The 56959-nt window shown below is 54.6% G+C and carries 58 protein-coding genes, 5 tRNA genes and 1 other annotated feature (1 of these 64 cut by a window edge); of the genes, 20 read left to right on the top strand and 43 right to left on the bottom strand.

Annotated features, from left to right (window positions below; all coding sequences use genetic code 11):
• Positions 1-294: 294 nt before the first annotated feature.
• The 3 genes from clpB to rluD all read right to left on the bottom strand — a co-directional run bounded on the left by clpB (position 295) and on the right by rluD (position 4711).
• Positions 295-2868: an ATP-dependent chaperone ClpB gene (gene clpB / locus MFP24_RS01335; protein WP_249228666.1), complete on the bottom strand. Its 2574-nt coding sequence runs from the start codon at positions 2866-2868 to the stop codon at positions 295-297.
• A 132-nt stretch (positions 2869-3000) separates the two neighbouring features.
• On the bottom strand, positions 3001-3726 hold the full coding sequence (gene yfiH / locus MFP24_RS01340) for a purine nucleoside phosphorylase YfiH (RefSeq protein ID WP_249228667.1): 726 nt from the start codon (positions 3724-3726) through the stop codon (positions 3001-3003).
• Positions 3727-3733: 7 nt separating this feature from the next.
• On the bottom strand, positions 3734-4711 hold the full coding sequence (gene rluD / locus MFP24_RS01345) for a 23S rRNA pseudouridine(1911/1915/1917) synthase RluD (protein ID WP_249228668.1): 978 nt from the start codon (positions 4709-4711) through the stop codon (positions 3734-3736).
• Positions 4712-4844: 133 nt separating this feature from the next.
• Between rluD and bamD the strand changes: the two genes are divergently transcribed.
• The 4 genes from bamD to pheA all read left to right on the top strand — a co-directional run bounded on the left by bamD (position 4845) and on the right by pheA (position 7670).
• Positions 4845-5579, top strand: coding sequence for an outer membrane protein assembly factor BamD (gene bamD, locus MFP24_RS01350; protein WP_249228669.1), 735 nt, complete (start codon positions 4845-4847; stop codon positions 5577-5579).
• Positions 5580-5832: 253 nt separating this feature from the next.
• Positions 5833-6171: a ribosome-associated translation inhibitor RaiA gene (gene raiA / locus MFP24_RS01355; protein ID WP_009111764.1), complete on the top strand. Its 339-nt coding sequence runs from the start codon at positions 5833-5835 to the stop codon at positions 6169-6171.
• Between the two features lie 185 nt (positions 6172-6356).
• Positions 6357-6483, top strand: a sequence feature (Phe leader region).
• On the top strand, positions 6358-6405 hold the full coding sequence (locus MFP24_RS01360) for a hypothetical protein (protein ID WP_210417076.1): 48 nt from the start codon (positions 6358-6360) through the stop codon (positions 6403-6405). (Overlaps the previous feature by 48 nt.)
• Positions 6484-6509: 26 nt before the next feature.
• Complete coding sequence (gene pheA / locus MFP24_RS01365) at positions 6510-7670, top strand: bifunctional chorismate mutase/prephenate dehydratase (protein ID WP_249228670.1); 1161 nt, start codon at positions 6510-6512, stop codon at positions 7668-7670.
• A gap of 57 nt (positions 7671-7727) precedes the next feature.
• Here the strand turns inward: pheA and tyrA are convergent, their stop codons facing one another.
• Both tyrA and MFP24_RS01375 read right to left on the bottom strand, forming a co-directional pair.
• Positions 7728-8849, bottom strand: coding sequence for a bifunctional chorismate mutase/prephenate dehydrogenase (gene tyrA / locus MFP24_RS01370; protein ID WP_249228671.1), 1122 nt, complete (start codon positions 8847-8849; stop codon positions 7728-7730).
• A gap of 6 nt (positions 8850-8855) precedes the next feature.
• Entirely contained in the window at positions 8856-9929 is a 1074-nt protein-coding gene (locus MFP24_RS01375; RefSeq protein WP_249228672.1) for a 3-deoxy-7-phosphoheptulonate synthase, read from the bottom strand.
• A gap of 222 nt (positions 9930-10151) precedes the next feature.
• Here MFP24_RS01375 and btsR point away from each other — a divergent pair, with 222 nt between their 5' ends.
• Positions 10152-10868: a two-component system response regulator BtsR gene (gene btsR / locus MFP24_RS01380; protein WP_249228673.1), complete on the top strand. Its 717-nt coding sequence runs from the start codon at positions 10152-10154 to the stop codon at positions 10866-10868.
• A 47-nt stretch (positions 10869-10915) separates the two neighbouring features.
• A complete protein-coding gene (locus tag MFP24_RS01385) occupies positions 10916-11263 on the top strand; it encodes a DUF2799 domain-containing protein (RefSeq protein WP_249228674.1) in 348 nt (115 codons plus the stop codon).
• Between the two features lie 87 nt (positions 11264-11350).
• Here the strand turns inward: MFP24_RS01385 and rplS are convergent, their stop codons facing one another.
• From rplS to ffh, 5 genes are all read right to left on the bottom strand, one after another.
• A complete protein-coding gene (gene rplS / locus MFP24_RS01390; RefSeq protein ID WP_009111758.1) occupies positions 11351-11698 on the bottom strand; it encodes a 50S ribosomal protein L19 in 348 nt (115 codons plus the stop codon).
• Between the two features lie 62 nt (positions 11699-11760).
• Entirely contained in the window at positions 11761-12516 is a 756-nt protein-coding gene (gene trmD, locus MFP24_RS01395) for a tRNA (guanosine(37)-N1)-methyltransferase TrmD (protein ID WP_249228675.1), read from the bottom strand.
• A gap of 38 nt (positions 12517-12554) precedes the next feature.
• On the bottom strand, positions 12555-13103 hold the full coding sequence (gene rimM / locus MFP24_RS01400; RefSeq protein ID WP_249228676.1) for a ribosome maturation factor RimM: 549 nt from the start codon (positions 13101-13103) through the stop codon (positions 12555-12557).
• Positions 13104-13121: 18 nt separating this feature from the next.
• Entirely contained in the window at positions 13122-13370 is a 249-nt protein-coding gene (gene rpsP / locus MFP24_RS01405; protein ID WP_009111755.1) for a 30S ribosomal protein S16, read from the bottom strand.
• A 154-nt stretch (positions 13371-13524) separates the two neighbouring features.
• Positions 13525-14886, bottom strand: coding sequence for a signal recognition particle protein (gene ffh / locus MFP24_RS01410; protein ID WP_249228677.1), 1362 nt, complete (start codon positions 14884-14886; stop codon positions 13525-13527).
• Between the two features lie 170 nt (positions 14887-15056).
• On the opposite strand from ffh, the gene MFP24_RS01415 reads away from it, so the two are divergent.
• A complete protein-coding gene (locus MFP24_RS01415; RefSeq protein WP_249228678.1) occupies positions 15057-15851 on the top strand; it encodes a cytochrome C assembly family protein in 795 nt (264 codons plus the stop codon).
• Between the two features lie 64 nt (positions 15852-15915).
• Here MFP24_RS01415 and luxS read toward each other — a convergent pair whose 3' ends face one another.
• From luxS to pncC, 13 genes are all read right to left on the bottom strand, one after another.
• Positions 15916-16431 (bottom strand): S-ribosylhomocysteine lyase, encoded by a 516-nt coding sequence (gene luxS, locus MFP24_RS01420; protein ID WP_249228679.1) that lies wholly within the window; start codon positions 16429-16431, stop codon positions 15916-15918.
• A 154-nt stretch (positions 16432-16585) separates the two neighbouring features.
• A complete protein-coding gene (gene gshA, locus MFP24_RS01425; protein ID WP_249228680.1) occupies positions 16586-18139 on the bottom strand; it encodes a glutamate--cysteine ligase in 1554 nt (517 codons plus the stop codon).
• A gap of 82 nt (positions 18140-18221) precedes the next feature.
• Complete coding sequence (locus tag MFP24_RS01430; protein WP_249228681.1) at positions 18222-18650, bottom strand: YqaA family protein; 429 nt, start codon at positions 18648-18650, stop codon at positions 18222-18224.
• Entirely contained in the window at positions 18647-19213 is a 567-nt protein-coding gene (gene yqaB / locus MFP24_RS01435; RefSeq protein ID WP_249228682.1) for a fructose-1-phosphate/6-phosphogluconate phosphatase, read from the bottom strand. Before yqaB ends, MFP24_RS01430 begins: the two co-directional genes overlap by 4 nt.
• A gap of 342 nt (positions 19214-19555) precedes the next feature.
• A tRNA-Arg gene (locus tag MFP24_RS01440) sits at positions 19556-19632 on the bottom strand.
• A gap of 209 nt (positions 19633-19841) precedes the next feature.
• Positions 19842-19918, bottom strand: a tRNA-Arg gene (locus MFP24_RS01445).
• 83 nt (positions 19919-20001) lie between these two features.
• Positions 20002-20078 (bottom strand) — tRNA-Arg (locus MFP24_RS01450).
• A gap of 7 nt (positions 20079-20085) precedes the next feature.
• A tRNA-Ser gene (locus MFP24_RS01455) sits at positions 20086-20178 on the bottom strand.
• 303 nt (positions 20179-20481) lie between these two features.
• Positions 20482-20667 carry a carbon storage regulator CsrA gene (gene csrA / locus MFP24_RS01460; protein WP_005972168.1) on the bottom strand — a complete coding sequence of 62 codons (186 nt, stop codon included), beginning with the start codon at positions 20665-20667 and terminating at the stop codon, positions 20482-20484.
• A 321-nt stretch (positions 20668-20988) separates the two neighbouring features.
• On the bottom strand, positions 20989-23616 hold the full coding sequence (alaS, locus tag MFP24_RS01465; RefSeq protein ID WP_249228760.1) for an alanine--tRNA ligase: 2628 nt from the start codon (positions 23614-23616) through the stop codon (positions 20989-20991).
• Positions 23617-23754: 138 nt separating this feature from the next.
• Positions 23755-24258 (bottom strand): recombination regulator RecX, encoded by a 504-nt coding sequence (gene recX, locus MFP24_RS01470; RefSeq protein ID WP_249228761.1) that lies wholly within the window; start codon positions 24256-24258, stop codon positions 23755-23757.
• Between the two features lie 33 nt (positions 24259-24291).
• Positions 24292-25362, bottom strand: a complete 1071-nt coding sequence (recA, locus tag MFP24_RS01475) for a recombinase RecA (protein WP_249228762.1) — start codon at positions 25360-25362, stop codon at positions 24292-24294.
• Between the two features lie 104 nt (positions 25363-25466).
• Positions 25467-25961 (bottom strand): nicotinamide-nucleotide amidase, encoded by a 495-nt coding sequence (pncC, locus tag MFP24_RS01480; RefSeq protein ID WP_249228763.1) that lies wholly within the window; start codon positions 25959-25961, stop codon positions 25467-25469.
• A 222-nt stretch (positions 25962-26183) separates the two neighbouring features.
• Between pncC and MFP24_RS01485 the strand changes: the two genes are divergently transcribed.
• Together MFP24_RS01485 and MFP24_RS01490 are read left to right on the top strand one after the other, a co-directional pair.
• Positions 26184-26696, top strand: coding sequence for an SRPBCC family protein (locus MFP24_RS01485; RefSeq protein ID WP_249228764.1), 513 nt, complete (start codon positions 26184-26186; stop codon positions 26694-26696).
• Positions 26697-26749: 53 nt separating this feature from the next.
• Entirely contained in the window at positions 26750-27424 is a 675-nt protein-coding gene (locus MFP24_RS01490; protein WP_249228765.1) for a MarC family NAAT transporter, read from the top strand.
• 60 nt (positions 27425-27484) lie between these two features.
• On the opposite strand, the gene MFP24_RS01495 is transcribed toward MFP24_RS01490, so the two are convergent.
• From MFP24_RS01495 to gpt, 15 genes are all read right to left on the bottom strand, one after another.
• The gene (locus tag MFP24_RS01495) at positions 27485-28369 is read right to left on the bottom strand and encodes a branched-chain amino acid ABC transporter permease (protein ID WP_249228766.1); all 885 of its coding nucleotides are present in this window, start codon (positions 28367-28369) and stop codon (positions 27485-27487) included.
• Positions 28366-29226, bottom strand: coding sequence for a branched-chain amino acid ABC transporter permease (locus tag MFP24_RS01500; protein ID WP_249228767.1), 861 nt, complete (start codon positions 29224-29226; stop codon positions 28366-28368). Before MFP24_RS01500 ends, MFP24_RS01495 begins: the two co-directional genes overlap by 4 nt.
• The gene (locus MFP24_RS01505) at positions 29223-29951 is read right to left on the bottom strand and encodes an ABC transporter ATP-binding protein (RefSeq protein WP_249228768.1); all 729 of its coding nucleotides are present in this window, start codon (positions 29949-29951) and stop codon (positions 29223-29225) included. Before MFP24_RS01505 ends, MFP24_RS01500 begins: the two co-directional genes overlap by 4 nt.
• A gap of 2 nt (positions 29952-29953) precedes the next feature.
• The gene (locus MFP24_RS01510) at positions 29954-30739 is read right to left on the bottom strand and encodes an ABC transporter ATP-binding protein (protein WP_249228769.1); all 786 of its coding nucleotides are present in this window, start codon (positions 30737-30739) and stop codon (positions 29954-29956) included.
• Positions 30736-31980 carry an ABC transporter substrate-binding protein gene (locus tag MFP24_RS01515; protein ID WP_249228770.1) on the bottom strand — a complete coding sequence of 415 codons (1245 nt, stop codon included), beginning with the start codon at positions 31978-31980 and terminating at the stop codon, positions 30736-30738. The genes MFP24_RS01510 and MFP24_RS01515 overlap by 4 nt, the downstream gene beginning before the upstream one ends.
• A gap of 44 nt (positions 31981-32024) precedes the next feature.
• Positions 32025-32543 carry a carboxymuconolactone decarboxylase family protein gene (locus MFP24_RS01520; protein ID WP_249228771.1) on the bottom strand — a complete coding sequence of 173 codons (519 nt, stop codon included), beginning with the start codon at positions 32541-32543 and terminating at the stop codon, positions 32025-32027.
• A 23-nt stretch (positions 32544-32566) separates the two neighbouring features.
• Positions 32567-33946, bottom strand: a complete 1380-nt coding sequence (locus MFP24_RS01525) for an LLM class flavin-dependent oxidoreductase (protein WP_249228772.1) — start codon at positions 33944-33946, stop codon at positions 32567-32569.
• Between the two features lie 404 nt (positions 33947-34350).
• Positions 34351-34497, bottom strand: a complete 147-nt coding sequence (locus MFP24_RS01530) for a hypothetical protein (protein WP_249228773.1) — start codon at positions 34495-34497, stop codon at positions 34351-34353.
• A complete protein-coding gene (yafN, locus tag MFP24_RS01535) occupies positions 34494-34787 on the bottom strand; it encodes a type I toxin-antitoxin system antitoxin YafN (protein WP_249228774.1) in 294 nt (97 codons plus the stop codon). Before yafN ends, MFP24_RS01530 begins: the two co-directional genes overlap by 4 nt.
• A gap of 274 nt (positions 34788-35061) precedes the next feature.
• Positions 35062-35137 (bottom strand) — tRNA-Thr (locus MFP24_RS01540).
• 188 nt (positions 35138-35325) lie between these two features.
• On the bottom strand, positions 35326-36579 hold the full coding sequence (gene proA, locus MFP24_RS01545; protein ID WP_249228775.1) for a glutamate-5-semialdehyde dehydrogenase: 1254 nt from the start codon (positions 36577-36579) through the stop codon (positions 35326-35328).
• 10 nt (positions 36580-36589) lie between these two features.
• Entirely contained in the window at positions 36590-37693 is a 1104-nt protein-coding gene (proB, locus tag MFP24_RS01550; protein ID WP_249228776.1) for a glutamate 5-kinase, read from the bottom strand.
• A gap of 126 nt (positions 37694-37819) precedes the next feature.
• On the bottom strand, positions 37820-38194 hold the full coding sequence (gene crl / locus MFP24_RS01555; protein WP_249228777.1) for a sigma factor-binding protein Crl: 375 nt from the start codon (positions 38192-38194) through the stop codon (positions 37820-37822).
• 59 nt (positions 38195-38253) lie between these two features.
• Positions 38254-39504 (bottom strand): esterase FrsA, encoded by a 1251-nt coding sequence (gene frsA / locus MFP24_RS01560; protein ID WP_249228778.1) that lies wholly within the window; start codon positions 39502-39504, stop codon positions 38254-38256.
• 213 nt (positions 39505-39717) lie between these two features.
• Positions 39718-40176, bottom strand: coding sequence for a xanthine phosphoribosyltransferase (gene gpt / locus MFP24_RS01565; RefSeq protein ID WP_249228779.1), 459 nt, complete (start codon positions 40174-40176; stop codon positions 39718-39720).
• 229 nt (positions 40177-40405) lie between these two features.
• Here gpt and MFP24_RS01570 point away from each other — a divergent pair, with 229 nt between their 5' ends.
• A complete protein-coding gene (locus MFP24_RS01570) occupies positions 40406-40795 on the top strand; it encodes a hypothetical protein (RefSeq protein WP_249228780.1) in 390 nt (129 codons plus the stop codon).
• Positions 40796-40848: 53 nt separating this feature from the next.
• Here the strand turns inward: MFP24_RS01570 and MFP24_RS01575 are convergent, their stop codons facing one another.
• Positions 40849-41655: a pyrroline-5-carboxylate reductase family protein gene (locus MFP24_RS01575; protein WP_249228781.1), complete on the bottom strand. Its 807-nt coding sequence runs from the start codon at positions 41653-41655 to the stop codon at positions 40849-40851.
• 61 nt (positions 41656-41716) lie between these two features.
• Positions 41717-42478, bottom strand: coding sequence for a VOC family protein (locus tag MFP24_RS01580; RefSeq protein ID WP_249228782.1), 762 nt, complete (start codon positions 42476-42478; stop codon positions 41717-41719).
• A 244-nt stretch (positions 42479-42722) separates the two neighbouring features.
• Here MFP24_RS01580 and MFP24_RS01585 point away from each other — a divergent pair, with 244 nt between their 5' ends.
• From MFP24_RS01585 to MFP24_RS01615, 7 genes are all read left to right on the top strand, one after another.
• Positions 42723-44345, top strand: coding sequence for an ABC transporter substrate-binding protein (locus MFP24_RS01585; RefSeq protein ID WP_249228783.1), 1623 nt, complete (start codon positions 42723-42725; stop codon positions 44343-44345).
• Between the two features lie 2 nt (positions 44346-44347).
• The gene (locus tag MFP24_RS01590; RefSeq protein ID WP_136167624.1) at positions 44348-45328 is read left to right on the top strand and encodes an ABC transporter permease; all 981 of its coding nucleotides are present in this window, start codon (positions 44348-44350) and stop codon (positions 45326-45328) included.
• Complete coding sequence (locus tag MFP24_RS01595; RefSeq protein WP_249228784.1) at positions 45325-46158, top strand: ABC transporter permease; 834 nt, start codon at positions 45325-45327, stop codon at positions 46156-46158. Before MFP24_RS01590 ends, MFP24_RS01595 begins: the two co-directional genes overlap by 4 nt.
• Entirely contained in the window at positions 46155-47771 is a 1617-nt protein-coding gene (locus MFP24_RS01600; RefSeq protein ID WP_249228785.1) for an ABC transporter ATP-binding protein, read from the top strand. The genes MFP24_RS01595 and MFP24_RS01600 overlap by 4 nt, the downstream gene beginning before the upstream one ends.
• Positions 47772-47923: 152 nt before the next feature.
• Entirely contained in the window at positions 47924-49384 is a 1461-nt protein-coding gene (pepD, locus tag MFP24_RS01605; RefSeq protein ID WP_249228786.1) for a beta-Ala-His dipeptidase, read from the top strand.
• Between the two features lie 195 nt (positions 49385-49579).
• Positions 49580-50629, top strand: coding sequence for an N-acetylmuramidase family protein (locus MFP24_RS01610; RefSeq protein WP_249228787.1), 1050 nt, complete (start codon positions 49580-49582; stop codon positions 50627-50629).
• A complete protein-coding gene (locus MFP24_RS01615) occupies positions 50629-51225 on the top strand; it encodes a hypothetical protein (RefSeq protein WP_249228788.1) in 597 nt (198 codons plus the stop codon). Before MFP24_RS01610 ends, MFP24_RS01615 begins: the two co-directional genes overlap by 1 nt.
• 96 nt (positions 51226-51321) lie before the next feature.
• On the opposite strand, the gene dinB is transcribed toward MFP24_RS01615, so the two are convergent.
• Positions 51322-52380, bottom strand: coding sequence for a DNA polymerase IV (gene dinB / locus MFP24_RS01620; RefSeq protein WP_249228789.1), 1059 nt, complete (start codon positions 52378-52380; stop codon positions 51322-51324).
• Between the two features lie 150 nt (positions 52381-52530).
• On the opposite strand from dinB, the gene MFP24_RS01625 reads away from it, so the two are divergent.
• Both MFP24_RS01625 and dpaA read left to right on the top strand, forming a co-directional pair.
• Positions 52531-53301: a class I SAM-dependent methyltransferase gene (locus MFP24_RS01625; protein WP_249228790.1), complete on the top strand. Its 771-nt coding sequence runs from the start codon at positions 52531-52533 to the stop codon at positions 53299-53301.
• A gap of 259 nt (positions 53302-53560) precedes the next feature.
• Complete coding sequence (gene dpaA, locus MFP24_RS01630; protein WP_249228791.1) at positions 53561-54292, top strand: peptidoglycan meso-diaminopimelic acid protein amidase; 732 nt, start codon at positions 53561-53563, stop codon at positions 54290-54292.
• On the opposite strand, the gene MFP24_RS01635 is transcribed toward dpaA, so the two are convergent.
• Both MFP24_RS01635 and lpcA read right to left on the bottom strand, forming a co-directional pair.
• Positions 54263-55030 (bottom strand): class II glutamine amidotransferase, encoded by a 768-nt coding sequence (locus MFP24_RS01635; RefSeq protein WP_249228792.1) that lies wholly within the window; start codon positions 55028-55030, stop codon positions 54263-54265. The genes dpaA and MFP24_RS01635 overlap by 30 nt on opposite strands.
• A 53-nt stretch (positions 55031-55083) precedes the next feature.
• Positions 55084-55665, bottom strand: a complete 582-nt coding sequence (gene lpcA / locus MFP24_RS01640) for a D-sedoheptulose 7-phosphate isomerase (RefSeq protein WP_249228793.1) — start codon at positions 55663-55665, stop codon at positions 55084-55086.
• A gap of 321 nt (positions 55666-55986) precedes the next feature.
• Between lpcA and fadE the strand changes: the two genes are divergently transcribed.
• Positions 55987-56959 carry the start of an acyl-CoA dehydrogenase FadE gene (gene fadE / locus MFP24_RS01645; RefSeq protein ID WP_249228794.1) on the top strand. It continues 1478 nt past the right edge of the window, so the window shows 973 of its 2451 coding nt (coding positions 1-973); the start codon lies at positions 55987-55989; its stop codon lies beyond the right edge, outside the window.

Raw genomic sequence — 56959 nt, forward strand, 5'->3', positions numbered from 1 at the left:
GCGCGGGCCGCATATGTTATGCAATTCCGCTGTGAAGTCAAGTGATTATTGCCTGGCTTCCTACTGTCATCACAACCGCGTTGCCGCCGTTGCCCTGTCAGTGGAGGCGCATTATAGGGAGTTCTCGGCGGCTTACAAGGGCTAAATGCAAAAAAAGAATCAAGCGCTTAAAAATAAGTCAAAAAGCCGTTTTTAGCCGATTTTATGCGGAAAATAAGGATTGTCGGTACTGAATAAATAAAAACGGGAGAAACAGCCGTTTTCTCCCGTTTTTGAGTTTGCCACCTCGCGGCTTTATTGGCGGGCAACGATGTTTTCACCATCAACGTCCAGCGTTACCGGCTTACCTGGGATTAATTTCCCGGAAAGGATCTGTTGAGCCAGCGGGTTTTCAATCAACTGCTGTATCGCCCTTTTAAGCGGACGGGCACCATAAACCGGATCGAACCCAATTTCTCCCAGCCGTTCCAATGCCGCATCGGTTATCGTCACCTGATAACCGCGCTCTTCGAGGCGTTTATACAAACGCTGTAGCTGGATCTTGGCGATAGAGGCGATGTGTTTCCTACCCAGCGGATGGAATACCACCACTTCATCGATACGGTTGATAAACTCAGGACGGAAGCTATGGCTAACAATCTCAAGCACCATCCCTCTCATCTCCGCATAGCTCCGCTCGCCAAAGCGTTCCTGAATCAGATCGGAACCCAGGTTCGAGGTCATAATCACCACCGTGTTGCGGAAATCGACCGTACGCCCCTGGCCGTCCGTGAGGCGTCCATCATCCAATACCTGCAGCAGAATGTTGAACACGTCCGGATGCGCCTTCTCGATCTCATCCAGCAGGATCACCGAGTAAGGACGGCGGCGCACGGCCTCCGTCAGGTAGCCGCCCTCTTCATAGCCGACATATCCCGGAGGCGCCCCCACTAAGCGCGACACCGAATGCTTTTCCATAAACTCGGACATGTCGATACGAACCATCGCATCATCGCTGTCGAACAGGAAAGAGGCCAGCGTCTTACACAGTTCCGTTTTACCCACCCCGGTCGGCCCAAGGAACAGGAAAGAACCTATTGGGCGATGGGGATCGGACAAACCGGCGCGGCTGCGTCGGATAGAGTTCGCCACCGCTTCGACCGCTTCATCCTGTCCGATTACGCGCTGGTGCAGCGCCTCTTCCATTCTTAACAGCTTTTCACGTTCGCTTTCCAACATTCTGGATACCGGAATACCGGTCCAGCGGGCAAGCACCTCGGCAATTTCATTATCCGTAACGCGGTTACGCAACAGGTGCATGGTCTTACCTTCAAGCTGCGTGGCCGCCGCCAGCTGTTTTTCCAACTCGGGAATTTTGCCGTATTGCAGCTCGGACATCTGCCCCAGGTCACCTTGACGGCGTGCTTGCTCCAGCGAAATTTTCGCCTGCTCCAACGCCGCCTTAATATTCTGAGTGCCGGTAAGCGATGCCTTTTCCGCCTTCCACTCTTCTTCCAGCTTAGAGTACTCGCGTTCCTTCTCTTCAAGCTCGGAACTTAACAGCTCTAAACGTTTTTGGCTGGCTTCATCCGACTCTTTTTTCAGCGCCTGCTGTTCCAGTTTCAACTGAATGATACGACGGTCCAGACGATCCAACGGCTCGGGCTTCGAGTCAATCTGGATACGAATACTGGAAGCCGCCTCATCAATCAGGTCGATCGCCTTGTCCGGCAGCTTGCGGTCCGCAATATAACGATGGGACAGCGTGGCCGCGGCAACAATCGCCGGGTCGGTAATCTGCACATGGTGATGCAGCTCATAGCGCTCTTTAAGACCGCGTAAAATAGCAATGGTATCTTCTACCGTCGGCTCGGCAACGAACACCTTCTGGAAACGGCGCTCCAAAGCAGCGTCTTTCTCTATATATTGCCGATACTCATCCAGCGTGGTGGCGCCGACGCAGTGCAGTTCGCCGCGCGCCAACGCGGGCTTGAGCATATTCCCGGCATCCATGGCGCCGTCGGCTTTCCCGGCGCCCACCATCGTATGGAGTTCATCGATAAACAGGATAACGTTCCCTTCCTGCTTGGATAAATCGGTAAGCACCCCTTTTAAACGCTCTTCGAACTCGCCGCGGTATTTGGCGCCGGCGACCAGCGACCCCATATCCAGGGATAAAACGCGTTTGTTCTTTAAACCTTCCGGCACTTCGCCGTTAACAATACGCAAAGCCAGCCCTTCGACAATGGCTGTTTTACCCACCCCAGGCTCGCCGATTAATACCGGGTTGTTTTTAGTTCGACGTTGTAATACCTGAATGGTACGGCGAATTTCCTCATCACGGCCAATAACCGGGTCAAGCTTGCCTTGTTCCGCGCGCTCGGTCAGATCGATGGTATATTTTTTTAGCGCCTGCCGTTGATCCTCCGCGCCTTGATCGTTCACTTGTTCGCCCCCTCTTATCTGATCGATTGCTTTGGTAACGCTTTCCGGCGTCGCTCCCGCACGTTTAAGCACGTCACTTAACGTGCTGCGCGACTCCAGCACCGCCAACACAAAAAGCTCCGAGGAAATGAAAGTATCGCCACGTTTCTGCGCCAGCTTGTCGCAGACGTTTAACGCGCGAACCAACTCGCTGGACGGCTGAACATCGCCGCCGGTACCTTCGACCTGAGGTAAACGTGCTATTGCCTGATCGATTTCATTTTTCAGATGAGCAACATTGGCGCCGGCCGCTGTCAATAGCGGGCCGACAGTACCGCCTTCCTGATTGAGTAAAGCACTCATCAGATGAAGAGGTTCGATAAATTGATGGTCGCGCCCGAGAGCAAGAGATTGGGCATCGGCGAGAGCAAGTTGAAACTTGCTGGTAAGACGATCCAGACGCATAACACCTCCCATATACTGGTCAAAACTGCTACTGGAGATCAGATGAGGTCAACCCTCAAAATTTCAAGGTTATTTCGCCAGTAGTCATGGGATTAAAATGTTACTTGCCGTGGACCGTCTTAATTCAATAGGTTATATCAGCCAGATTAAACTTGCCATACGGCCCGTCACACCATCGCGCCGATAGGAGAAAAATTTTTGCCGATCGCTTACGGTGCAGTGGTTTCCGCCAAAAATTTGCGTCACGCCGGCTGCGCGTAAACGTAAACGCGCCAGCTGGTATATATCGGCCAGAAACTTGTCGCCATTAGCCCTGAATGCCGACTCGGCCACGGCGTCATGCCGGATAAATGCTTCGCGAACCTCCGGACCGACCTCAAACGCATCCGGACCAATTGCCGGGCCGAGCCATGCCATAATCCGCGACGGTTGCGCACGGAAGCAGGAAAGCGTCTTTTCCAGTACGCCGGCGCACAGCCCGCGCCAGCCGGCGTGCGCCGCGGCAACCTCATCGCCGGCGGCGGAACAAAACAGCACCGGTAAACAGTCGGCGGTCATCACCGCACAAACCCGATCTTTCCCATCCGTATAAGCCGCGTCGCCGCGAACGGAAAGCGGCGCCGTATTGCCGATGCGAATCACATCCGTACCGTGAACCTGCTCCAGCCAATGCGGCATCGACGGTAAACCCGCTTCATCAACCAGCATCTGACGGTTCACCCTCACCGTTTCGCTATCATCACCGACATGGCCTCCCAGATTGAGCGCATCATACGGCGGCACACTGATACCGCCATAACGGGTTGTGCTACAGGCCCGGATATTCTCCGGCATCGGCCAGTCAGGATAAATTAGCATCGTTTCATCACCAGTTGAGTTGATCCTGGAACGCTTCGGTATCGGCTTTTAATGCATTGATAAGATCGACCATATCTTGCGGCAAGGGCGCATGCCACTCCATTTGTATCCCGCTGACGGGGTGATACAGCCGCAACATTGTGGCGTGCAGCGCCTGGCGATCAAAACCGCGCAGCGCCGTAATGAATTCGTCAGACGCGCCTTTCGGCGGGCGAGGACGGCCGCCGTATAGCGGGTCCCCCACCAATGGATGGTTTATATGCGACATATGTACGCGAATCTGGTGGGTGCGCCCCGTTTCCAGGCGCAGGCGCAAGCGGGTGTGCGCGCGGAAATGCTCCATAATCCGGTAGTGCGTGACCGCCGGTTTCCCCATCGGATGAACCGCCATATGCGTGCGTTTTGTCGCATGCCGGGCAATCGGTTCTTCTACCGAACCGCCGGCCGTCATATTGCCGATGGCGACGGCTTCATATTCGCGGGTGATTTCACGAGCCTGCAGCGACTCGACCAGGCGGGTCTGCGCCGGTACGGTTTTCGCCACCACCATCAGCCCGGTGGTGTCTTTATCCAGACGATGAACAATGCCCGCCCGCGGAACATCAACAATTTCGGGATAATAATGCAGCAACGCATTGAGCACGGTGCCATCGGGGTTGCCGGCGCCGGGGTGAACGACCAACCCCCGCGGCTTGTTGATCACCAGGATATCCTGATCCTCATAGACGATATCCAGCGCGATATCCTGAGCTTCCCAGCGCGCCTCTTCCTCAATAAGCGCGTCAATCGCAATCGATTCGCCGCCCAGTACCTTCACTTTTGGCTTATTGCTGACAATGCCGTTAATCTGTACCCGGTTCTCGAGGATCCACTCTTTTATACGAGATCGTGAATAATCAGGGAACAATTCGGCCAAAGCCTGATCTAAACGTTGTCCGAGTTGAGATTCGGCCACCGTTGCGGTGAGTTGTACTTGTTGTGCCATAGTTGCAGCTTCTTCGTTAACGTTGGGTTTTCACGGCGACGCCGTTTAAAATAATGTACTATTGTCACTGGTCTAAATCGGGAGCTTAACGGACAGTCTCCCGGAATAACACTCTGAGGATAATCAAAACGTCATGACGCGTATGAAATATCTGGTGGCTGCCGCCACGTTGAGCCTGGCGCTGGCTGGCTGCTCCAGCAATTCCAAGGATGCGGTTCCTGACAGTCCGCCGTCCGAACTGTATGCAAATGCTCAACAAAAACTGCAGGACGGTAACTTTAGAGCCGCCATCACGCAGTTGGAAGCACTGGACAACCGCTACCCATTCGGGCCCTATTCTCAGCAGGTACAGCTGGACTTGATTTACGCCTACTATAAATCCGCCGAATTGCCGTTGGCCCAGGCCTCCATCGATCGCTTCCTGCGCTTAAACCCCACTCATGCAAGCGCTGACTATGTCTTGTATATGCGTGGCCTGACGGATATGGCTCTCGACGACAGCGCGCTACAGGGGTTCTTTGGCGTCGATCGCTCCGATCGCGACCCCCAGTATGCCCGCATGGCCTTCCGGGACTTCAGCCGGCTGATTCAAAGCTACCCAAACAGCCAGTATGCAACCGACGCCAATAAGCGGCTGGTCTTCCTGAAAGAGCGTTTGGCTAAATATGAACTTTCCGTCGCGCAATATTACACGAAACGCGGCGCTTATGTGGCAGTAGTTAATCGCGTCGAACAAATGCTGCGTGATTATCCGGACACCAAGGCCACCAAAGACGCCTTGCCATTGATGGCAAATGCCTACCGCGAGCTTCAGTTGACGGCGCAGGCGGATAAAGTCGCTAAAATCATCGCTGCGAATCCGGCTTAAAATAAGCGTGACTGAAAGAATAAAACGGCAGCTTCGGTTGCCGTTTTTTTATGGCGGGTTCAATACATCTTTTCGATAATGACATAGCTTATACCCTCCCTCAAGCACTTCCCGTCGATTCCTGAGCATGGTCCACAAACCACGGTTTATTGACAAAAAGTGACAAAAAAAAGTGATCATAATCACGATTTTTGTCCTCACTCGCGTTATGCTGAAATTATCCAAGACGGACAAAGGCAGAGAGGTAAGTTATATGACTATCAATATTACCAGTAAGCAAATGGATATCACCCCCGCAATACGTCAGCATGTCGAAGACCGTCTTTCTAAACTGGATAAGTGGCAAGCCCATCTGATTAACCCGCACATCATTCTATCAAAAGAACCTCAGGGTTTCGTTGCCGATGCAACAATCAGTACGCCAAACGGACCGCTGGTCGCCAGTGCCAAACATGAAGATATGTATGCCGCCATCAATGAGCTTATCGCCAAGCTTGAGCGCCAATTAAACAAAGTGCAGCATAAAGGCGAGGCGCGCCGGGCGGCGGCCTGCGTCAAAGATGCCAACCTGCAGGTGCCGCAGGAAGAATAATCCGACTTCATCATTGTTATCCAACGCGCCTGATGGCGCGTTTTTGTATCGCGGGGGGCCCTAAAGTGCCGACGCTGCACGTTGTTCGGCATCGCTCCCGGCGATTTTGTATTGACAGGATGAAAAGCCAACCGTTACTTTACATGCTATTATTTCATACTTGAGTTTCCTACATACCGGTTCAGCATGACTAACACACCGTTCTTCTTCGTATTCTTTTTCACCTTCCCCTGATTTGGGAGGCGATTCGTCGTAAGAGCAAGAATACGAAGACGAACAAAAAAGCCTCCTGAAACAGGAGGCTTTTTTTATCAGGACAAAAAACAGGTAATAATATAATGACCGATAACCCACTACTGGCATTACGCGAGCGCATCAGCGAGCTGGATGTAAAATTACTGGAATTGTTAGCGGAGAGACGGGAGCTGGCGCTCGACGTCGCACGCACTAAATTACATTCCCACCGCCCTATCCGCGACAAAGAGCGCGAACGTGATTTGCTCGATAAGCTTACGGCAGCGGGAAAAAAATATCACCTCGACGGTCACTACATCACCCGGTTATTCCAGCTTATTATTGAAGATTCGGTGCTGACGCAGCAGGCGCTGCTGCAACACCATCTCAACCAGACTACCGCTCACTCCGCGCGCATCGCCTTTCTTGGTCCGAAGGGATCTTATTCGCATCTGGCGGCCCGCCAATATGCGGCCCGGCATTTCGAGCAGCTTATCGAGTGTGGCTGCCATAAATTCCAGGATATCTTCAATATGGTGGAGACGGGTCAGGCGGACTACGCCGTGCTACCGATTGAAAATACCAGTTCAGGCTCCATTAACGATGTCTACGACCTGTTGCAACACACCGGGCTGTCGATCGTCGGCGAACTGACGAATCCAATCAACCACTGCGTATTGGTTGCTACCGCGACCAGTCTCGATCAGATTGAAACCGTTTACAGCCACCCTCAGCCGTTCCAGCAATGCAGCCATTTCCTGAGTCGTTTTCCGGACTGGAAAATTGAATACTGCGAAAGCACCGCCGCGGCAATGGAAAAAGTGGCGGCGCTTAATTCGCCCAAAGCCGCGGCGCTGGGAAGCGAAGCCGGCGGCATGCTATATAACTTGCAGGTCCTCGAACACAATCTGGCCAACCAGTCGCAAAATATCACCCGGTTTATCGTTCTGGCGCGTAAGCCCATCGAAGTGACGGAACAGGTTCCGGCCAAGACCACACTGATTATGGCGACGGGACAGCAGTCAGGCGCGCTGGTTGAAGCGCTGCTGGTGCTGCGCGACCAGGGCATCATTATGACCAAACTGGAATCGCGGCCGATTAACGGCAACCCCTGGGAGGAGATGTTCTACATCGATGTGCAGGCCAATCTGCGCAGCGAGGCGATGCAGAAGGCACTGCGGGGATTGACATCGATTACGCGCTCACTGAAGGTGTTAGGCTGCTACCCCAGTGAAAACGTCGTGCCCGTAGACGTCAACGAATGAAAGCGGCCATCCCGGCTACATCGCCGGGATGGCGAATAGGCTGGTTGTTAAAACCTATTATTGACGGATATCGTTGGCCTGACGTAATAAAGTCCGGCTTTCAGACTGGAAGCGTCCGGCGTAATCACCAAACCAGTGTTCGACCTTTTTGAAGCTGTTGATAAACTCGGCTTTATCCGCATGCTCCAACAGTTCGATGGCCTCACCGAAACGTTGATAATAACGTTTAATCAATGCCAGATTATTTTCAGAAGACATAATGATGTCGGCGTACAGTTGCGGATCCTGAGCAAACAGGCGGCCCACCATGATCAATTCCAAACGGTAAATGGGCGATGACAACGCCAGCAACTGCTCCAGCTGTACGTTCTCTTCCGCCAAATGCAGGCCGTAAGCGAAAGTGGCAAAATGGCGCAGCGCCTGAATAAACATCATATTCTGATCGTGCTCCACCGCGCTGATGCGATGTAAACGCGCGCCCCACACCTGTATCTGCTCCAGCAGCCATTGATAGGATTCCGGCTGACGTCCATCGCAATAGACCACCACCTGTTTCGCCAGGCTGCCGCTATCCGGCCCGAACATGGGATGCAGCCCAAGCACCGGTCCGCGATGGACGGCCAGCATCGCTTGCAGCGGGCCGTTTTTGACCGAAGCCAAATCCACCAGAATACAGTCATCCGGCAGTTTAGGCAGGCGGGCGATAACCTGTTCGGTGACATGGATCGGCACGCTGACAATCACCATACCGGCGTCAGATAGCAGGGTTTCCGCTTGCGGCCAGTCCTCCTGCTCCAGGATCCTGACCTGATACCCCGACAGCGTCAGCATTTTTTCAAACAGCGCACCCATCTGCCCGCGGCCGCCGACGATAACCACCGGACGCAGCTGAGGATTTAATGTCTTAAATCCCTTATCATTTTCGCTGGAGTATGATTCGCGCATAACGCGACGCAAAATATCTTCAATCAGATCGGGAGGCACGCCCAGCAGAGCGGCCTCTTTACGGCGCGAACTGAACATGGCGGCTTCGCGATCGGGCGCATAGATAGGCAAGCCATAACGGCTTTTAACCTCCCCCACTTCCGCCACCAAACGCAATCGGCGTGATAATAGCGCTAACAGCTCTTTATCCACCTCGTCTATCTGATCACGCAACGCGGTCAGTTCAGCTACCATCTTCTGTTACTCTCCTGAATGTTTTACCCGTTCCGCGCCAAGCTCATGATGTACGGAACGCAGTAACGTTTCTGTATTTTCCCAACTGATACAGGCATCCGTTACCGATACGCCATAGCGCATTTCCGCACGCGGCTGCTCTGAAGACTGGCTGCCTTCGTGAAGATGACTTTCCAGCATCAGGCCGATGATCGAACGGTTGCCAGCCTTAATCTGCTCAATGACCGACTCGACCACCAAGGGTTGCCGACGGTAATCTTTATTTGAGTTGCCATGGCTACAATCTACCATCAGCGCCGGATTCAGTCCCGCATCAAGCATCTGTTTTTCACATTCAGCAACATTTTGCGCACTGTAGTTTGGCGTTTTGCCGCCGCGCAAAATAACATGGCCGTCCGCATTTCCCTGCGTATGCAGCAGGCAAACCTGGCCGGATTGATTAATCCCCATAAACCGGTGCGGCATGGCCGCCGCTCTCATCGCGTTAATTGCCGTGCCAAGGCTGCCGTCGGTGCCGTTTTTGAACCCGACGGGCATGGAAAGACCGGACGCCATCTCGCGGTGCGTTTGCGATTCGGTGGTACGGGCGCCGATCGCCGACCAGCTGAACAGGTCGCCCAGATACTGCGGATTGTTGGGATCCAGCGCTTCAGTCGCCAGCGGCAACCCCATATTTACCAGCTTGAGCAGCAAATCACGGGCGATATGCAGCCCGGCTTCCACATCGCAAGAGCCATCCATGTGAGGATCGTTAATTAATCCTTTCCAACCGACGGTGGTGCGCGGCTTTTCAAAGTACACCCTCATAACGATATACAGCCGATCGCTCAATTCAGCCGAGAGGGATTGCAAACGGCGCCCGTACTCCAGGGCGGCATCGGTATCATGGATGGAACAGGGGCCGCATACGATCAGCAGACGCCGATCGCGCCCATGAATAATATTGGCGATGGTTTCGCGGGCGCCGGCGATGGCCTGGTGCTCGCCGTCGCTTAGCGGAAATTTGGCTTTCAGTTCATCCGGGGTAATCAGTATCTGTTCTTCCACAATATTGATGTTGTTAAGAGAGTCTTTTTGCATGTTCATATTTCCTGCCGAATCCTGTATGACGTAATCGATTAATGCCAGCTGCATTATGGTTTACACCATAACACGAACCGTAAAGATTTCAATCCATATTTGTAAACTTAAAATTACCGCCGATAAAAAACCACGCCGTGGCACATCCGCCGCGCGCTTCACTGCTATCATTCCAATCCCGCCAGCGAATGGTGGTAGAATCAGCGGGACAAAGGGGGAACGATGCTGAAAGCCATCATAATTGACGACGAACTGCCCGCTCGTGAAGAACTTTCATTGCTGCTGGAAAACGAACCTGACATAACCATTATCGCTCAGTGCGGCAACGCGCTTGAAGCGATACCGGCTATTCATCGCCTGCAGCCTGACGTGATTTTTCTGGACATACAGATGCCCAAGGTCAGCGGCCTGGAATTAGCCGCCATGCTGGATCCGGAAAACATGCCTTACGTGGTGTTCGTCACCGCCTATGACGAATACGCCGTGCGCGCCTTTGAAGAACATGCTTTCGACTACCTGCTTAAACCGCTGGATTCACAGCGGCTGAACAAAACGTTGAATCGTTTACGCCGCGGCGCGAGTGTAAATAAAAATGTACATCTAATTACCGAACCCTATCTGCGCCATATCCCCTGCAACGGGCATAACCGCATTTTTTTGCTCAAGGTCGATGAAGTCGAATATCTCAGTTCCGAACTCGGCGGAGTGCACGTCGTGGGAGTAAACCAGTCTGGCTATACGCAGCTGTCGTTAAAAACGCTGGAAGAAAAAACGCCCCTGGTGCGTTGCCATCGGAAATACATGGTCAATACGGATCTGCTGAAAGAAATTAAACTGCTGGAAAACGGCGCGGCAGAAGTGCTCACCAACACCGGAAAACAGATTCCGGTGAGTCGCCGCTATCTCAAACTGCTAAAAGAAAAACTGGGCATCGCTTAAAAGCGATATGCTTTATATGGCGATAACCAACTAATGAAAGGTTTGATATGAAATACAGTTACTGCCTGGCTGTAATTCTCTTTATCGCTGGCTGCCAACATAACGCCTCTGCGCCAACGGCCGACAACGAGAAAACCTTCTGGTATGAAGCCGGTTACCAGGACGCCATATCCGGCCTGGTCGTCAAAGACAATAGCGTGTTGGAGGAGTGGTTTGGCAATCCCCAGATCGATCGCGAAGCCTATTTACGCGGCTACGGCGCGGGGCAGGCGAAGTTTTGTCGCCTTGACAACATGCATGCGTGGGGGAAATCCGGCAAAAGTTTCCCCGCCAGCTGTGATGGCGTCGCCGATGCGGAACGACTACGAGCCCAGTGGCAGCGGAGTGTGAATTAACCCCAAAGCGCGCAGATAAAAAAAGGGTTTAGCCATTGACTAAACCCTTGATAACTAATTACTTTCGGATGTCGCGCAAGCGCGCTATCAGTTAAGACGCTCTTTGATACGAGCGGACTTACCGGTGCGTTCACGCAGGTAGTACAATTTGGCTTTACGTACGGCGCCGCGGCGTTTAACAGCGATGCTGTCCACTACCGGAGAATGCGTTTGGAAAACGCGCTCTACGCCTTCGCCGTTGGAAATCTTGCGAACAGTAAATGCAGAATGCAGACCGCGGTTACGAATAGCGATAACCACGCCCTCGAATGCCTGCAGACGTTTTTTGCTGCCTTCAACAACCCATACCTTCACTTCGACGGTATCACCCGGACGAAATGCAGGTACGTCCTGCTTCATCTGTTCTTGTTCAATTTGCTTGATAATGTTGCTCATAGTATGTCTCTTACCCTAGGTAAACTGATATTTGGGTTCGTCAGATGAAACGCGACGACCACCTAATACTCATGTTGCCCGGACTGATATTCTCGTTGGAATTCAGCCAGCAACGTTGCTTGCTCGTCAGTCAGAGCTAGGCTTTTCAGAAGTTCAGGTCTTCTAAGCCAGGTTCGGCCCAGCGACTGCTTCAACCGCCAGCGACGTATTTCAGCATGGTTTCCTGACAGTAAAACTGGCGGGACTTCCATACCGGCCAACACTTCAGGACGAGTAAAATGAGGACAATCCAGCAACCCGTCAGCGAAAGAATCCTCTTCCGCGGAAGACTGATGACCCAGCACACCCGGAATAAACCGGGAAACAGAGTCAATCAGCGCCATTGCCGGCAGTTCCCCGCCGCTGAGAACGTAATCACCGATTGACCATTCTTCATCAATTTCGGTTTTAATTACGCGCTCATCAATTCCCTCGTACCGCCCGCAAACCAGGATCATTTTCTGGTTGGCGGCGAGTTGACGCACGCCCTGCTGATCTAATTTACGGCCCTGAGGTGATAAGTAAATCACCCTGGCGCCTTCGCCTGCCGCTGCTTTTGCTGCGTGGATCGCATCCCGCAAGGGTTGCACCATCATCAGCATTCCGGGGCCGCCGCCGTATGGGCGATCGTCCACGGTGCGATGCCGGTCGTAAGCGAAGTCTCGCGGACTCCAGTACTGTACGCTCAGCAGGCCATTTTTAACTGCCCGGCCAGTGACTCCGTAATCAGTAATTGCGCGGAACATCTCTGGAAACAGGCTAATAACCCCAATCCACATAGTCTCGTTCCACCGGGTACTACTGGTTAATTCAGAGTTCAAAAACCAGGATCCCAATCTACTTCAATAGATTGAGCAGAAAGGTCAACGCTCTTGACAACCTGTTCAGAGAGGAACGGAATCAGCCGCTCCTTGACCCCGAAGGCATCTTTCAGGTTAGCCCTTACCACCATCACGTCGTTGGAACCGGTCTCCATCATATCGATGACTTTTCCCAGTTGATAACCTGCTACGGTTACGACCTGACAGCCGATAAGATCCTTCCAGTAATAATCACCTTCATCCAGTTCCGGCAACTGAGCCGAATCAACGATAATCTCGCAATTGGTCAGTAAATTCGCCGTATCACGATCGTCAACATCTTTAATCTTGATGATCAGATCCTGATTGTGGTGTTTCCAGCTGTCAATCTCGACGGGCCGCCAACCACTTTTGGTCTGGATAAACCAAGGTTGATAATCAAAAATGCTCTCGGCATCTTCGGTGGATGAAAACACTCTGAGCCAACCTCGGATGCCATAAGTCGACCCCATCTTGCCCAATACAATCGGGTTAGCGGGAACTTGTGGGCTGAGTAGCTTGCTCATTGTCACCACCGCAACAGATTATGCTGCTTTCTTGGCGTCTTTGATCAGCGAAGATACGCGATCAGAAACGGTTGCGCCCAGGCCGACCCAATGTTCGATACGGTCCAGATCCAAACGCAGCGCTTCTGCCTGACCGGTTGCGATCGGGTTGAAGAAGCCTACGCGCTCAATGAAGCGACCGTCGCGCGCATTGCGGCTATCGGTCACGACAACTTGATAAAACGGGCGTTTTTTCGCGCCGCCACGTGCCAAACGAATTGTTACCATAACATCCTCTTTAGTTAATAAAACAACCGGGCCCCATCGAGGAACGGGGCCCAGTGTCATATAAAAAGCCCCAAAATTTTACTCATTTTGGCGCAGAAAGCAATCTAAAGCGTATCAACCCGCGATATTTGTCCGTTCGACAAGGTTTTCGCTATCAACGCCCCGGGAATCCCGGCGGCATCATACCTTTCATGCCGCGCATCATTTTCGCCAAACCGCCATTCTTCATTTTCTTCATCATCCGCTGCATATCGTCAAACTGCTTCAGCAGACGGTTTACGTCCTGAACCTGCATCCCCGACCCCGTCGCGATTCTACGTTTCCGTGAACCTTTAATGATTTCAGGTTTTGCCCGCTCTTTATGCGTCATGGAGTTAATAATCGCTTCCATACGCACCAGAACTTTGTCATCCATCTGCGATTTCACGTTATCCGGCAGTTGGCCCATTCCCGGCATTTTACTCATCATACTGGCCATGCCGCCCATATTGCGCATCTGCTTGAGCTGATCCAGAAAATCGGTCAGATCAAATCCGTCGCCCTTTTTGAGCTTTTTGGCCAGTTTCTCAGCCTGAGTGCGATCGACTTTGCTTTCAATATCCTCGATAAGGGAAAGCACATCGCCCATGCCGAGAATACGCGACGCCACGCGCTCCGGGTAGAAAGGCTCCAGCGCATCGGTTTTTTCCCCCACGCCGAGGAACTTGATAGGCTTGCCGGTGATATGGCGGATAGAGAGCGCCGCACCGCCTCGGGCATCGCCATCGATCTTGGTAAGGATAACCCCGGTCAACGGCAGGGCCTCGTTGAAGGCTTTCGCGGTGTTCGCCGCATCCTGCCCGGTCATGGCGTCAACCACAAACAGGGTTTCCACCGGATTAATCGCCGCGTGAACCTGCTTGATTTCGTCCATCATGGCGTCGTCGACGTGAAGACGACCGGCGGTATCCACCAACAGCACATCGTAGAATTTCAGCTTGGCGTGCTGCAGCGCCCGGCTGACGATATCAAGCGGCTTTTCCTGCGCATCGGAAGGGAAAAAATCGACCCCCACGCCTTGCGCCAGCGTCTCCAGCTGTTTGATGGCCGCCGGACGATAGACGTCGGCGGAAACCACCAGCACCTTTTTCTTCTGTTTTTCTTTAAGAAACTTGCCCAGTTTACCCACGCTGGTGGTTTTACCCGCCCCCTGCAAACCGGCCATCAACACCACCGCCGGCGGCTGGGCTGCCAGATTCAGCTCAGAGTTAATCTCACCCATTGAGCTGACAAGTTCGTTCTTGACGATTTTGACGAACTCCTGACCGGGGGTCAGGCTTTTGTTTACTTCGTGACCCACCGCCCGTTCTTTTACGCGGTTGATAAAATCTCGCACCACGGGTAAAGCAACGTCGGCTTCAAGCAGCGCCATGCGAACTTCGCGCAGCGTTTCTTTTATATTGTCTTCAGTCAACCGCCCGCGGCCGCTGATATTGCGCAATGTGCGCGATAGTCGATCGGTTAAATTTTCAAACATATCTCGTGCTCAATGTAAGACAAGCCGCCACCGCGACGCGAATGACCGGGATTATAACACGAAAGCGGCGGCGATCTCTGCGCCCGGAATGGAGAACAGTTGGTGCCCATGGAGACTAACGTTATACTGACTGTTCATTTTACTTTGTTGATATTAATTAACCTACTCGAATGTCTGTTTTCGCTATAGTGGCTTTAGTCGCCTACACACTCAGCCTCGGACTGATTATCCCCAGTCTGCTGCGTAAGAACAGTGCATATCGTCGGCTGGCAATATTTTCGGCCAGCGTTGCGCTTATCTGCCATGCGGTGGCGCTTTACCAACGGATTTTCGACGTCCATAGCGGCCAAAATCTGAGCCTGCTGAATATCGGTTCCCTTGTCAGTCTGATCATCTGTACCGTGATGACCATTGTCGCCTCACGAAACCGCGGCTGGTTTCTGCTGCCGATCGTCTATACGTTTGCCCTGATTAATCTGGCTTTCGCCAGCTTTATGCCCGGCGAATTCATTACCCACCTGGAGGAGACGCCGGGACTGCTGTTCCATATCGGCCTGGCGCTGTTTTCCTATGCCACGCTGATCATCGCCGCCCTTTATGCGCTACAGCTGGCGTGGCTGGATTACCTGCTAAAAAATAAAAAACTGAGCTTCGCCGCCGATATGCCGCCGCTGATGAGCATCGAGCGCAAAATGTTTCACATCACCCAGATCGGCGTCATTCTTCTGACCCTGACGCTATGCACCGGTCTGTTTTATATGGATGACCTGATCAATAACAAAGAGAATCTGCATAAGGCGCTGTTTTCTTTGTTCGCCTGGTTTATTTACATCCTGCTGCTCTGGGGACACTACCACGAAGGATGGCGCGGACGGCGGGTTGTATGGTTCAGCCTGGTCGGCGCGCTGCTGCTGACGTTATCCTACTTCGGCAGCCGGGTGATACAACACTTCGTTGCCGTCTGAGACGGTTTCCCGCCATAAAAAAAAGAGCCGCGCAGCTGCGGCTCTTTTTTTACGGCAACAGTAATCAGATATGTAACTCAGTCAGCTTGTCTTTCGGCAACGCCAGTTCATCATTCTGATTGATGCCGATATCGTGATCGATAATGTGCCGGGCGATCTCCTGCGCTTCGACCAGAGAGTGCATCTCATACGTCCCGCACTGGTATTCGTTCAGCTCGGGGATTTTACGCTGATCGGTCACTTTCAGCACGTCGGCCATGGCGGCTTTCCAGGCATCCGCGACGCGCTGTTCGCCAGGCGTGCCAATCAAACTCATATAGAAGCCCGTGCGGCAGCCCATAGGTGAAATATCGATAATCTCCACCCCGTCGCCGTTCAGATGGTTGCGCATAAAACCGGCAAACAGGTGCTCCAGCGTATGAATACCGCGTTCCGGCATCACTTCGATATTAGGACGGCAAAAACGCAAATCGAATACGGTAATGGTGTCGCCATGAGGGGTTTTCATGGTTTTGGCAACCCTGACGGCAGGCGCCGCCATGCGGGTATGATCTACAGTAAAACTATCTAGTAACGGCATAATGCCACCTCCTCATAGAAAAAATTCATTTTTTCTCGTTTCCGGGAAACTTTTCCTTTTTACGCGGGTCTGAATTTCTGAAAGACGCGCATTTATTATCATCATCCCTATTTAGAGATGTTTCTTTGGCCACATTGACTGTGGCCTTTTCTTTTTACTGCGCCGCCAGATATTCATCAAAACCGATTTTATCTTCCGCTTCAATCTGCCGCTGACGACGCCATGAACGTTCACTTTCCGCCGCCAGCTGTTCTTCTGTCAATACCTGCAGCGGCTCATGGCATAATATCTTACGATACTCTTCCGCCAGATGAAGTCCTACCCCACCGCAGCCGTCTTCTTTCATCAGGTTCAGCACGCGGGCGGAGAAGGTGCTTTCAGGATCATCAAAACCGATAATCAGCTCATCACAAACCTGCTGGTAATAGGGCTGAGCGTTACCGTCATCCAGCACCTCCGCCACTCGGCGTAAATCGGCGAATAATGACTTACCGACCTCGGCAATCGGATGTTGATCCGTTTCACATCCCATTCCCACGGTTTGTCCCGGTTTACGGCCTTCGAGTATCACTCTATTCCAGTTTTTACGGGTACATAGCAGTTCATCCGCGCTCATTTCCGGCGCATCCGCCAGCGCGCACCAAATCAGGAATAAATCAAGGAAACGCGCCTGACTGGCGCTGACGCCGATGGGTGAGAAAGGATTAATATCCAACGAGCGCACTTCAATATATTCGATCCCGCCGCGCAGCAAGGCGTCGGAAGGAGATTCTCCCGGCCGGGTAACGCGTTTCGGTCTTATTGGCGCATAGAGCTCATTTTCAATCTGCAACGCGTTGGTGTTCAACTGTAAATAGCGGCCGTCTTTCTTCAGTCCAAGCTGCGCATACTCTGCGGAGGGAATTTTTATCGCCCGTTTCAATGCGGCCACGTAGGTGTCCAAATCGTTAAACGTAATGCCGAGATTGCTTTGTGTTTTATTAGTGTAGCCCAGATCGCTCAGCCGCAAAGACGTTGCATAAGGCAGGTAACACATTCCCTTATCGGTACGCATAAACGGCAGCGAGGTTTCCCTGCCTTGCAGGAAGGAAGAACAGATAGCCGGAGAGGCGCCGAAGAGATAGGGAATGACCCAGCCGAATCGGTAATAGTTTCGAATCAGCCTAAAATAGCCCGCCGAGATTTCCACCTTACCGCTTTCCGCATCGCGGACGCCGGCCCGTGCTTGCCAGAACGCCAGCGGCAGCGAGAAATTATAATGCACGCCCGCAATCGTCTGCATCAAGGCGCCGTAACGGTTTTTCAATCCTTCGCGATATAGCGTTTTAAAACGCCCAATGTTGGATGAGCCATACTGCGCCAGTTCAATCTCCTGCTCTTCGGCGATGAAGCACGGCATGCTCAGCGGCCACATGCGCTCATCGCCCAGATTGCGGGCGACATGGCGATGAATATCGCCCAGGAAAGCCAACAGATGGTCGATATCTTTATCGACCGGAGTAATGAATTCCAATAATGTCTCGGCGAAATCCGTGGTGATCCACGGATGCGTCAATGCCGCACCTAATTTCTCTGGATGCCCGGTGGTAGCCAGATGTCCGTTTGCCTGCACGCGCAACGTTTCGCGTTCAATGCCGCGCTGGATACCGCTTACTGCCTGAGGATTATTTTCCAGCCAGGAAAGAGCCGGTGATATATCCGGGATCAAATCGACCTCCCGATGTTAAAAAGTAATGTTTATAAGCATAATTGAAACTCGACAGCACTCACCAGATCTCATTTTTATCCGGTCAAGACCACCATGCCATGCCTTGTAAAGTTATCCCTGCCAGAACGATATAGCGCAGCGCTTTTCCGATACACATAAAAATCGCCGAACACATCCAGGGCATGCGCAACCAACCCGCCAACACGCACAATAAATCGCCGACGACCGGAACCCAGCTAAATAATAGCGCAGGCGGGCCATAACGCTGTAGCCAGCCTAGCGCCATTATATATCCGACCTGCGTTTTTGGCCGAGGCAGCAAGCGTCCGATAAAGATATTGGTTAATCCGCCCAGGGTGTTTCCCACCGTCGCCACAATAATCAGCAGGATGGGCCCGGCGCTGTCAGAAACCAATAAGGTGACCAGCAACGCCTCCGAGCTGCCGGGCAACAATGTCGCACTCAGCAAGCTACTCCAGAAGAGAGAGAAAACCGCCCAGAATTCACTCACAGCTTACGAACATCAACCACCGCCATTTTCGCCCTTGCGGCCGCCTCGATGCCGTAATCCGCATCCTCAAACACCACGCAGTGTTCCGGCGCAACGGCAATAAGCTCGGCACAACGCAAAAAGGTATCGGGGAAAGGCTTATGATTGTCGACATCATCCGCGCCCACAATTGCATCAAAATAATCACGCAGGCCCAAATGTGTTAACAGTTTGTCGGCCATGCCATGCGTACTCCCGGTTCCGACGGCCATCGGGCGGCGTCCGCGATAGGATTTGACGATGTCGATAAGCGGCAGGGGTTTTACCGTGTCCAACAGCATTTCCTCCGCCACGGCGGTTTTTTCAGCCGCCAGCCGATAGGGATCGATATCAACCTGATGACTGCCGATAATCGCCTGAGCAATACGCCAGGTGGGAGATCCATTCAACGCGGTCATGGCTTTGGCATCATAGGTCATCCCGTATCTTGCCAGGACCCTATTCCACGCTTTGTGATGTGTTGGTTCCGTATCGAGGATGGTGCCGTCCATATCAAAGATCAGGCCTTGATAGCGATCGTACATCATGACTCCATGCTCACTGAAAACGAGGAACTACTTTATCGCAAAGTGAAAACGTTGTCGCTTATTCAATAATGTCATGGAAACAAGGCCGTTGGCGGCGCCATGGCCAAACGATATGGCAGACTGACGATATGCGGCATATGCATTTAAAGACGCGGGAGGGGATGGGGTAAGGTTGGAAATTCAGATGGGGATTGCCCAGAGTAATATGGTGCATCCGGGAGGATTACTCGGCTGCGCCTCGCCCTGCGGGCCGTTGCTAACGCAACGTTATCCTCCCTAGTACTGGCTTGGTGAAACCCAAATATACCAGACGCGGGTCGCTGTCATTCCGGAGTAATATGGTGCATCCGGGAGGATTCGAACCTCCGACCGCTCGGTTCGTAGCCGAGTACTCTATCCAGCTGAGCTACGGATGCATAATAACGCAAAGATTATTCTACTTAACTGAAGTAAGCGAATACTTGCCGTAAAACCGATTGAGATACTTAAGAATGGTGCATCCGGGAGGATGACTCGACTGCGCCTCGCCCTGCGGGCCGTTGCTAACGCAACGTTATCCTCCCTCGCCCTGGCTTGGTGAAACCCAAATATACCAGACGCGGGTCGCTGTCATTCCGGAGTAATATGGTGCATCCGGGAGGATTCGAACCTCCGACCGCTCGGTTCGTAGCCGAGTACTCTATCCAGCTGAGCTACGGATGCATTGATAATTCTTTGTACAACGTAGCGTTCGCTCGACACTACTGGTGTCCGAATATCGGACTGTTGCCATTTCCAAACTAATATGGTGCATCCGGGAGGATTCGAACCTCCGACCGCTCGGTTCGTAGCCGAGTACTCTATCCAGCTGAGCTACGGATGCAAATAAATGGCGGTGAGGGAGGGATTCGAACCCTCGATGCAGCTTTTGACCGCATACTCCCTTAGCAGGGGAGCGCCTTCAGCCTCTCGGCCACCTCACCAAACACTACCTGCGATTACCACGAAAACTTCTTATTGGTGCTCACCGGTACTGCGTGGCGCACATATTACTTTCCCGGACTTATAAGTCAAACAATTTTTCCCAACTTAGGTTTGTTTGCGCAATTCCCGCCCAAGACGAGCAGATTCACAACAAAAAGCGCATTTTATCAACAAAAAAACAGATGCTTATCTCATCGGTGAAAAAAGATAATCAAAGAGGATAAAGCGTGTTGATCAACATGCGGAAGGGAAAAACGCGGGAAATAACAATGGCGCCCCGTTTCTGCGAGACGCATTGTCAATCAATAGGATGTCGGTTGAGATTTCTCTGCCTGAATTCGCTGATAGATCTCTTCACGGTGGACAGAAACCTCTTTAGGAGCGTTAACGCCAATACGCACCTGATTGCCTTTTACCCCTAGTACGGTAACCGTTACCTCATCGCCAATCATGAGGGTTTCGCCAACTCGACGAGTCAAAATAAGCATTCTTTGCTCCTTGAAAGATTATAAAGAGTCGGGTCTCTCTGTCTCCCCGTCATTATCCATCATGTGCCGTGAAAACGTAAACCTAGATGGTAATGTTGACCTTCACCATCTCACTCATTGTTTGTCGCTACTTCCAGTTTAGTCGATATAAGTAGCTTGTGCCTTTGTTATCGCAACAAGACGCCAAGCCGATCCAACTTCCAACCTCTGAAGATGGCGTCTTGTGCATCTTGCTTGCCGGAAGCCTTTCCGGCAAGACAAAAGCGCCAGAACCAACGAAGTAATGGCGCTTTTGCTAGGATAACACTCTGATTTAAATATTTATAACTTATCAGTCACCCAAGATTCAATACTGGCTAACGCCGCGGGTAAAGCGGCAATATCGCTGCCGCCGGCCTGCGCCATATCAGGACGCCCACCGCCTTTTCCCCCGACCTGCTGAGCGACAAATCCGACCAACTCTCCGGCTTTTACGCGGTCGGTCAGGTCTTTCGTCACCCCGGAGATAAGGCTAACCTTACCCCCTTCCGTGGTCGCTAACACAATGATGGCCGACCCTAATTGGTTTTTCAGATCGTCCACCATGGTACGCAGCATTTTAGGCTCAACGTTGTCCAACCGGGTGACCAGCAGTTTCGCACCGTTAATATCCAGCGCCTTGCCTGAAAGAGAGGAACTTTCCTGCGCCGCCTGCTGTGCTTTCAGCTGTTGAAGCTCTTTTTCCAGCGTACGGGTACGTTCAAGTACAGAACGTACCTTATCGGCCAGATTATTGCTATCCCCTTTCAGCAGTTGCGCAACATCTTGCAAAACGTCGCTTTGACGGTGCAGCGCAGATAGCGCGCTTTCCCCCGTTACCGCTTCAATACGACGGATGCCGGCAGCCGTACCGGACTCGGATACGATCTGGAACAGACCGATATCCCCGGTACGGCCGGCGTGAGTACCACCGCACAGTTCGATAGAAAAATCACCCATGGTTAATACCCGGACATGATCTTCATATTTCTCGCCGAAAAGGGCCATCGCCCCTTTTTCTCTGGCATCGGACAGCGCCATAACTTCCGTTTCTACCGCCAGGTTACGACGAACCTGGGCGTTAACGATATCTTCAACCTGTCGAACCTGCTCGGGCTTCATCGCTTCAGAATGAGAAAAGTCGAAACGGAGGTAGCTATCGTTAACCAGCGACCCCTTCTGTGCGACGTGATCGCCCAGAACCTGCCGCAACGCGGCGTGTAACAGGTGCGTCGCCGAATGGTTAAGACGAATACGGTTACGACGCTCGCTATCGACAATCGCCTCTACGCTATCATTCACGCGCAGCACGCCTTGCGTCAGCTTACCGATATGGCCGATTGCCTGACCGTATTTCTGCGTATCCTGAACGGCAAAACTCAGGTTCACGCCTTTTAATTCGCCCTGATCGCCGACCTGACCGCCGGATTCACCATAGAATGGCGTTTCATTCAGAATAACGACTGCGTCTTCGCCCGCGGCAACCTGATCTACCGCGTTGCCATTATGATAGAGCGCAATAACTTTTGCCTGCTGGCGCGTTTGCTCGTAGCCGCAGAAAGGCGTTTTGGCATCCACGCGGACAAGATTATTGTAATCCACGCCAAACCCGCTGGCTTCGCGCGCGCGCTGGCGTTGCGCGTCCATTGCCCGGTCAAACCCTTCCTCATCCACTTTCAGGCCGCGCTCACGGCATACATCGGCCGTCAGATCGATCGGGAAACCATAGGTGTCATACAACCGAAAAGCGGTTTCGCCATCGAGCGTATCGCCTTGCAGATTTTTGATCTCTTCATCCAAAAGGGAAAGGCCGCGTTCCAGCGTACGGGCGAATTGCTCTTCTTCCGTTTTCAGCGCTTGCTCGACAATCGCCTGCTGGCTCTTCAGTTCGTCGGCCGCGGAGCCCATTACCTCAATCAGCGGCGCGACCAGCTTATAGAAGAAGGTGTCCGTCGCCCCCAGCATATTTCCATGGCGAATCGCCCGGCGGATGATACGGCGCAAAACGTAGCCACGGTTTTCATTTGAAGGCATTACGCCATCGGAAACCAGGAAAGCGCAAGAGCGGATATGGTCGGCAATCACGCGCAGCGACTTATTATTCAGGTCGCTAGTGCCCACCACTTTCGCTACGGCGGCAATCAACGTCTTGAATAAATCGATCTCGTAGTTCGAGTTCACATGCTGCAGCACCGCGGAAATGCGCTCCAAGCCCATTCCGGTATCCACCGAAGGCTTGGGCAGCGGCAGCATCGTTCCGTCGGCCTGACGGTTGAACTGCATAAACACCAGGTTCCAGATCTCGATATAGCGATCGCCATCTTCTTCCGGGCTTCCCGGCGGGCCGCCCGCTATGTGATCGCCATGGTCATAGAATATTTCAGAACAGGGACCGCAAGGGCCGGTGTCGCCCATTTGCCAGAAGTTATCTGAAGCATAAGGCGCCCCTTTATTATCTCCGATACGGATAATGCGCTCGTGGGGAACGCCAATTTCGTCGGCCCAGATGCCATACGCCTCATCATCCGTGGCGTATACCGTTACCCACAGTTTCTCTTTCGGCAGATTAAACCACTGCGGCCCGGTCAGCAGTTCCCATGCGTAATGGATAGCCTGCTGCTTGAAATAGTCGCCGAAGCTGAAATTACCCAGCATTTCAAAGAAAGTATGATGGCGTGCGGTATAGCCGACGTTTTCCAAATCGTTGTGCTTGCCGCCCGCGCGCACGCAGCGCTGTGACGTCGTCGCTCGCGAATAGCCACGCTTATCCAGCCCAAGAAACACGTCTTTAAACTGGTTCATACCCGCATTGGTGAACAACAAAGTCGGATCGTTATCCGGCACCAGAGAACTGCTGGGAACAATCTGGTGTCCTTTGCTATGGAAAAAATCGAGAAACGCTTGACGGATCTCAGCGGTGCTCTTGCTCATAATTGTCCTGGAATCAAGCTAAAAGAACAGATCGTGGGCAAGGTTAGTGCAGCATGCTGACGCTACCGTGCAACTCACGAACAAAAAAGTGGGAATAAGATAAATTTTCTTCGATGGGAAGTAAAATCCCGTATGCGTTCAATCTGAAAAATTCGCGTAAATGGATTGGATTTCTTCATGGGAAAAACCACGATACAGCAGATATCGCTGAAGTTTTGCTTTTTCTTTCCATTCAACGGGCAAAAGAGGCCCGAATTTTCGTTCCGCCGCGGATTTAGCCAATTCGTACCAATCGATATCACATTCGGCTAACGCAGCAGCAATAATCGCTTTGTCGATACCTTTCTGGCTTAATTCGGCCCTGATGCGCTGCATCCCGTACCCTTTAAGGCTACGGCCGCTAATATAGCGGCGAGCAAAGCGTTCATCGTCCAGCCAGCCATGCTCGGTGCAATAGGCGATGGCTGACTCGATCTCCTCAACGGAACGCGCGGCCATCTCCTCGGCATAGACATCGGCATCGGCATCGGCTTCCGCCGTGACCGTCTTGTGCTGATACGCCGCAAGTTTGCGGCGTATCTCAAGTTCACTATGGTCGCGTACGGAAAGCACATTCATCGCATAGCACAACGGTTTACTCATTCAGCAATCCAATGAACGGCGTTACGGCAAACATTAAAACTCCGTATTACCTTCGCCAGCGACGGCTTCATCATAAACATCGCCAGCGGCGGCTGGAGACAACTCATTGCCTTTATGCAACAGCATGTCGCGCAGTTTCTTGTCCAGCTCAGCGGCAATAGCGGGATTTTCTTTCAGGAAATTACCGGCATTGGCTTTACCCTGCCCTATTTTTTCACCGTTGTAGCTGTACCAGGCGCCGGCTTTTTCAATCAGCTTATGCTTAACGCCCAGGTCGACCAGCTCACCGTGAATGTTGATCCCCTCACCGTACAAGATCTGGAATTCGGCCTGCTTGAAAGGCGCCGCCACTTTATTTTTCACCACCTTGACGCGGGTTTCGCTGCCGACCACTTCATCGCCTTCCTTGATAGAGCCGATGCGGCGGATATCCAGACGCACGGAGGCATAAAATTTCAGCGCATTACCGCCGGTGGTGGTTTCAGGGTTACCGAACATCACCCCGATCTTCATACGAATCTGGTTAATGAAAATCAGCAGCGTATTCGCCTGTTTCAGGTTGCCCGCCAGTTTACGCATCGCCTGGCTCATCATTCGAGCGGCCAGCCCCATATGCGAATCACCGATTTCACCTTCGATTTCAGCTTTAGGGGTCAACGCCGCGACGGAGTCGACAATAATGACATCAACTGCGCCGGAGCGCGTCAGGGCATCACAGATTTCCAACGCCTGCTCGCCGGTATCCGGCTGGGAACACAGCAAGTTGTCGATGTCTACGCCAAGTTTCTTGGCATAAATCGGGTCCAGCGCATGTTCCGCGTCAATAAAGGCACAGGTCTTGCCCTCACGCTGAGCGGAGGCAATCACCTGCAACGTCAGGGTCGTTTTACCTGAGGATTCAGGACCGTAAATCTCAACGATACGTCCCATCGGCAAGCCGCCGGCGCCCAATGCAATATCAAGAGACAGGGAGCCGGTAGAAATCGTTTCAACATCCATTGAGCGATCTTCGCCCAAACGCATGATAGAACCTTTACCAAATTGCTTTTCGATCTGACCCAATGCTGCTGCCAGTGCCTTTTGCTTGTTCTCATCAATCGCCATTTCTGCTCCTGTCATGCGGCGTAAAGCGTTCTCTACGCGGCCACTTAATCACGGATTACCGAATAATTACTGATATTATACTGTATACACATACAGCATCAAGATTATTTTTGCAGAAACTCGTCGAGCATCGTTTGCAGCGCAAAATGGACCGACTGTAAACGTACCGCGTTTCTGTCACCGCTGAATAACGCTTTGCGGGTAAAGGCGTGCCCCTGCTTATCGGTAAAGCCAAACCACACCGTGCCCACCGGTTTTTCATCAGACCCGCCGTCCGGCCCGGCAATGCCGCTAACAGAGACGGCAAAATCCGCGCCGGCCGCCATTAGCGCCCCGGCCGCCATTTCCTGCACCACCTCGGAACTCACCGCGCCATAACTCGATAACGTCTTTTCATTGACCTTGACCAAGTCCTGCTTGGCCTGATTGCTGTAAGTAACAAAACCATAATCAAACCAGCCGGAACTGCCGGCGATATCGGTGATTATTTTAGCCAGCCACCCTCCGGTGCAGGACTCTGCGCAGGTCATTTTTGCGCCGCGGGCCTTAAGCCGATCGCCCACCAGACCGCTTAACCGTAAAATGTCTGTTTCCGCCATTGCCGTATCATCTTAATCAGGAGTTAATAAATCAGGGTAGCACTTTTCCTCGAAAAAGACGCTGGACCACTCTATATGCGAAGCGCCATGCAAGGAAGAAGGTTATGTTACATCCCCATAGGCGAGGCAGGTTCTTCTTCCCGCTTTGCTTCATGGTCAATATCAGTCAAAATGACCCCAAAGAGGCCCTTTCGGGCTAAAAATCCATTAGGGAGACTCTTGATGCGACCTTCTTTTCTAAAAAACATCGGTATTATAAGCAATAGTGATTCAGATGAAATCCGCAGCAGCATCATCATTGACCGTCCGGCTGAAACCTTGTTTGCGCTGTGGCGTAAACCAGAAACGCTGCCGGTTTTAATGAATCATTTCGCTACCATCGACATACTTAACCATACCGATTCACGATGGCGCGTTAACACCCCTTTCGGCGCTCTGATTGAATGGCAGGCAAGAATTGTTGATGAAGAACCCGGGAAATATATCTACTGGCGTTCTCTGCCAGGCGCGCGCATTCCCAATGAAGGGCGATTATCGTTCAAACCGGCCCCGTCAGACGCCGGAACGGAAGTCACTTTGATGATTCGCTTCGATCCGCCGGGCGGATTGCTGGGAAAAAAAATCAGCCAGATGTTCGACATTTTATCCAAGGATATGTTGACGAAAACGCTCTCTCGTTTCAAAAAACTGGCGGAAAGCGACGGTGCCCCCAAAAAAGAAAACGACCACCAGTAATATATTGTCAGGCCGTTACTTACCCTACGAAAAAACAACCAACCGGAGATTAAATGCTGGAGTTGATTCAAACCATCGGAGTTGGCTTAGTACTGATTTTACCGCTCGCCAATCCCCTGACAACGGTGGCGCTGTTTTTGGGGCTGGCGGGAAATATGAGTTACCGCGAACGGAACCGGCAGATATTTCAGGCATCGCTATACGTTTTCCTCATCCTGACCGGCGCATTTTATAGCGGGCAACTCGTCATGAATACCTTTGGTATTTCCATTCCCGGGTTGCGTATTGCCGGCGGGCTGATTGTGGCTTTTATTGGTTTTCGTATGCTGTTTCCGGTGCAGAAACCGGAGCACGCGCCGGAAGTGACAAGTAAAGCCGATGAAATCCATAACAGCGAATCCTCCAGCGTGGTCAATATCGCCTTCGTGCCATTGGCAATGCCCAGTACCGCAGGGCCGGGAACCATTGCGCTTATTATCAGTTCCGCATCGCAAATAAAAAGCGGTTTGGATATTACGCCGTGGGTGCTTACGGTCGCTCCGGTCCTGACGTTTATAATTGTCAGCCTTATTCTGTGGCTCAGCCTGAAAAGTTCAGGATTTATTATGCGGCTGGTTGGGAAAAGCGGCATTGAGGCCATTTCCCGCCTTATGGGCTTTCTGCTGGTATGTATGGGCGTTCAGTTCGTCATCAACGGCACATTAGAGATTATCGCCACCCTTCATTAAGTGGGGCGATGCCATTACGCCGCCCGCCGCGGCGGCAAAAGCCCCCCCTGGAAGTAAACGTCACTTTTCCGCCGTATGTTTTAGCCGGTACTCCCTGATAAAACCCTGCGGCCGGTAGATCAGCATGACGATAAGGCCCAGCCCGATAAGCATCAGGCGCAGCGAGGCCAGTTGGCTTGGCGTAAGCCAGGAGACGTAATCATTGAGAAAACGCGTGCCTTCCAGCAGCAAAATGACGGTGGCCGAACTCAGCAGGACGCCGACATTGCTGCCGCGCCCGCCGACGATCACCGCCATAAAGGCATAGGCGGTGATCGCCGGGCCAAACTGGGTGGGATCGATATATTGATAATAAAAAGCGTGAAAACAGCCGGCGACGCCGATAGCGCCGCCTCCCAGGGCGAACAAACGTAACCGGAAGGACAGCACGCTCTTGCCCAGCGTTGCGACCACCAGCGGATCGTCGCGCAGCGCCCGGGCGGTCCGGCCGAGCGGAGCCCGCGCCACGCCTTCATACAGCAAAAATATCGCCGCCAGCGCCCCCAGGACCACCAGCAAAAAAGCGCCGTCTCCGCCAATCGGGCGCGGTATGCCGGATATCCCCAGACTTCCCCGGGTAAGCCACTCTTCATGGACGATCGCCAACTTGAGACTTTCGGCAAAGCCGAGCGTGACTATCGCCAGGTAGTCATCCGACAGGCGAAGCGAGATAAGGCTCACCAGCGCGCTGGCCAGGGCGGCGATCAGCACCGCCGCCAGCATGGCAAGCCAGGGGTCCCAATGCCACTGCACGGTTAATTGCCCGCAGAGATAAGCGGCCAGCATATAAAAACCAAACAGCCCGAAGTTGACCAGGCCGGATAATCCCCATTGCATATTGAGCGCCAGGCCGACAATGGCGGAGATCGCCACCAGCACCAGAATAGAAAACAGATAAGCAGTCATTTTTTCACCCACTGAGCGCCTAACAGGCCGGACGGTTTTAGCATCAGCAACAGGCTGAGCACCAGAAAAGCCACCAGGGTACGGTAGTGAGGCGGCAATATTATCGTCGACAGTTCGCTCAGCATCCCCATAATCAGCGCGCCCGCAATGGCCCCCAGCGGATTACTCAAGCCGCCCAGAATGGCGGCGGCAAAGACCGGCAGCACATAGTTCCACCCCATCAGGGGATCCAGCGTCGAATCCAATCCGATAAGCATGCCGGCGATGGCCGACAGCGCGCCGGATAAAATCCAGGTCATCGACACCACCCGCTGATGGGATATACCGCGCGTCGCCGCCAGATCCGGGTTATCGGCCACCGCCCGCATGGCGCGGCCCAGCCGCGTATAATGGAAGATCAGGCCTATCAGCGCCAGACAGCCGAAACTGACGCCGGCGGTCAACAGCTGCTCATGATTTATACGCAGGCCGCCCCACAGCAAGGGGCGGGCAACCTCGACCGCGTAGCCGACCGGGGTGCCGCCGGCGAAAAAGCGCACCAGATTTTCCAGAATCAATGCCACGCCCATCGACGCCACCAGCAGCGTAATGCTGGATCGTCCGAGCAGGCGGCGGTAGACCAGCAGGTCGATCGCCGCCGCCAACAGCGCCGCCAGCACGGTGCCGAGCAGGCAGGCAAGCGGCAGGCTGAGACCTAACAACGTATTGCACCAATAAATCAGATAGGCGCCGGCGGTGACCATGGCTCCGATGGCAAAATTGGCGAAGCGCAGCACGCTGAAGGTCAAGGAGAGAGCCAATGCGGGCAAGGCAACCAATACGCCGGTCACCGCCCCGTTAAATAACAGTTGCATCATTGCGCGTGGCCCAAAAAAAGAGCGTGTAAGTGTGCGTTTTGCGCCAGCTCGGCCGCCGGCGCCAGCAGTCTTACCTGTCCGGCGACCAGCACCAGGCCGGTATCCGCCACGGAAAGGCCGAGTTTGACATTCTGTTCAATCATCAGCAGCGTAATACCGGTGCGGCGTATTCGGGCGATACTCTCGAACAATAGCCCGGCATTGCGCGGCGACAACCCGGCCGAGGGCTCATCAAGCACCAGAAGCGACGGCTCCAGCATCAGGGCCGACGCCATCGCCACCATTTGCCGCTGTCCGCCGCTCAGCAAGCCGGAAGTTTTACCCAGATGAGGGAGCAGCTCGGGAAAAAGATCCAACGCTTTTTCCATTCTGGCCCGCAGGGTTTTGGCGGATTGTTTGTGGCGCGCGAACTCGCCGCTGGTGCGCAAATTGTCGCTGATGTTCATATTGGGAAAGATATTTTTTTCTTGCGGAACATAGGCCAGACCCAGCCGGGCGCGCTGCGGCGCCCGGCTGGCGGTAATGTCGCGGCCGTCCAGTTCAATTCGGCCGCCGGAGACCGCCAGCAGCCCCACCAGCGTTTTCAGCAAGGTGGACTTGCCGGAACCATTCGGTCCGATGATGGTTAGCGCCCCTCCCGCCGGGACGTCGAGATCGATGCCATGGAGAATATTTTTCCCATGATAACCGGCATACAGCCGTTCGACTTTTAATGCGGTTGCCATGGCTACATCCCCAGATATGCCTGCTGCACGCGGCGATCGGCGGCGATCGTCTCAAAGCTGCCCTGAGTCAGCACCCGCCCTTCGGCCAATACGTAAACCGTATCGCACAGCGCCGCCATCAACGCCATATTGTGCTCGACCACGGCAAAGGTTTTGCCCTGCGCGCGCAGCGCGAGGATGAAAGCGACCAGCTCATCGATCGTTGCCGGATTCACGCCGGCGGCCGGTTCATCCAGCAGGATCACCGCGGGATCGCTCATCAGCGCCCGGCATAGCTCCAGCAGTTTTTTTTGTCCTCCGGACAGACTGCCGGCCGGCTCATTGCGCAGCGCGCGCAAATGAACGCGCTCCAATAACGCCAGGGCCTTGTCGATCGCCGCCTGTTCCGCACGCCTTGCGTCTTTCGGGGTCAGGAAGATGCGCCATAGGGCATCGCCCGGCTGGCGCGGGACGGCCAGCAATAAATTCTCCAGCAGCGTAAGGCTATCAAGCTCGCGGGAAAGCTGGAATGTACGGCTAATACCCAGCGCGGCGCGCCGGTGTATCGCCAACCGGGTGATATCTCGCTCGCCCCAACACACCTGACCGGCGTCCGGCGCCAGGGCGCCGGCCAAAATATTAAACAACGTGGTTTTACCCGCGCCGTTTGGGCCGACAATCCCGGTGATCCGGCCCGGCTCCACCACCAGCGAGGTTTGTTGCAGCGCCGCCACCCCGCCAAAGGCGTGGGAAACATTGCGGGCGGTGAGCCCGTAAGCGGCGGGCACGCTTTGCGACGCCGGCATCATTTCAAAAAATCCACCTGCTGGTTAACCCCATCGCGAATAATGAAATGACCGTATAAGCGGTTGAGCTGGTCGCCGCTGGGGGTAAAGGTAAACTGGGAGCCCGCTCCGCTATAGGCGATGTTTTTACCGGCGCGCAGCGCGTTAAGTCCCGCAACCGGGCTTTCGACTTTCACGCCCGGACCGTTGACGACGTCCGGGATCGAGCGGGCAAATACCCGCGGCTCCGCGCTGCCGGATTTTTCAATCGCCAGGGCCAGAACCGAGATTTCATCCCATACGTTAGACGGAAAAATCGCCAGAGTATTGGGGGAGATACCCGCCTTTTCGGCAAAAATATGATAGGCGGCGGAATCTTGCGGCGGAATGGATTGGATATGGTGAATCCCCTCCGCTACCGCTTTGCCGACGTTTTTGACAAAGGCGCCTTCGGCGTCCGCCGCCGAAGAATTGGCGTAGAGGGTACTGTTAAAGCCGCTGCGGTATATTTCCCGCGCAATGGCGGATAAGTCCGGCAGATAGCTGGGGACAAAAACGGCGTCCGGTTTTTGGGCAAAGGCTTTCTCCACTTCCGCCCGATAGGAGGGCTGGCCGGGATTGTAATAGACGGTATCCAGAACGCGCCCGCCGGCGGCGGTAAACTCCTGGATAAAAGGATCGACCATGCTCAGGGTAAACGGGGTATGCAGCACCAGCAGGGATGCGGTATGCGCCCCGTCCTTAACGGCGGCGCGGGCGAACGCCTTGCCCCAATCCCGGCCGGTGGCCTGGAAGCGCCACACCAGCCCCTGATTATCCCCCTGGGTGATCTCATCACCGGAGCCGGTGACCAGCAGCGGGATGCCTTTCTCAATGGTCAGTGGTTTCACGGCCATGGCCACGGCGCTGCTCCATAGCCCCACGATGGCGGAAACGCGGGAGACGTCGATTAATTTTCGCGCCGCCGCGACGCCCGCCGTGGGGTTGCTTTCATCGTCGGCGACGATAATTTCGATTTTGCGTCCGTTCAGCACGCCGCCCGCGTCCTGATTAATAAATTCGGCGGCTTGCGCGGCGGCGGCGGCCATGCCGGCGCCATAGGCGCCACCGCCTCCGCTCAACGGCACCAATACGCCGATACGAATCGGTTCCGCCGCCTGCGCCCCGGCCATGTGGAAGAACGCCAGTACGGCCGCAAGGGATAGCGCGAAACGCCGGATAAAACCGAACAGCTTATGATCAGCCAAGGTGAATAAAAACGTCATGAACCACTCCTGCTATAAATGCCTAACACTCTGGCGATACGAACTCAGCCAATCTGTAATGCCTGATTAAAGCGATTGAAAAACCCGCACAGCGCAATACGCAAGGTGAGCTCGACGATTTGCGATTCGCTGAACTGCGCCCGCAGGCGATCGAACAATGCGTCGCGGATACGCTGAGGCGACTGGGTTACCGCAATGGCGTATTCAACCACCAGTTTATCCACCTCGCTCAGTTCAGGATGTTGGGCGTAATCCAGCAGTTCGCGCGCCCCCTGCGTCGATATGCCTTCCACCGCCAGACGGGGAGCATGGTTATCCACGCAATAGGTACATTCATTGATCAGCGAAACCACCACGATGCTCAGCTCGATATAACGTTGCGCAATGCCGCCGCGCGCCTTGAGCTCCAGCAGTAAGCCGAACAGATGCTCCGCCGCCGGCGGCACATGCGACATCACCGAAAACTGATCGACGAATACTGCGCCATTTTGGGTATAACGCCGGAACAGCTCCCCCAGCGGCCCGTCAAACGTGCGGGGATCCGGTTCGGAAATACGGGGCATGATTTCTCCTGAATAAATGGGGATTAGCGAGGATTGGCTTTATCGCCGCGATAGCGGCTGCCGTCATGGGTTGGCGGCAGATAAGGGCCGTCGGCGAACAGTTTCTCCCGCAGCGTTCCCGGCGCATAGGCCGTTTTATAAGCCCCCCGCCGCTGAAGTTCGGGGATCAACAGCCTGACGATGTCTTCAAAAGTTCTGGGCGATTCCACGTAGGCGAGGTTAAAACCGTCGATACCGGTATCCGCCACCCAGGACTGCAACTCATTGGCGACGTGGACGGCGTCGCCCACCACTACCGGCCCGCGTCCTCCCACCGAAACGAACTCCACCGCGTCGCGCACCGTCCAGATGCGGTTGGGGTCCAGAATGCTAAAGGACGCCAGCGCTGATTGCCCGGCATCGGTATCGACATAGGCCAGCGTATCGTCAGGGTGATAACGCGAAAGATCGATACCGGTCCAGCCGGCCAGCAGCGTGCGGGCGCCGTCATAGCTCGCCCGCGCCAGGTAGTGTTGGAAACGCGCATTTGCCAGCGCCATGCTATCGTCGACGATAACGGTAAACATGGCGAAAATACGCACGGAATCGGCGGGACGGCCCGCCTTGAGCAGATCAGCGCGGAGCGCATCCACGGTACGGTGCAGCCCATCCCGCGTCGGCGCGCCGACAAAAATGCACTCCGCGTGCTGCGCCGCGAACCGGGTACCGCGTACGGAGCCGCCAGCCTGGAACAGGACCGGCGTACGCTGCGGCGAGGGTTCGCACTGATAAATCCCGTTCGATTGAAAATAGGGCCCCTGATGCTCGACGCGCCGTATTTTATCGGGATCCGCGTAGACGCCCCGCTCCAGATCGCGTAGCACCGCCCCCTCTTGCCAGCTGCCTTCCCACAGCTTATAGCAAAGGCTCAGGTAGTCATCGGCGCGATCGTAGCGCTGGTCATGGGATAACGGCTGAGAAAGTCCCAGGCTTGCCGCGCCGCTGGAAAGATAAGAGGTGACGATATTCCAGGCTACCCGCCCTCCGGTCAGATGGTCGAGGGTGGAAAACCGGCGGGCGAGCAAATAGGGAGGCTCATAGGTCACCGAGGCGGTGACGCCGAAACCGAGATGTTGCGTAGCCTGCGACATCAGCGGGACCAGAGGGAAAGGATCATTCATCGGCACCTGCGCCGCATGGCGTAGCGCGCTGTCTGCCGAATCGCCATCAACGTCGTAAATACCCAGCACATCCCCCAGAAACAGACCGTCAAATAACCCGTCTTCAAGTAACCTGGCCAGACCGATCCAATACTGTGGCTGCAGATAACGGAGGGAGTTATCCTGTGGTGAAGTCCACTGTCCCGGCGCCAAATGTCCGATGCAATTCATCATGAACGCATTAAAACGTATCTCTTTGGTCATTAGCCATTTCCACCGTGGTAAGGCCTCTCGGAAATACTAATATCCCATCCGACCTTACCGCTTAACCTGCTTGTTATTATTTATTAAGGCATCGGCCCGCCAGTGAGCAAAACACATATTTTTTCTAATGAAAGTTAAAAAATGACGAAAGGGGCAATGCAGATTTCATTTATCGCCTGGAGCGTTCGATCAAACAACTACGCACTTTATAAAACAGCAGGATAATATTTTCAGCCTGAATGAGACTATTAGCACATATATAAGATATAAGAACGAAAATAATCGAAGTGGCTGATATAGCAGTTCTATCCGATGAAACGCTACTGGAGAATATTCTATGCCACATTTATTAGCATCCTGAAATAGCGAGAAAACAGAACAAGCATTTTTGTAACCAATACTTTTTAACCACCATATAACGCATCATGGTCAAAAGTATTGGGCCACACGCTATCCTTTTTATAAAACATAAAATCCGCCGCCAAATCATCAAGCTCTTGCTGGCTTAATTGCTGGCCAATCAGCGCAGACTTGAAAATCCTGATGCTCATTCCGTGAACTCGGTCAGATCCTTGTCAGAGGCGTTTTGCAGCAGTTTCTGCCCGCTATCCGCAATATCACTTAAACGTTCAGCCATTGGCCTGAAACGCGCGGCGGTATGAACCCTGCCCTGCTTCTCTTCTAACAGATCGATCAGCTCTTCAAACACCTTAGCACTGACCATGTAACCAGCGGGCCGGTTGTTAGACAGGACAGCAACGGGTTCATCAATAAAATACTTCGCCGGATTTTTTCTTAACTCGGTGATGTTGATAGATTTTTCTGCGAGGATGCGTTCCATAAGCCACCTATTGTATATTCTAACAACCATTTTTATATACATCAGAATATACATCATTTCTTATGTTCATAAAACAGACAATAGTGATTCCATATGATGCTGGTAAAAGTCAGATGAGCCACCAAGAACGCAACCCTGTGCGGGCGGCTTACATCCACAAGGCAGAACATCTGAATGAGTGCAGACTGATGCTACAAGCTACAAAAGTGGGCTGATATTCAAGGGGGTTAAAGGGTGTTTAAGTAGACGTTGGCAGACGTAGAAATAGTATGAATGGTGCCGATAATAGGAGTCGAACCTACGACCTTCGCATTACGAATGCGCTGCTCTACCAACTGAGCTATATCGGCGTTGGGATCGTCACAGCGAAGCTATGGCGAAACTACGGGGTGACAAACTAGTGAAAATATCAGGTCAAGTCAAGCGATTGGCGGTCGTCTGCTGGTTTTATAATCGTCCCGCTAAGGATAAGGATTCTCTGATAATTTTCCAAACTAATAACAGAGAATCCTATAACTTTACGGATTAAAAAACGCCATCAGAGGCGGACCAGATCGTCGCCGTAGCCGATCCACTTGTAGGTGGTCAGCGCTTCCAGTCCCATCGGGCCGCGCGCATGCAGTTTTTGCGTACTCACCGCCACTTCCGCGCCCAGGCCGAACTGCCCGCCGTCGGTAAAGCGGGTGCTGGCGTTGACGTAGACCGCCGATGAATCCACTTCGCGCACAAAACGCTCCGCGTTGCTCAACGAGCGGGTGAGAATGGCGTCCGAATGCTGCGTGCCGTGCTGGCGGATGTGCGCCACGGCTTCATCCAGGCCGTCTACCAGCGTGACGTTGAGGTCGTTGGAAAGCCATTCGTCATCATAGTCGGCCGCTTCCACCGCCACCACTTTCGCCGGGCCATCCGTCAGGAAGGGCATGGCGGACGGGCTGGCGTGCAAGGTTACGCCCGCGGCGGCCATTTTTTGGCTGAGCGCAGGCAGGAAGCGAGCCGCAATGCCTTGATTAACCAGCAGCGTTTCCAGGCTGTTGCAGGTGCTGGGACGCTGGACCTTGGCGCTTTCAATCACCGTCAGGGCTTTGTCGAAATCGATACTTTCGTCCGCATACATATGACACACCCCGACCCCGCCGGTAATGACCGGTATGGTCGACTGTTCGCGGCACAGTTTGTGCAGACCCGCGCCGCCGCGAGGGATCAGCATGTCGATATAGCGATCCAGCTTCAGTAACTGGTTCACCAACTCACGATCGGGGCTTTCAATCGCCTGAACCGCTGACTCGGGCAAACCGCATTGCGCCAGCGCCTGCTGGATCACCTTTACCGTTGCGGCATTGGTGCGATAGGTTTCCTTGCCGCCGCGCAGAATAACCGCATTACCGGTTTTCAGGCACAGAGAAGCCACGTCAATGGTGACGTTGGGACGCGCTTCATAAATCACGCCGATAACGCCGAGCGGCACGCGGCGGCGCTCCAGCCGCAGGCCGCTGTCGAGCATACGGCCGTCGATCACCTCCCCTACCGGGTCGGTCAGGCGGCATACCTGGCGAACGTCGTTGGCTATCGCCGTCAGCCGCGCCGGCGTCAGCAGCAGCCTGTCAAGCAGCGCTTCGCTCATGCCGTTCTGCCGCGCCTGAGCCACGTCCTGCTCATTGGCGGCCAGGATCGTCGAACTTGCCGATTCCAGCAGGTCGGCGATGGCCGCCAACGCGCGGTCTTTCTCGGCCGTACTCAGCACCGCCAGCTGATACGAGGCCGCCTTTGCCGCTTTGCCCATTTGTTCAAGCATCGCGCACTCCTTAATTAATTATCATGTCGTCCCGGTGCACTGCCACCGGGCCGTATTCGTAACCGAGGATGTCGGCTATCTGCTGGGAGTGGTGCCCGGCAATCATACGCAGCGCGTCGCTGTTATAGCGGCTGACGGCATGCGCCAGATCGCGGCCGGTCAGGCTACGGATACGCACGACCTCGCCGCGGGAGAAATTCCCCGTCACGTCGCGGATCCCTTTGGGCAATAACGAGCTGCCGCGTTCCAGGATCGCCGCTAGCGCGCCGTCATCCACCGTGATTTCACCGGCCGGGGGAGCGCCGAAGATCCAGCGCTTACGATTTTCCAACGGGGTTTCCAGCGCGTGGAAGCGCGTGCCGACGGACACGTCCGCTATCACATCGCCGATAACGCCGGGCTTGCCGCCCGCGGCGATCACCACATCAATGCCCGCACGGCAGGCGACATCGGCCGCCTGCAGTTTCGTCAGCATGCCGCCCGTGCCCAAACCGGATACGCTGTCGCCGGCAATGTTACGCAACGCATCGTTAATGCCGGTGACTTCACGAATCAGCTCCGCATCCGGATTTTTCCGCGGATCGGCGGTGAACAAACCCGCCTGATCGGTCAGCAGCAGCAGTTTGTCCGCATCCGCCAATATGGCCGCCAGCGCGGAAAGGTTATCATTGTCGCCGACTTTGATCTCCAGCGTCGCCACCGCGTCATTTTCATTAATGACCGGAACGATGTGGTTATCCAGCAGCGCCCGCATGGTGTCGCGCGCATTGAGAAAACGCTCGCGATCTTCCAGATCGGCGCGCGTCAGCAGCATCTGCCCGATATGGATACCATAGATGGAGAACAACTGTTCCCACAGTTGAATCAGGCGGCTTTGCCCCACCGCCGCCAGCAGCTGCTTGGTGGCAATCGTTGGCGGAAGTTCCGGGTAGCCCAAATGTTCACGACCGGCGGCAATCGCCCCGGAGGTGACAATAACAATCCGGTGCCCTGCCGCATGCTGCTGCGCGCACTGGCGCACCAGCTCAACAATATGGGCCCGGTTAAGGCGACGCGAACCGCCGGTCAGCACGCTGGTGCCAAGTTTCACAACCAAAGTCTGGCTGCCGCTCATAGTTTTTCTGCCGTTGAAAGTCATAAAAAGAAACAAATAAGGAAAATGTTGTAACAGGACGGGCGCGTTATGCCAACAGGCGCAACGCGAAAATCCGCGAATAAATCGGGAATCAGGCAGGGAACATCACGGTCGGGCGGTTAATGTACAGACCGGGTCCAGCGATTGCAGGAGTTTTTCCAGACGAACGTGGAAGGCTTCTTTGGTGCTTTTCAGCTTATCCAGCACGTCCTTATCTTTGATTTTCTCTTCACGCCAGTTGCCGCTTTTGTCAAATAAACCAAAATGGTAATCATAGGTAAAGGTCTGTTCCTGCGCTTCCAGCTTTAGCCACCATCCCCAGAACTCACGGCTTTCCGGCGCGGGTTTGACGTTGACGCACACCGCCAGGCAATCAAAGAAAAAATGGTCGTGCTCGCACTGCGCTTCACGCAGATAGGGCCCCAGCGAAGCAAAGTTTTTCATCAGTCTGCTTTTCGGGTGTCCACTTGGTAACATCATTCGGCAATCTCCTCGGTTTGAACATTCTTTTTAGCAGAGAATGACAATTTATCAATCAACTAGGCCAACTTATGCTCTAACCAATGGCTGATTTGCTGTAACGCCTGGTGGAAATTCTGGTAGACCGGTGAAAAGTTCACCGCCAGCAATTTCCCCTGCTGCGATGAATTGGCGATCAGGGATGCTTCCTCTTTCGGGCTCAGCGGGTCGTTCTCCCAGTATCCGGCCAGCATCGGGGTTGGGCAGCGCCGCCCCAGCAATCCCTGGGTTTTAAGAGAATAGCGGCCTAATTCCGTTTTCAGCGCCGCATCGGTAGAAAACGGCATGCCCAGCCGGCTCGCCAGCACGTCCATAAACATATCCGGCACCCGTTGCTGCCGTTTCGCATCATGCAGCAGGTGATGCACTATCGGGCCGAGGCAGGCGACGCCGCGCAGGCGCTGCGCTTCCAGATAAGCCAGGCGTACGGCGATGTTGGCCCCGAAACGAAAACCAAACGCCCCAACGCGGCAGTGATCCACCCACGGCACATCAGGCAATGCCCGCAGCACCTGCTGATGCAGGAAACTGGAATCCTGATTCAGTTTCCAGCGCGAGGAGAAACCGACCGACGGAATATCAATGGTCAGCATGGCCATTCCGGCCGGCGCCAGGTAATCATGGAACAGGCGATAGTAGTCGCTTTGCAGCATCTCCAGACCGCCGCACATCAATATGGTCGGGAACGGGGCTTTCCCCTTCTGGGGCAGGTGCAGAAATCCGGTCAGCGAACCGCCGCCCTCAATCTGGAAAGTCAGCGCCTTTAGCTCATAGGGAAGATATTTCGCCGCTTCCTCGTAGGCCCGGTTGGCCAGGGTCTGCGCCTGTTCCGCCAGCTCATCGCCCTTGATATGGGGATAGGCGGCAATGCTGTACAGATTCGCGGCATTCAGCCAATACTGACCGCTCTGCTCGCCGTCGCTACCGTCAATCGCCCGCTGCTGCCAGTCTGCCCCCTGCTTGCACCACTCATATATCCAGTTGCCGCTGCGATAGCCGATAACCGTGTCCAGTAAGTGCTCACTGCTTCTTTCCGCCTGGCTGACGGCGATACGCGCCAGCACGTCTTCAATATCCCACGGATGAACGCCGCGCCAGATCCACAGCAGCCGGTTAAGCATGCGATACCAGTGGCCGGTATCTTCCCCCTCCAGGGCGGAGTGCGTTCCCGCCCCGCCCTGAGCGTGACGGGGACGCTTGACCAGCGTCGAGGTTTCAGGGTGCTTGAAAGAGGGTTTGAACAGGGTTTCCGACAGGTTAGCTTGCGCCACAGCACTCTCCGTTAATCTACGCCGCCGTCAGCGGACAACCGAACCGGGTACCAGTGTAACCAACTCATCATGGTGAAGACAAACGGCGCAGCACGGAAAACACCTTATCAGATCATCTCCGCCGCAAATAAGGCGATCCAGAGGAGATTATGGGCGACACACGCAACAATGCCCGGCATAAACCGGGCATTGGCGCAGGTAAACCAGCGGCGATCAGCGGCCGGCCAGCGGCGGTACGAATACCACGCTCATATCCCACGGCTGTTCGATCCAGGTATCCTGCGGGATGTCGACAATATAGTCGTCAACCAGCGGCTTACCGGCGGGTTTGGCGAAAATAGTGACGAAATGGGCTTTGGGATACATATCGCGGATGGCCTTCGCGGTGCCGCCGGTATCCACCAGATCGTCCACGACGATAAAACCTTCGCCGTCACCCTCGGCGCGCTTGATCACTCGCATTTCGCGCTGGTTATCGTGGTCATAGCTGGAGATGCAAACCGTATCCACATGACGAATACCCAGCTCGCGCGCCAGCAACGCTCCGGGAACCAATCCGCCGCGGCTGACGGCAATGATGCCTTTCCATTGTTCGGCAGGCAGTAAGCGCTGTGCCAGTTTGCGGGCCTGAATTTGCAACATGTCCCAGGTTACGACGTACTTTTCGCTCATAAAATATATCCCAGCCGAATAGAAGTGGCTTACGTTGAGTCTGAGGGGGAAAAAGGTTGCGCGGGATTATAGATATCCAACGACATAAAAACCAGCGTTATAACGACCTTTCCGCCGTTGCCATGCAGTCTAAACAAAAATTTGGTGATAACTAAGCACAAAAAGAGATTGGACGCTAACGGCGGAAAAATATATTAAACAAGGCAAGAGAAATCAGCCGGAGACGACCATGACCGAACTCTACGTTCTGGTGCAAGAACAGCTCACCGTGATAAGCACGATTCTAATCATTGGACTGGCGGCGCTATTTTGTGCGGAATTAAAATCCAACTTCCAGCAACTGTGGAAAAAACCTGAGGCGCTACCGGGGAGAATCGTGCATCGATGCTATCTTCCCGCCCAGCGCACCCTCACGCTGATTGATAACTTTTATGGCTACGTTCCGGTACATGCGCTGGAAAGCGAACGTTTTATTCTCGACGTCGAGGCCGGCGGGCAGCGCTATCAGGTTGAAGCGGACGAGGAGACATACCGGACACTGTTTGTCGGCGACAGCGTGGTGATCTACGCCAATCGCGACGATATCACCATCGCCCCGTCCTCCGCGCAAACCCTGTAGCATTCATCTTTCAGAACGGGGCGACCCGCGCCCCGCTTTCTCCAGCATCCCGCTTATTCGATATCGGCCAACTGGGTGGTGCGTTTTACCGCCGCCAATACGCTACGCTGCAAGCCCGCGGCAAAATCACTGTTGTTGAGCTCATACAAACCGTGCATTCCCACGCCGGCGGGAGAATTGTTGATATCCAGCAGCTGGCGCGGATGCAGTTGCGTCAGCTTGAGCATTTCCACCGCGCCAATCAGGTTTTCCAGTACCAGACGAGTGGCCAGCGTGCGCGGCAACCCGGCCAGCACCCCTGCGTCGGTCAATGACTCGATAAAATAGTAGATATAATTCGGCCCCGCGACGCCAAAACCGGTGAATATATCGATCAGCTTCTCTTCCAGATACGTCACCTTGCCGAAGCTGGAGAGAAAATCATCGACGTCATCGGCACGGACATGGCTATTCAGCGCCACGCCGCTGTAGCCATATCCGGTATCCGTCAAGGTATTGGGGATCACCCGGGCAATGGGGCGCGTATTCCCCAGCAGCGACTCCAGGCGATTAATCTTCACCCCGGCGACAATGGAAATGACGATGCTTTCCGGCGCCGCATGCTGCCGGATACGGCCGGCGACCGAAGCAATATCATCCTGAGGACGCACCCCGATAACAATCAGCCTGGCCTGCGCCAGCGCGGCATCGGGCGAGCCGGCCGATGCCGGCAGCTGATATTTTTCCTGCAGCAGGCTGATGCGCTCGGGATCGATATCGTCGATGCTGATCTGCTCGGCAAGCAATGTCTTACTTGCCAGGGCGGCGCGGATAATGGCCTCGGCCATCTGCCCCGCGCCAATAAAATGTACCTTTGCCATCACGGCCTCTCTTAATTGATAGTTTTTGATAAGGGATATGTTATCGATCGTTATGCGGGTTTTAATTGAAACGATATTCGCCTAAGCCAATATTGATGTTGTTCCCCTTCAATAGCGGAGAATCCGTCTCTAGATTAATTGCCGCCAGGCGATTTTCGGCCCCTTCGCGAAAAATAAAACGCTGCCCGCCGATGTGCAATGTGGCGGCATCATCAGGATCCGGCGCTAAAGAAAACAGCCGTTGCCAGTGCGCCGCCACCTCTTGCGGAGCGGCGACGTGAAACAGGGCCGAGCGGATCGCCGCCTCCCCGGCGGGATGCGGCCGGTCGATGCCGCGCTCGCGCAGCTGCCGCAGACGTTGCTCGTCGTCGTTTCCCCACTGCAAAACAAAGGGATAGGCCAGCCCCTGGAAATCGCCGTCAATGGTGAACATTTTCCATTCAATCAGATTACCGCCGGCGTCATGCCGCTTGCCCGCCAGAATCGGAGACAGTTGCAACCCTTCACGCCGCAGCCGGTCCGCAACAGCCTCGATATCGTCCGTACGTAACGCCAAGTGGCTCAGGATCTGCCGCTGCGGCAAATAGTGTTTCAGCTCGCGGCACAAGAGTTGTTTATCCGCCGCCGCCGACAGTTCATCCGCATCGCGGATGCCCAGAAATTCAATATATGTGAGCCCGAAATAGCTCAGCGCGTTGTGCGTTCCCCAGCCCGGATGAGAACCGCCGGGAAAGGCGACCAGACCATTTTCGTTAAAGCGCGCGATGGCCTCATCAATATGATTAACGTAATGAACCACGTGATCCCATAACAACTTTGCCATGATAACTCCTTTATAATTCCTTACTTATCGCTATTAGGATCATTAAAAATTCATTCAAGCCTTTCCGTTAGTGATTTTTTTATCTTTATAAAGATAAAAAATAGATATATAAAAAACAACGCATTATATGTCATTAACACATAACCATATAATAAATGGTAATTTCCCTATAAATAACCGGTAACTTTATTCTGCGCTAAGAAAATGATTTCTCCATTTATTTAATTCACACAGGGATTTTATAATGAATATTACCCGTCGGCGTTTACTGATCTCGTCAAGCGCACTGGCCGCAACATTTCCTTTCACCTCTTTCCTCAGCGCGGCGCAAACCAACGCCACCGCAGCGGGGACGCCGGTCAAAGGCGGCACGTTGGGGGTACACATCGCCGGAGAACAACGCATTCTGAACCCGGCGCTGCGCGCGTCCACCGGGGTATATATCGTTACCAGCAAGATTATCGAGTCCCTGGTGGATCTGGACGCCAACGGCGCGATCGTTCCGCAATTGGCCACCGAGTGGCACAGCGCGGAGGACGGTAAAACCATCACTTTCAAACTGCGCGAGAACGTTAAATGGCACGACGGTAAGCCCTTTACCGCCAAGGATGTGCAGTACAACGCGCTCGAACTGTGGAAAAAGCAGCTTAACTACAGCACCGCCCTGCAACAGTTTCTCAACGCCGTGGATACGCCCGACGACCATACGGTGATATTCCGCTATTCCCGCCCCATGCCGCTTGAGCTGTTGCTGCGCGCCCTGGCCGATCTGGGCTACGTGGTGCCCCGCCACCTTTACGAGAATAGCAACGTGCTGGAAAATCCGGCCAATACCGCCCCTGTCGGCACCGGGCCCTTCAAGTTCGTCGAGTACCAGCGCGGGCAATATATTATCGCCGCGCGCAACCCCGACTACTGGCGGCCGGACCAGCCCTATATAGAACGGATCGTCTGGCGCATCATTACCGATAAATCCGCCGCGACGGCGGCGCTGGAAACGGGCCAGCTGCAGCTAAGCGCCTATTCCCAACTGTCGCTGGCCGATCTGGACCGGCTGAAAAACCATCCGGACTTTGAGGTAACGGCCAAAGGTTCCGAAGCCAATACCTTTAACAACACGCTGGAATTCAATTTCCGCCGCAAGGAAATTGCCGACGTCCGCGTAAGACGGGCGCTGGCCCACGCCATCGATATTCCCTTTTTCATCGAAAACTTTCTCTACGGCCAGGGAAAACCGGCGACCGGTATTATCCCGTCGACCTCCACCGAGTTCTATCCGCCCAACGGCGCCCAGCCCTATCCTTTCGACCGCCAAAAGGCCGAAGCGCTGCTGGATGAAGCCGGCTATCCGCGCGGCGCCAACGGCGAACGGTTTAAGCTGAAACTGGTGCCGATCCTTAACGGCGAGGACGTCGCGCTGTTCGCCACCTTTATTCAGCAATCGCTGGCGGAAGTGGGGATTAAGGTCGATATCGCCAACTACGACTACGCCGGCTCCCTGTCGGCGGTCTATAAAGAGCACAATTTCGATCTCGCCACCGGCTGGCATCAGTACCGGGGCGACCCGGCGGTATCCACCACCGTGTGGCTGCGCTCCGGCAGCCCGGACGGCGCCCCCTGGACCAATCAGTATGGCTGGCAATCCGAGGTTATCGACAAGCTGATCGACGATGCGGCTTCCGAGATCGACCCCGAAAAACGGCGGGCGCTGTACGCCCAACTGGTCGCCGAAGCCAACGAACAGTTCCCGCTGTGGTTCGCCATCGAGCGTCAGTTCCTTTCCGTGGTCAACAAGAAGCTCCACAACGGCCTGAACAACGCCCGCTGGCCGTCGAGTAGCTGGCATGACGCCTGGCTAGAGGCGTAACAATGAATTTGTTATTACTCTGCGGCCGCCGACTGGCGGCCGCCATCCCCGCCCTATTGCTTATTCTGATCGGTATTTTCCTGCTTTTGCAGCTGGCGCCCGGCGATACCGTCGATGCGCTGGTCGCGCAGGTCGGCGGAGCCGACGCCACCATGATCGAGGAGCTGCGCCGTTATTACGCGCTGGATCAGTCGGTATCGGTGCGTCTCGGCGATTATCTGTGGCGTCTGGTTCACCTGGATCTCGGCCAGTCGGCCATTTATGGCAAGCCCGTCGCCGACGTGATTATCGAACGTCTGCCGGTTACCCTGCTGCTGATGGGATCGTCGCTCGGGCTGGCGGTGTTTATGGGCATGGTGCTGGGGATCATCGCCGCCCGGCGCGTGAATCGCTGGCCGGACACGCTGATCTCCCTGCTGGGGCTGATTTTCTATTCCACCCCCTCTTTCTGGTTCGGCCTGATGGGGATTTTCCTGTTTTCCATCTATCTCGACTGGCTGCCCTCCGGCGGATTTGAAACCATCGCCGGCGGACTCAGCGGCTGGGCGAGGATCTGGGATATCGCCCGGCATCTGTTATTGCCCACGCTGACGCTGGCGCTGATATTTCTGGCGATCTATCTGCGCATCATGCGCGCCTCGATGCTGGAAGTCGCCACGCTGGATTTCGTGCGCACCGCCCGCGCCAAAGGATTAAGCGAAACCAACGTCGTCGTCAGACATATATTGCGTAACGCGCTGCTGCCGCTGGTGACGTTAATCGGCCTGCAGGCCGGCACCATGCTGGGCGGGTCGGTGGTGGTGGAAAGCGTTTTCGCCCTGCCGGGGTTGGGCCGCCTGGCCTACGAATCGGTGATGCAGCGCGATCTGAACACGCTGTTAGGCGTGGTTTTCGTCTCCGCGCTGCTGGTTATCAGCATTAATTTTCTGGTGGACGTACTTTACGCCAAACTGGATCCGCGTATTTCCGGTGAACGGTCATGATTGATTTTTTCAAGCGCTACGCGCGCAGTCCCGCGTCGTTATTTGGTATCGCGTTATTAGTCGTGGTGGTGGGCATGGCCCTGACCGCCGACCTGTTCTTTCCCGAAAATCCGCTGCGGCTGGCCGGTCGGCCGCTACAGTGGCCGTGGCAAAATCCGCGCTTTCTGCTGGGTACCGACCATGCCGGACGCGACATCGCCGCCCAGCTGTTTCACGGCGCGCGCGTCTCGCTGATGATCGGTTTCGTCGCCACGGCGATCGCCATCGTGATTGGCATCGTGGTCGGCGCGCTGGCCGGCTATTACGGCGGCGTCATCGACGACCTGCTGATGAGGATCACCGAAACCTTTCAGATCCTGCCCAACTTTCTGCTGCTGTTGTTGCTGGTGGCGGTCTTCGGCTCAACCATGCAGACCGTGATTCTGGCTATCGGCATCGTCTCCTGGCCCCCGGCGGCGCGCTTAACCCGCGCCGAGTTCATGTCGCTGCGCAACCGGGAATTTATCCAGGCGGTGCGCTCGCTGGGGATGCGCGATCTGCCGATTATCTTTCGCGAAATTCTGCCCAATGCGCTGCCGCCCATCGTGGTTTACGCCAGCGTTATCATGGCGATCGCCATTTTGCTGGAAAGCGCGCTGGCCTTCCTCAATCTGTCCGACCCCAACGTTCCCTCCTGGGGAAATCTGATCGGCGGCGGCCGCAGCGTACTGCGGGAACAGTGGTATGTTTCCGCCATTCCCGGCATCGCCATTCTGCTCACCGTGCTGTCGGTCTCGCTGGTCGGCCAGGGAATCAATGACGCCCTCAATCCAAGGCTTAAAAACCGATGAATACACTGCTGTCGATAACCGATCTCAGCGTCAGGCTGCCGGCCAATGCCGATCGGCCTTATGCCTTGCGCCAGGTGTCGCTCGATCTGCGCGAAAATGAAATCCTGTGCGTGGTGGGAGAAAGCGGCTCCGGTAAATCGATGACGGCCAGCGCCATTATGGGGCTGCTGCCGGAACAGACGCGCATCGAGGCAGGAAGCATCCTGCTGGAAGACCGCGACCTGCTGTCGCTGCCGGAGAGCGCGCTGCGTAAAATACGCGGCGCCCGTATCGGCATGATTTTTCAGGAGCCGATGACGGCGCTCAACCCCCTGCATACCGTCGCCGACCAGATTGGCGAAATGTTCCGAACCCATCGGCCGACCCTTTCCCGCCGGGCGATTGCGGAAAAAGTGCAACAGCTGTTGATCGACGTTCAGATCCCCGACCCGCTGTCCGCCGCGCACGCCTATCCGCACCAGCTATCCGGCGGGCAGCGCCAGCGCGTGATGATCGCCATGGCGCTGGCGCTGGAGCCGCGAGTGCTGATTGCCGACGAGCCGACCACCGCGCTGGACGTCACCACCCAGGCGCAAATCCTGCGGTTGATACGCGAATTGCAGCAGCGTCAGGGCACCTCGGTGCTGTTTATCACCCATGACTTTGGCGTGGTCGCCGACATCGCCGATCGCGTCGCGGTCATGCAGCACGGCGAAGTGGTTGAACAGGGGCCGGCAGAGCAGGTGCTCAACGCCCCGCAGCATCCCTATACCCAGGCGCTGATCGCCGCCGTGCCGTCCTTTCGCCCCGGCGCGACGCGCCCGGCGGTCGCCAGTCAGGATATCCTGACATTAGCGCACGTCAGCAAAACATTCCGCCAGGGAGGCTGGCTGCCGCGCAACCGGCGAGTATCTCACGCGCTGCGGGACGTCAGCCTGACGCTGCCGCAGGGCAGCACCCTCGGCATCGTCGGCGAAAGCGGTTCCGGCAAATCGACCCTGGCCCGCTGTATTGTCCGGCTCTATCAGCCGGACAGCGGCGAGATTACCCTGGCGGACCAGCGCCATGACGGCAGCAATCGAACGCGTCAACGCCGGCAGAGCCGCACCGTGCAGATGGTGTTCCAGGATCCTTTCGCCTCGTTAAATCCACGCCAGACGGTGGGGGAAATCGTCGGCAAGGGACTGGAAATCCACGGCGCATCGCGCAAGCAGGCGCAGCAAAAAGCCAGAGAGTTATTTTCGCTGGTCGGGCTGGATCCCGAATCGATCCATCGCTATCCCCATGAGTTTTCCGGCGGACAGCGCCAGAGGATCGGTCTGGCCAGGGCGCTGGCGCTGGAGCCGCGCATTCTGGTGGCGGATGAGCCGGTTTCCGCGCTGGACGTTTCCGTTCAGGCGCAGGTGTTGCGCCTGCTGGCGGAACTGCGTCAGCGCCTCGGCCTGTCGCTTATTTTTATCACCCATGACCTGCGGGTGGCGGCGCAAATCTGCGATCGGGTGATCGTGATGAAGGCGGGAGAAATCGTCGAACAGGGGCCGACGCATCAGGTATTCCAGTATCCCCAGCATGAATATACCCAGCTGCTGCTCAACGCGATTCCCGGTAAAGGATGGAACCTCCAGACGCCATAAAATAACTCTTCCGCAACTTACCCCAGGGCCGGCGGAAAATGATATTCTGTCTCCACTCGCCATGCCGGATTATCCGACGGTCATTCATCTGCAATTTGCAGCGCCTGCGCGCCAGCCGCGCCGTCAGGCCTGCCGAAAAGGAGACGTTAATAGTGTCTGAATTGTCTCAGCTTAACCCGCAGCCGCTGTGGGACATTTTCGCCAAAATCTGCTCTATTCCGCATCCCTCCTACCATGAAGAAGCGCTTGCCGCGCATATCCTGGCCTGGGCGCAAGAGAAAGGCATTTATGCCGAGCGCGATCGGGTCGGCAATATTCTGCTGCGCAAAGCGGCGACGCCGGGGATGGAAAATCGCAAACCGGTGGTGTTGCAGGCGCATCTGGATATGGTGCCGCAGAAAAACAACGATACCGTGCATGACTTCACCAAAGACCCCATCCAGCCGTACATTGACGGCGAGTGGGTGAAAGCGCGCGGCACCACGCTGGGCGCGGATAACGGTATCGGCATGGCGTCGGCGCTGGCCGTGCTGTCCGACGGCGGCGTGAAGCACGGTCCGCTGGAGGTGTTACTGACCATGACCGAGGAGTCCGGCATGGACGGCGCGTTCGGCCTGCAACCCAACTGGTTGCAGGGTGAAATTCTGATCAATACCGACTCGGAACAAGAAGGCGAAGTTTACATGGGCTGCGCCGGCGGCATCGACTTTATCACCCGGCTGCCGTTGGAGCGCGAAGCGCTGCCTGCCGGTTACCAGACGCTGACCCTGACGCTCAAGGGGCTGAAAGGCGGCCACTCCGGCTGCGATATTCATCTGGGATTGGGCAATGCCAATAAATTGCTGGCGCGCTTCCTGTTCGAACAGGCCGACAGGCTGGATATCCGCATTCTAGCGCTGAACGGCGGCACGCTGCGCAACGCCATCCCACGCGAGGCGTTCGCCACGCTGGCGTTGCCGGCGGCCAACGTAGGGCAATTCAAGGCGCTAAGTCAGGAATACCTGTCGCTGCTGAAAAACGAGCTGTCCGTGGTGGAGAAAAATCTCACCCTGCAAGTAGAGGCATCAGACAGTAGCGCGCAGGCGCTGACCAAAGACGTCGGCGCGCGGCTATTGGCCTTGCTGAACGCCATGCCGAATGGCGTCATCCGCATGAGCGACGTGGTGAAAGGCGTGGTGGAAACCTCGCTGAACATCGGCGTGGTGACCACGGACGAAAAACAGGCCGAAATTAACTGCCTGATCCGCTCTCTGATTGACAGCGGCAAAGACGCCGTGGTCGGCTCGCTGACGGCGCTGGGCCAGTTGGCGGGCGCCGAAACCACGCCCAAAGGCGGCTATCCCGGCTGGCAGCCGGATGCGAACTCTCAGGTTATGCAACTGGTGCGGGAAACCTACCAGAAGCTGTTTAACAAAACCCCGGACATCATGGTTATCCATGCCGGTCTGGAGTGCGGACTGTTCAAGGAACCCTATCCCGATATGGATATGGTTTCCATCGGGCCGACCATCACCGGGCCCCACTCGCCGGACGAACAGGTGCATATCGCCAGCGTCGGTCAATACTGGCAGTTGCTGACCGCCCTGCTGAAAGCCATTCCCGAACGCGCCTGAGCACAGACAATACCGAGCGGCTTGCCAAAGCCGCTTTTCTGCGAGCTCGTCTCTTTCTCGTTCTCCCACTGAAGAATATTTAAGAAAACTCTCATCTTTTCTTTATCAAAATCAGCCTGCTACATCATGGAACAACACATCGTTTTCTGGGAATTTAGTATTCAATTTTATTAAATCAGCTTGAAAGGGCAGGAGATGGTGCAAAAATCGAATTTACCCCCATTACTTAGCAACGCAGTTGGTATGCCTGGGAAATCAACAAACTACACCTTTGATGTCATGATCGTGCAGTATCTGTTTAATCTGATAAAACCACTTATACAATACGAAATTCCGGAAGACGGCATATGTTCAGCGACACTGATCCGCACAATCAGTCAGTTTCAAAGTATTCACCTTAAATTTCAACATCCTGATGGTGTTATTGAACCGGTCGGCAGAACTTTCAGCGGTTTGATCGAAAAAGCGTCTAGAGTAGCCAACCCTATGCGCAATAAGCCCTCTCATCCCAATATTATGCTGTTCCCACAGAACGACTCACAAACGAACCAGACCCACAAAATAGTAGATAATTACTTGATGAACGTTCGTCATACTAGTATCAACTCACAGTTGACACATCTGGCTCTGGCTTCACCCGAGTTGAATGGCTCGGCATCGTTGACGGATCAAGACTTTATCAATGCGGTAGGCATACTGGAAAACAAGGTTGATATCAATGTCATCCGCGCCTTTGCAACCGTTGAGTCTGGTGGCAAAGAAGGCTTTAGCGAACTGAACTTACCTGTCATCGCTTACGAGGGTCATATTTTTCGTAAATATAGCCAGCGTAAGTACGATCAAACCCATCCGTTGCTTTCTTATAGCTACAAAAAAAAGGCGGGGCCAGAATGGCAGAAAAATAACGCTAACCAGCGCACCGCATGGAATACGCTGGTGAAAGCCTATGAGCTAGATGACGAAGCTGCACTTAAAGCAACCTCCTGGGGCATGTTCCAGATTATGGGCTTTAACCATGCCGCGTGTGGCTATAAAGACGTCTTCATCTTTGTGAATGCCATGAAAGCTAATGCCGGTAATCACCTCAACGCTTTCCTTAAACTTTGTCAGAGCAATGCGGCACTGCTTTCCGCCATGCAGAGGAAGGATTTCCAATCTATGGCATACAATTATAACGGCAAAGATTATGGCGATTATGATATCCGCATGCAGAGGGTATATGACAGACTCTCCGGGAAAAAATAATGAAAAGATTAATGATTACATCAGCCGCGATGCTGGCTCTATATTGCACAAACGCGTTAGCTAAGCCACTGCTCTCAGGTGTTTATGAAAATTTATTTCTGGCAGTGTCGCCGCTAGGAGCTATTACGGGTTACTACCACGAAGAGATGGGGGAAGGAACGACTCGTAGCTGCGAATTTGCACTGACAGGACAGGCATCGAAAGATGGCTATTCAGAGATTATTTCCTGGTCTGACGCCATTCGGCCTGGCACTCTGAAGACTAGTCAAGATGGCATAACACTTACCGTTCCACAAGGTCAACAACATGCCGGCTGCATCAATGTAATGATGCCGCAAATTGACTCTGGTTTGGATTTAGAGAAAAATTTCGACACGCATTGGATACAGTTAGTACAAATCACCGACAACAAAGCCATCCTGCATATTGAGCCGAAAGAGACAGCGAATCCCCACGGCTACGTGGTAAAAAATGACGTTGTAGGTATCATTACCCAACAATCGGGATGGAGTCTGGTGGAATATATATCCGATGAAAGAAAAAGTACGCGGGGTTGGATTGAAGATAAACAGTTCAAAACACTGACACCACCTTAGGATCTTTTATCGTTGAAGGGGACATATAGCGGATACCATGCAATGTCCCCTCGCCACGCTCTCCCTAATAACGGGCTTTTTCAATGGCCTGGAGGTTCACTCCCAATTCAACACCAGCTGACGCTCAATCTGCGGGTCGAGCAGGGTGACGTGTAGCCCCACCAGCCGTACGCCGCGCTTATCGCGCCTCTCCCGCCAGGTTTGCTGCGCCAGCGTGAGTAAATCCTGCTTATTCAGCACCGGCCATACGTGTTCCTGCGTGGTCTGGCGGAAATCATCAAACTTCAGCTTTACCCCCTGCCGCGCGATATGCAGATCCGGCTTGACCCGTTTTAAGCGTAATTCAAGCTCCTGATAGAGCTGCTCGATTAAACCGGCGCACTCATGCCAGTGATGAATATCCTGCGCCAGCGTTTTTTCAACGCCGACGGATTTACGCAGCCGGTCAGGCGATACGGGCCGCTCGTCAATACCGTGGCTGCGCTCCCACAGGACGCGGCCGAATTTACCGAAATGCTTTAATAGCTCGGCCAGCGAGTAATGGCGCACATCGGCGCAGGTCAGCATGCCCTTCTCTTCCAGCCGCTTCGCCGTGACTTTGCCGACGCCGGGGATCTTCGCCAGCGGCAGCTGCAATATAAATGCATCCATCCGATCCGGCGGGATAACGAACTGGCCGTTAGGTTTGTTCAGCTCGGAGGCAACCTTGGCGAGAAATTTGATGGGGGCGACCCCGGCGGAGGCCGTCAGATCCAGCTCGGCGGCAATAGCCTGGCGGATCTCCTCCGCCATCAGCGTCGCGGACCCATTGCAATAAGGGCTGTCGGTGACATCCAGGTAGGCTTCATCCAGAGAAAGCGGTTCAATCAGCGAGGTATAGCGGGCGAAGATGTCACGGATCTGGCGGGAAGCCGCCTTATACACCTCCATCCGCCCGGAGAGCAATGTCAGCTGCGGGCACAGGCGCAGAGCGGTTGCCGTCGCCATCGCGCTATGAATGCCATAGCGGCGGGCCGGATAATTGGCGGTGCTGATCACCCCACGGCGATCGGCGCTGCCGCCAATGGCCAGCGGGATATCGCGCAGGCGCGGGTTATCACGCATCTCAATTGCCGCGTAGAAGCAATCCATATCAACATGAATAATTTTGCGCATGCCCACCCCCAACAATACTGTATAAATATACACTGACAAATCTGTGCAAACAAGTTGCGCAAGATTGCTTTATAGTGGCTTGGCGGCCGGGGAAAGCGTTTCCGGCCTCCTTCATAACGAATAAGTTCCCCGTTTTAATAGAGAGCGATGATGGAAAAGAAATCGGATCACAGCGGCAGCGTCGAACGCCAGTTCGGCTCACAGGCGCAAAACTATCTGACCAGTGCGGTCCATGCGCAGGGCAAAGATTTGCAACGGCTGTCCACGCTATTGGCTCCCTTCCCCAATGCCAGCGTTATCGATCTGGGCTGCGGCGCGGGACACGCCAGTTTCGTCGCCGCGCAGGCGGTCGCCGACGTGGTGGCTTACGATCTTTCCGCAGCAATGCTGGAGGTTGTCGGCCAGACCGCGCGACAAAAAGGGCTGACGAATATCCGTACCCGGCAGGGCGTCGCCGAGTCGCTGCCGTTCGACGACGCCAGCGCCGATATCATTATCAGCCGTTATTCCGCCCACCACTGGCATGATGTAGGCCAGGCGCTGCGTGAAGCCAGGCGGGTACTGAAGCCCGGCGGACAGGTCATCATGATGGATGTGGTGTCTCCGGGCCATCCGCTGCTGGACACCTATTTACAGACCGTGGAAAAGCTGCGCGATACCTCGCACGTGCGTGACTATTCTCCCGGCGAATGGCTGAGCATGTTTACCGAGGCGGGATTTATCGTGCGCCATGTCGCCAGCGACCGTCTGACGCTGGAGTTCAGCAGTTGGATTGCGCGGATGCGTACGCCCGAACATTTCACGGTCGCCATCCGGGAACTGCAAAAAACGCTGGCCGACGAAGTGGCCCGGCATTTTGAAGTACAGGACGACGGGAGCTTTGTGACGGATATTATGACGATCGAGGCGACCAGAGCCTAAGCGCCGATTAGGCCATTTGCCGCAGCGCGGCAGGGAAAAAAACGGACGGCGGGAGGCGCGGTTTGCATAAATCCGCCGTCCGGTAAAAAAATCGCCCGGTTATTACGCCGCGCCGTTATCAAGAAAATAACTTTTTACCAATTTTGATCTTTGCTTAAAATTAAGGCGATGATAATGTGACAGCGCTAAAGGCAGAGGTATACGGGACGATAATTGTTTTACCGTATGTAGCGCTTCTATTTATTTATCAGGATCCACAATGCAAAAAATCGCGCTGTCGTTTGCGATGTTGTTTTTCTTGCCGTCTCTTGCTGTTGCCAGCGCCGCCAGTGAACCCGCGCCGCTAACGCCGATAAAAAAAGAATTAAAACAGCAATTATTGGGCTCGCCGATCTATATCCAGATATTTAAGGAAGAGCGGCTATTAGAGCTCTACGCCAAAGTAGGAAATGAATATCGCCTATTGGAACATTATCCCATTTGTAAATATTCCGGCGGGCTCGGCCCCAAACGCAGGGAAGGCGATCTGAAAAGCCCGGAGGGTTTCTACCAGGTTGATTTGCGCCAGCTTAAACCGGACAGCCGCTATTATCGCGCGATTAATATCGGCTTTCCCAACGAATATGACCAATCGCAAGGGTATTCGGGACGCTATCTGATGATCCACGGCGAGTGCGTATCGGTCGGCTGCTACGCCATGACCAATAATTATATGGAGGAGATTTATCGTTTTGCGGAACACGCGTTGCTTAACGGGCAGACGAAAATCAATCTCGCCATTTATCCGTTCCGCATGACGGAACACAATATGCAGCGCCACCGCAATTCAAGCTACTATTCTTTCTGGCGTCAGCTGCAACCGGCCTATAGTTATTTCAATCAGCACTATCAGCCGCCGGCCATCACGGTATTTAACGGGCAATACGTCGTCAGCCCGCCGTTGATGACCAGCCAGCCGATATCAAATTATGCGTTCACCGAAACAAAATAACACGAATTCGCCTGGCATGATTTGATGCCAGGTTTCATCCCCGGTCAGCGGCTGCGTGGCCATCACCGTGACCACATCGTTGGGCGTGGTCTGCTGCTGGAAGTCGACCTCCATATCCTGATCCAACAGCGTCGCCTTGCCAAAGGGCGCGCGCCGGGTAATCCAATAGAGTTTGGTGGAGCAGTATCCCATCACAAACTGCCCGTCAGACAGCAGCATGTTGAACACGCCCTTTTTCTGCAGGGTTCTCGCCAGTTCGGCAATATAGCGGAACACCGCCGGCCAGTTGCCCGGCGTGCGCGGATAGCGCAGCGACAGTTGATACAGCAGCCAGCAGAAGGCAAACTCGCTGTCCGTCTGGCCCACCGGCCGAAACGTGCCGGTTTTTAGCGAACGATAGCCTTTCAGCTGCCCGTTATGGGCGAACGTCCAGTTGCGCCCCCACAGTTCCCGGGTAAAGGGATGGGTGTTTTCCAGCGCCACGGCTCCCCGATTCGCCTGACGGATATGGGATATCACCGCGCGGGACTTGATGGGATTATCCTGCACCAACCGGGCTATCGGCGAATTGTAGCTGGGCAGGGGATCTTTGAACGTCCGACAGCCATGCCCTTCATAAAACGTGATCCCCCAGCCGTCCCGATGCGGGCCGGTCAGGCCGCCGCGCCGTATCAGGCCGGTAAAACTGAAACAGATATCTGTCGGTACATTTGCGCTCATCCCAAGCAATTCACACATCGTAACTCTCTTAACCTCTCCCGTCCGTTAGTCAAACCTGTCGCAAGAGGTTGTCACTTGGCAACCATTTCTTTTTCGATCAGTTGGATCAGGATATGAATCGCCTTGATATGGATCTCCTGAATGCGGTCGGCGTAGCCGAAATGCGGCACGCGGATTTCCACATCCGCCGAGCCGGCCATTTTGCCGCCGTCTTTGCCCGTCAGGGTGATGACCTTCATTCCTTTTGCCTTCGCCGCCGCGATGGCTTTGATAATATTGCCGGAATTACCTGAGGTTGAGATGCCCAGCAGCACATCGCCCTCACGCCCCAGGGATTCAATATAACGGGAGAAAACAAAATCATAGCCAAAGTCATTGCTGACGCAGGAAAGGTGGCTGGGGTCCGAAATGGCAATCGCCGGGTAGCCAGGACGGTTTTCACGGTAGCGCCCCGTCAGCTCTTCGGCAAAATGCATCGCGTCACAGTGCGAGCCGCCGTTGCCGCAGGAGATCACTTTACCGCCGGCTTTAAACGAGTCAGCCAGCAATACCGCAGCATTCTGAATAGACTGAATATTCGCCTCATCGCTCAAAAACGTCTGCAACGTTTCCGCCGCTTCGTTCAGTTCACTACGAATTAAGTCCTGATACATGGAATCCTCTCATTTTGTCCAGTGACATCATTATCTCTTCTGACTTGCAGTGTAGCGGATCGCCGAAACAGCGAGAAGCGCGTAATGCCACGATCGCCAGGATCGCTGGCGACAAGCGGAAAACGCCGAGCGGCTCGCCGATTTGTGAGTTAAGTTGTAATTATGATGTAAATGAATTGATAAAAATAGTCGAGTGCACTACAACAAATACAGACCAACAGGTCAGACCTCTTATCAGTCAGCGACGGTTCCGCCGGGTTAAAAACCAGAGCGCCGAACGGGATAGGTCGCTGAAGTCGACGACAACGCGGGAGACACGCTATGGTTGCTGTCAGCATTCTGCTCCTACTGATTATTATCGGCGCCCTGTTCTATCACCGCCTGAATTTACTATTGGGCAGCGCCATTCTGCTGGCTTATTTCGCCGCCATGGCGGCCATCTTGCTGTGGCCGGCGTGGCTGTTGATCCCGCTGGTGATGTTACTGCTGCCGTTCAACCTGCCGCCGTTGCGCCGCCGGCTCTTTTCGGCTTCCGCGCTCAACCTGATGCAGAAAGTCATGCCGCCGATGTCGAATACGGAAAAAGAAGCCATTGAGGCGGGCACCACCTGGTGGGAGGGCGATCTGTTCCGCGGCGCGCCGGACTGGAAAAAACTGCATAGCTATCCGCCGCCGCGACTCACCGCCGAAGAACAGGCGTTTATCGAAGGGCCGGTGGAAGAAGCCTGCCGGATGGCGAACGACTTTGAAATCACCCACGAGCGCGCCGACCTGCCGCCGGAGCTGTGGGCGTTTTTAAAGCAGCACCGCTTCTTCGCCATGATCATCAAAAAACAGTACGGCGGCCTGGAGTTTTCCGCCTATGCGCAGGCGCAGGTGCTGCAAAAGCTGGCCGGCGTCTCCAGCATTGTGGCGATTACCGTCGGCGTACCCAACTCGCTCGGTCCCGGCGAACTGCTGCAACACTACGGCACCGACGAGCAGAAAGATCACTACCTGCCCCGACTGGCCCGCGGTCAGGAAATTCCCTGTTTTGCGCTCACCAGCCCGGAAGCCGGCTCCGACGCCGGATCCATACCGGACAGCGGCGTGGTGTGCTATGGCAACTGGCGCGGCGAGCAGGTGCTGGGCATGCGCCTGACCTGGAACAAGCGCTATATCACCCTGGCCCCGGTGGCCACGGTGCTCGGCCTGGCTTTTAAACTGTATGACCCGGATCGCCTGCTGGGCGAAACGGAGGAGCTGGGCATTACCTGCGCCCTGATCCCCACCGACACCGCGGGCGTCCAAATCG

The organism is Brenneria tiliae (assembly GCF_023347575.1).
GTDB lineage: Bacteria > Pseudomonadota > Gammaproteobacteria > Enterobacterales > Enterobacteriaceae > Brenneria > Brenneria corticis.

Coding starts and splice junctions, on each gene's coding strand:
- clpB (WP_249228666.1), bottom strand. CDS start 2,868: ATGCGTCTGGATCGTCTTACCAGCAAGTTTCAACTTGCTCTCGCCGAT.
- yfiH (WP_249228667.1), bottom strand. CDS start 3,726: ATGCTAATTTATCCTGACTGGCCGATGCCGGAGAATATCCGGGCCTGT.
- rluD (WP_249228668.1), bottom strand. CDS start 4,711: ATGGCACAACAAGTACAACTCACCGCAACGGTGGCCGAATCTCAACTC.
- bamD (WP_249228669.1), top strand. CDS start 4,845: ATGACGCGTATGAAATATCTGGTGGCTGCCGCCACGTTGAGCCTGGCG.
- raiA (WP_009111764.1), top strand. CDS start 5,833: ATGACTATCAATATTACCAGTAAGCAAATGGATATCACCCCCGCAATA.
- pheA (WP_249228670.1), top strand. CDS start 6,510: ATGACCGATAACCCACTACTGGCATTACGCGAGCGCATCAGCGAGCTG.
- tyrA (WP_249228671.1), bottom strand. CDS start 8,849: ATGGTAGCTGAACTGACCGCGTTGCGTGATCAGATAGACGAGGTGGAT.
- MFP24_RS01375 (WP_249228672.1), bottom strand. CDS start 9,929: ATGCAAAAAGACTCTCTTAACAACATCAATATTGTGGAAGAACAGATA.
- btsR (WP_249228673.1), top strand. CDS start 10,152: ATGCTGAAAGCCATCATAATTGACGACGAACTGCCCGCTCGTGAAGAA.
- MFP24_RS01385 (WP_249228674.1), top strand. CDS start 10,916: ATGAAATACAGTTACTGCCTGGCTGTAATTCTCTTTATCGCTGGCTGC.
- rplS (WP_009111758.1), bottom strand. CDS start 11,698: ATGAGCAACATTATCAAGCAAATTGAACAAGAACAGATGAAGCAGGAC.
- trmD (WP_249228675.1), bottom strand. CDS start 12,516: ATGTGGATTGGGGTTATTAGCCTGTTTCCAGAGATGTTCCGCGCAATT.
- rimM (WP_249228676.1), bottom strand. CDS start 13,103: ATGAGCAAGCTACTCAGCCCACAAGTTCCCGCTAACCCGATTGTATTG.
- rpsP (WP_009111755.1), bottom strand. CDS start 13,370: ATGGTAACAATTCGTTTGGCACGTGGCGGCGCGAAAAAACGCCCGTTT.
- ffh (WP_249228677.1), bottom strand. CDS start 14,886: ATGTTTGAAAATTTAACCGATCGACTATCGCGCACATTGCGCAATATC.
- MFP24_RS01415 (WP_249228678.1), top strand. CDS start 15,057: ATGTCTGTTTTCGCTATAGTGGCTTTAGTCGCCTACACACTCAGCCTC.
- luxS (WP_249228679.1), bottom strand. CDS start 16,431: ATGCCGTTACTAGATAGTTTTACTGTAGATCATACCCGCATGGCGGCG.
- yqaB (WP_249228682.1), bottom strand. CDS start 19,213: ATGTACGATCGCTATCAAGGCCTGATCTTTGATATGGACGGCACCATC.
- csrA (WP_005972168.1), bottom strand. CDS start 20,667: ATGCTTATTTTGACTCGTCGAGTTGGCGAAACCCTCATGATTGGCGAT.
- alaS (WP_249228760.1), bottom strand. CDS start 23,616: ATGAGCAAGAGCACCGCTGAGATCCGTCAAGCGTTTCTCGATTTTTTC.
- recX (WP_249228761.1), bottom strand. CDS start 24,258: ATGAGTAAACCGTTGTGCTATGCGATGAATGTGCTTTCCGTACGCGAC.
- recA (WP_249228762.1), bottom strand. CDS start 25,362: ATGGCGATTGATGAGAACAAGCAAAAGGCACTGGCAGCAGCATTGGGT.
- pncC (WP_249228763.1), bottom strand. CDS start 25,961: ATGGCGGAAACAGACATTTTACGGTTAAGCGGTCTGGTGGGCGATCGG.
- MFP24_RS01485 (WP_249228764.1), top strand. CDS start 26,184: ATGCGACCTTCTTTTCTAAAAAACATCGGTATTATAAGCAATAGTGAT.
- MFP24_RS01490 (WP_249228765.1), top strand. CDS start 26,750: ATGCTGGAGTTGATTCAAACCATCGGAGTTGGCTTAGTACTGATTTTA.
- MFP24_RS01495 (WP_249228766.1), bottom strand. CDS start 28,369: ATGACTGCTTATCTGTTTTCTATTCTGGTGCTGGTGGCGATCTCCGCC.
- MFP24_RS01500 (WP_249228767.1), bottom strand. CDS start 29,226: ATGATGCAACTGTTATTTAACGGGGCGGTGACCGGCGTATTGGTTGCC.
- MFP24_RS01505 (WP_249228768.1), bottom strand. CDS start 29,951: ATGGCAACCGCATTAAAAGTCGAACGGCTGTATGCCGGTTATCATGGG.
- MFP24_RS01510 (WP_249228769.1), bottom strand. CDS start 30,739: ATGATGCCGGCGTCGCAAAGCGTGCCCGCCGCTTACGGGCTCACCGCC.
- MFP24_RS01515 (WP_249228770.1), bottom strand. CDS start 31,980: ATGACGTTTTTATTCACCTTGGCTGATCATAAGCTGTTCGGTTTTATC.
- MFP24_RS01520 (WP_249228771.1), bottom strand. CDS start 32,543: ATGCCCCGTATTTCCGAACCGGATCCCCGCACGTTTGACGGGCCGCTG.
- MFP24_RS01525 (WP_249228772.1), bottom strand. CDS start 33,946: ATGACCAAAGAGATACGTTTTAATGCGTTCATGATGAATTGCATCGGA.
- MFP24_RS01530 (WP_249228773.1), bottom strand. CDS start 34,497: ATGAGCATCAGGATTTTCAAGTCTGCGCTGATTGGCCAGCAATTAAGC.
- yafN (WP_249228774.1), bottom strand. CDS start 34,787: ATGGAACGCATCCTCGCAGAAAAATCTATCAACATCACCGAGTTAAGA.
- proA (WP_249228775.1), bottom strand. CDS start 36,579: ATGCTTGAACAAATGGGCAAAGCGGCAAAGGCGGCCTCGTATCAGCTG.
- proB (WP_249228776.1), bottom strand. CDS start 37,693: ATGAGCGGCAGCCAGACTTTGGTTGTGAAACTTGGCACCAGCGTGCTG.
- crl (WP_249228777.1), bottom strand. CDS start 38,194: ATGATGTTACCAAGTGGACACCCGAAAAGCAGACTGATGAAAAACTTT.
- gpt (WP_249228779.1), bottom strand. CDS start 40,176: ATGAGCGAAAAGTACGTCGTAACCTGGGACATGTTGCAAATTCAGGCC.
- MFP24_RS01570 (WP_249228780.1), top strand. CDS start 40,406: ATGACCGAACTCTACGTTCTGGTGCAAGAACAGCTCACCGTGATAAGC.
- MFP24_RS01575 (WP_249228781.1), bottom strand. CDS start 41,655: ATGGCAAAGGTACATTTTATTGGCGCGGGGCAGATGGCCGAGGCCATT.
- MFP24_RS01580 (WP_249228782.1), bottom strand. CDS start 42,478: ATGGCAAAGTTGTTATGGGATCACGTGGTTCATTACGTTAATCATATT.
- MFP24_RS01585 (WP_249228783.1), top strand. CDS start 42,723: ATGAATATTACCCGTCGGCGTTTACTGATCTCGTCAAGCGCACTGGCC.
- MFP24_RS01590 (WP_136167624.1), top strand. CDS start 44,348: ATGAATTTGTTATTACTCTGCGGCCGCCGACTGGCGGCCGCCATCCCC.
- MFP24_RS01595 (WP_249228784.1), top strand. CDS start 45,325: ATGATTGATTTTTTCAAGCGCTACGCGCGCAGTCCCGCGTCGTTATTT.
- MFP24_RS01600 (WP_249228785.1), top strand. CDS start 46,155: ATGAATACACTGCTGTCGATAACCGATCTCAGCGTCAGGCTGCCGGCC.
- MFP24_RS01610 (WP_249228787.1), top strand. CDS start 49,580: ATGGTGCAAAAATCGAATTTACCCCCATTACTTAGCAACGCAGTTGGT.
- MFP24_RS01615 (WP_249228788.1), top strand. CDS start 50,629: ATGAAAAGATTAATGATTACATCAGCCGCGATGCTGGCTCTATATTGC.
- dinB (WP_249228789.1), bottom strand. CDS start 52,380: ATGCGCAAAATTATTCATGTTGATATGGATTGCTTCTACGCGGCAATT.
- MFP24_RS01625 (WP_249228790.1), top strand. CDS start 52,531: ATGGAAAAGAAATCGGATCACAGCGGCAGCGTCGAACGCCAGTTCGGC.
- dpaA (WP_249228791.1), top strand. CDS start 53,561: ATGCAAAAAATCGCGCTGTCGTTTGCGATGTTGTTTTTCTTGCCGTCT.
- MFP24_RS01635 (WP_249228792.1), bottom strand. CDS start 55,030: ATGTGTGAATTGCTTGGGATGAGCGCAAATGTACCGACAGATATCTGT.
- lpcA (WP_249228793.1), bottom strand. CDS start 55,665: ATGTATCAGGACTTAATTCGTAGTGAACTGAACGAAGCGGCGGAAACG.